This window comes from Streptomyces sp. NPDC091376, from assembly GCF_044757085.1.
Taxonomy (GTDB): domain Bacteria; phylum Actinomycetota; class Actinomycetes; order Streptomycetales; family Streptomycetaceae; genus Streptomyces; species Streptomyces pratisoli.
The window spans coordinates 57,672-108,123 of the sequence record NZ_JBIVUF010000020.1; the positions used below are offsets into that span (position 1 = coordinate 57,672).

The 50,452-nt window shown below is 70.1% G+C and carries 42 protein-coding genes, 3 tRNA genes and 1 pseudogene; 24 read left to right on the top strand and 22 right to left on the bottom strand.

Features of this window, described 5'->3' with window-relative positions; all coding sequences use genetic code 11:
* Positions 1-318: 318 nt before the first annotated feature.
* On the top strand, positions 319-924 hold the full coding sequence (locus tag ACIQMR_RS32095) for a hypothetical protein (RefSeq protein WP_401394773.1): 606 nt from the start codon (positions 319-321) through the stop codon (positions 922-924).
* 179 nt (positions 925-1,103) lie between these two features.
* Here the strand turns inward: ACIQMR_RS32095 and ACIQMR_RS32100 are convergent, their stop codons facing one another.
* The gene (locus ACIQMR_RS32100) at positions 1,104-1,916 is read right to left on the bottom strand and encodes an alpha/beta fold hydrolase (protein WP_401394776.1); all 813 of its coding nucleotides are present in this window, start codon (positions 1,914-1,916) and stop codon (positions 1,104-1,106) included.
* Positions 1,917-2,017: 101 nt separating this feature from the next.
* Here ACIQMR_RS32100 and ACIQMR_RS32105 point away from each other — a divergent pair, with 101 nt between their 5' ends.
* Together ACIQMR_RS32105 and alc are read left to right on the top strand one after the other, a co-directional pair.
* Positions 2,018-2,956 (top strand): LysR family transcriptional regulator, encoded by a 939-nt coding sequence (locus ACIQMR_RS32105; protein WP_401394779.1) that lies wholly within the window; start codon positions 2,018-2,020, stop codon positions 2,954-2,956.
* Between the two features lie 55 nt (positions 2,957-3,011).
* Positions 3,012-4,127, top strand: a complete 1,116-nt coding sequence (alc, locus tag ACIQMR_RS32110; RefSeq protein WP_401394782.1) for an allantoicase — start codon at positions 3,012-3,014, stop codon at positions 4,125-4,127.
* Positions 4,128-4,186: 59 nt separating this feature from the next.
* Here alc and ACIQMR_RS32115 read toward each other — a convergent pair whose 3' ends face one another.
* The 5 genes from ACIQMR_RS32115 to pepN (ACIQMR_RS32135) all read right to left on the bottom strand — a co-directional run bounded on the left by ACIQMR_RS32115 (position 4,187) and on the right by pepN (ACIQMR_RS32135) (position 9,796).
* On the bottom strand, positions 4,187-4,807 hold the full coding sequence (locus tag ACIQMR_RS32115; RefSeq protein WP_266374182.1) for an ATP/GTP-binding protein: 621 nt from the start codon (positions 4,805-4,807) through the stop codon (positions 4,187-4,189).
* A complete protein-coding gene (locus tag ACIQMR_RS32120; protein ID WP_358669015.1) occupies positions 4,788-5,147 on the bottom strand; it encodes a DUF742 domain-containing protein in 360 nt (119 codons plus the stop codon). Before ACIQMR_RS32120 ends, ACIQMR_RS32115 begins: the two co-directional genes overlap by 20 nt.
* Positions 5,144-5,530: a roadblock/LC7 domain-containing protein gene (locus tag ACIQMR_RS32125; RefSeq protein ID WP_385474467.1), complete on the bottom strand. Its 387-nt coding sequence runs from the start codon at positions 5,528-5,530 to the stop codon at positions 5,144-5,146. The genes ACIQMR_RS32120 and ACIQMR_RS32125 overlap by 4 nt, the downstream gene beginning before the upstream one ends.
* Positions 5,531-5,547: 17 nt before the next feature.
* Entirely contained in the window at positions 5,548-7,050 is a 1,503-nt protein-coding gene (locus tag ACIQMR_RS32130) for a sensor histidine kinase (RefSeq protein WP_401394870.1), read from the bottom strand.
* Positions 7,051-7,228: 178 nt separating this feature from the next.
* Positions 7,229-9,796: an aminopeptidase N gene (pepN, locus tag ACIQMR_RS32135; RefSeq protein WP_401394786.1), complete on the bottom strand. Its 2,568-nt coding sequence runs from the start codon at positions 9,794-9,796 to the stop codon at positions 7,229-7,231.
* Positions 9,797-9,972: 176 nt separating this feature from the next.
* Here pepN (ACIQMR_RS32135) and ACIQMR_RS32140 point away from each other — a divergent pair, with 176 nt between their 5' ends.
* Positions 9,973-10,473, top strand: coding sequence for a DUF1203 domain-containing protein (locus ACIQMR_RS32140; RefSeq protein ID WP_401394789.1), 501 nt, complete (start codon positions 9,973-9,975; stop codon positions 10,471-10,473).
* Positions 10,474-10,549: 76 nt separating this feature from the next.
* On the opposite strand, the gene ACIQMR_RS32145 is transcribed toward ACIQMR_RS32140, so the two are convergent.
* The 3 genes and pseudogenes from ACIQMR_RS32145 to ACIQMR_RS32155 form a co-directional block, all read right to left on the bottom strand.
* On the bottom strand, positions 10,550-11,578 hold the full coding sequence (locus ACIQMR_RS32145; RefSeq protein WP_401394792.1) for an aspartate-semialdehyde dehydrogenase: 1,029 nt from the start codon (positions 11,576-11,578) through the stop codon (positions 10,550-10,552).
* Positions 11,579-11,751: 173 nt separating this feature from the next.
* A complete protein-coding gene (locus ACIQMR_RS32150; RefSeq protein ID WP_401394795.1) occupies positions 11,752-15,087 on the bottom strand; it encodes a S8 family serine peptidase in 3,336 nt (1,111 codons plus the stop codon).
* A gap of 222 nt (positions 15,088-15,309) precedes the next feature.
* Positions 15,310-15,495: pseudogene (locus ACIQMR_RS32155) on the bottom strand (CGNR zinc finger domain-containing protein); the annotation flags it as partial.
* A gap of 37 nt (positions 15,496-15,532) precedes the next feature.
* Between ACIQMR_RS32155 and ACIQMR_RS32160 the strand changes: the two are divergent.
* Entirely contained in the window at positions 15,533-16,000 is a 468-nt protein-coding gene (locus ACIQMR_RS32160) for an NUDIX hydrolase (protein WP_401394797.1), read from the top strand.
* 99 nt (positions 16,001-16,099) lie between these two features.
* Positions 16,100-17,287, top strand: a complete 1,188-nt coding sequence (locus ACIQMR_RS32165) for a serine hydrolase domain-containing protein (protein ID WP_401394800.1) — start codon at positions 16,100-16,102, stop codon at positions 17,285-17,287.
* 4 nt (positions 17,288-17,291) lie between these two features.
* Here ACIQMR_RS32165 and ACIQMR_RS32170 read toward each other — a convergent pair whose 3' ends face one another.
* Positions 17,292-18,326: a hypothetical protein gene (locus ACIQMR_RS32170; protein WP_401394802.1), complete on the bottom strand. Its 1,035-nt coding sequence runs from the start codon at positions 18,324-18,326 to the stop codon at positions 17,292-17,294.
* 204 nt (positions 18,327-18,530) lie between these two features.
* The gene (gene pepN, locus ACIQMR_RS32175; protein ID WP_401394805.1) at positions 18,531-21,101 is read right to left on the bottom strand and encodes an aminopeptidase N; all 2,571 of its coding nucleotides are present in this window, start codon (positions 21,099-21,101) and stop codon (positions 18,531-18,533) included.
* Positions 21,102-21,234: 133 nt separating this feature from the next.
* Between pepN (ACIQMR_RS32175) and ACIQMR_RS32180 the strand changes: the two genes are divergently transcribed.
* The gene (locus tag ACIQMR_RS32180) at positions 21,235-21,867 is read left to right on the top strand and encodes a DsbA family protein (RefSeq protein WP_401394808.1); all 633 of its coding nucleotides are present in this window, start codon (positions 21,235-21,237) and stop codon (positions 21,865-21,867) included.
* Positions 21,868-22,013: 146 nt separating this feature from the next.
* Here the strand turns inward: ACIQMR_RS32180 and ACIQMR_RS32185 are convergent, their stop codons facing one another.
* From ACIQMR_RS32185 to ACIQMR_RS32200, 4 genes are all read right to left on the bottom strand, one after another.
* The gene (locus ACIQMR_RS32185) at positions 22,014-22,658 is read right to left on the bottom strand and encodes a superoxide dismutase (protein WP_385474172.1); all 645 of its coding nucleotides are present in this window, start codon (positions 22,656-22,658) and stop codon (positions 22,014-22,016) included.
* A gap of 86 nt (positions 22,659-22,744) precedes the next feature.
* A complete protein-coding gene (locus ACIQMR_RS32190) occupies positions 22,745-23,815 on the bottom strand; it encodes a glycerophosphodiester phosphodiesterase family protein (protein WP_401394811.1) in 1,071 nt (356 codons plus the stop codon).
* A gap of 320 nt (positions 23,816-24,135) precedes the next feature.
* On the bottom strand, positions 24,136-25,587 hold the full coding sequence (locus tag ACIQMR_RS32195) for an amino acid permease (protein WP_401394873.1): 1,452 nt from the start codon (positions 25,585-25,587) through the stop codon (positions 24,136-24,138).
* Positions 25,588-25,702: 115 nt separating this feature from the next.
* Complete coding sequence (locus ACIQMR_RS32200; RefSeq protein ID WP_401394814.1) at positions 25,703-27,097, bottom strand: amino acid permease; 1,395 nt, start codon at positions 27,095-27,097, stop codon at positions 25,703-25,705.
* A 256-nt stretch (positions 27,098-27,353) separates the two neighbouring features.
* On the opposite strand from ACIQMR_RS32200, the gene ACIQMR_RS32205 reads away from it, so the two are divergent.
* Complete coding sequence (locus tag ACIQMR_RS32205; RefSeq protein WP_401394817.1) at positions 27,354-27,962, top strand: biotin transporter BioY; 609 nt, start codon at positions 27,354-27,356, stop codon at positions 27,960-27,962.
* A gap of 119 nt (positions 27,963-28,081) precedes the next feature.
* Here ACIQMR_RS32205 and ACIQMR_RS32210 read toward each other — a convergent pair whose 3' ends face one another.
* Positions 28,082-29,551 (bottom strand): amino acid permease, encoded by a 1,470-nt coding sequence (locus ACIQMR_RS32210; RefSeq protein ID WP_401394819.1) that lies wholly within the window; start codon positions 29,549-29,551, stop codon positions 28,082-28,084.
* Between the two features lie 206 nt (positions 29,552-29,757).
* Between ACIQMR_RS32210 and ACIQMR_RS32215 the strand changes: the two genes are divergently transcribed.
* Together ACIQMR_RS32215 and ACIQMR_RS32220 are read left to right on the top strand one after the other, a co-directional pair.
* Positions 29,758-30,252, top strand: coding sequence for a ribose-5-phosphate isomerase (locus ACIQMR_RS32215; protein ID WP_401394822.1), 495 nt, complete (start codon positions 29,758-29,760; stop codon positions 30,250-30,252).
* Positions 30,252-31,061: an Fpg/Nei family DNA glycosylase gene (locus ACIQMR_RS32220; protein WP_401394825.1), complete on the top strand. Its 810-nt coding sequence runs from the start codon at positions 30,252-30,254 to the stop codon at positions 31,059-31,061. The genes ACIQMR_RS32215 and ACIQMR_RS32220 overlap by 1 nt, the downstream gene beginning before the upstream one ends.
* Before the next feature lie 49 nt (positions 31,062-31,110).
* On the opposite strand, the gene ACIQMR_RS32225 is transcribed toward ACIQMR_RS32220, so the two are convergent.
* Positions 31,111-32,346 carry a GNAT family N-acetyltransferase gene (locus ACIQMR_RS32225; protein WP_401394828.1) on the bottom strand — a complete coding sequence of 412 codons (1,236 nt, stop codon included), beginning with the start codon at positions 32,344-32,346 and terminating at the stop codon, positions 31,111-31,113.
* Between the two features lie 107 nt (positions 32,347-32,453).
* Between ACIQMR_RS32225 and ACIQMR_RS32230 the strand changes: the two genes are divergently transcribed.
* Together ACIQMR_RS32230 and ACIQMR_RS32235 are read left to right on the top strand one after the other, a co-directional pair.
* Positions 32,454-33,596, top strand: a complete 1,143-nt coding sequence (locus ACIQMR_RS32230; RefSeq protein WP_401394831.1) for a PP2C family protein-serine/threonine phosphatase — start codon at positions 32,454-32,456, stop codon at positions 33,594-33,596.
* Between the two features lie 95 nt (positions 33,597-33,691).
* On the top strand, positions 33,692-34,141 hold the full coding sequence (locus tag ACIQMR_RS32235; RefSeq protein WP_401394834.1) for an HD domain-containing protein: 450 nt from the start codon (positions 33,692-33,694) through the stop codon (positions 34,139-34,141).
* Here ACIQMR_RS32235 and ACIQMR_RS32240 read toward each other — a convergent pair.
* Complete coding sequence (locus ACIQMR_RS32240; protein WP_401394836.1) at positions 34,089-35,303, bottom strand: acyltransferase family protein; 1,215 nt, start codon at positions 35,301-35,303, stop codon at positions 34,089-34,091. The genes ACIQMR_RS32235 and ACIQMR_RS32240 overlap by 53 nt on opposite strands.
* 405 nt (positions 35,304-35,708) lie before the next feature.
* Here ACIQMR_RS32240 and ACIQMR_RS32245 point away from each other — a divergent pair, with 405 nt between their 5' ends.
* Positions 35,709-35,903, top strand: a complete 195-nt coding sequence (locus tag ACIQMR_RS32245; protein ID WP_266374212.1) for a hypothetical protein — start codon at positions 35,709-35,711, stop codon at positions 35,901-35,903.
* A gap of 83 nt (positions 35,904-35,986) precedes the next feature.
* Here ACIQMR_RS32245 and ACIQMR_RS32250 read toward each other — a convergent pair.
* Positions 35,987-36,048: transfer RNA gene (locus ACIQMR_RS32250), tRNA-Gly, on the bottom strand.
* Positions 36,049-36,220: 172 nt separating this feature from the next.
* On the opposite strand from ACIQMR_RS32250, the gene ACIQMR_RS32255 reads away from it, so the two are divergent.
* Positions 36,221-36,616 (top strand): DUF6188 family protein, encoded by a 396-nt coding sequence (locus ACIQMR_RS32255; protein WP_401394839.1) that lies wholly within the window; start codon positions 36,221-36,223, stop codon positions 36,614-36,616.
* Positions 36,617-37,000: 384 nt separating this feature from the next.
* Here ACIQMR_RS32255 and ACIQMR_RS32260 read toward each other — a convergent pair whose 3' ends face one another.
* Positions 37,001-37,759, bottom strand: a complete 759-nt coding sequence (locus ACIQMR_RS32260; protein WP_401394842.1) for a GntR family transcriptional regulator — start codon at positions 37,757-37,759, stop codon at positions 37,001-37,003.
* 267 nt (positions 37,760-38,026) lie between these two features.
* Here ACIQMR_RS32260 and ACIQMR_RS32265 point away from each other — a divergent pair, with 267 nt between their 5' ends.
* The 4 genes from ACIQMR_RS32265 to ACIQMR_RS32280 are packed head-to-tail and all read left to right on the top strand — an operon-like array spanning position 38,027 to position 41,344.
* Complete coding sequence (locus ACIQMR_RS32265) at positions 38,027-38,575, top strand: hypothetical protein (RefSeq protein WP_401394844.1); 549 nt, start codon at positions 38,027-38,029, stop codon at positions 38,573-38,575.
* Between the two features lie 47 nt (positions 38,576-38,622).
* Positions 38,623-39,999, top strand: a complete 1,377-nt coding sequence (gene repSA, locus ACIQMR_RS32270; protein WP_401394847.1) for a replication initiator protein RepSA — start codon at positions 38,623-38,625, stop codon at positions 39,997-39,999.
* A gap of 2 nt (positions 40,000-40,001) precedes the next feature.
* Complete coding sequence (locus ACIQMR_RS32275) at positions 40,002-40,205, top strand: helix-turn-helix domain-containing protein (RefSeq protein ID WP_401394850.1); 204 nt, start codon at positions 40,002-40,004, stop codon at positions 40,203-40,205.
* Complete coding sequence (locus ACIQMR_RS32280; protein ID WP_401394853.1) at positions 40,205-41,344, top strand: tyrosine-type recombinase/integrase; 1,140 nt, start codon at positions 40,205-40,207, stop codon at positions 41,342-41,344. Before ACIQMR_RS32275 ends, ACIQMR_RS32280 begins: the two co-directional genes overlap by 1 nt.
* Before the next feature lie 74 nt (positions 41,345-41,418).
* On the opposite strand, the gene ACIQMR_RS32285 is transcribed toward ACIQMR_RS32280, so the two are convergent.
* A tRNA-Gly gene (locus tag ACIQMR_RS32285) sits at positions 41,419-41,489 on the bottom strand.
* Between the two features lie 166 nt (positions 41,490-41,655).
* Between ACIQMR_RS32285 and ACIQMR_RS32290 the strand changes: the two genes are divergently transcribed.
* From ACIQMR_RS32290 to clpX, 5 genes are all read left to right on the top strand, one after another.
* Positions 41,656-41,732, top strand: a tRNA-Pro gene (locus tag ACIQMR_RS32290).
* A gap of 206 nt (positions 41,733-41,938) precedes the next feature.
* A complete protein-coding gene (tig, locus tag ACIQMR_RS32295) occupies positions 41,939-43,321 on the top strand; it encodes a trigger factor (RefSeq protein WP_401394856.1) in 1,383 nt (460 codons plus the stop codon).
* Between the two features lie 341 nt (positions 43,322-43,662).
* Positions 43,663-44,268, top strand: coding sequence for an ATP-dependent Clp protease proteolytic subunit (locus ACIQMR_RS32300; protein WP_093654246.1), 606 nt, complete (start codon positions 43,663-43,665; stop codon positions 44,266-44,268).
* A gap of 83 nt (positions 44,269-44,351) precedes the next feature.
* Complete coding sequence (locus ACIQMR_RS32305; RefSeq protein WP_323137238.1) at positions 44,352-45,035, top strand: ATP-dependent Clp protease proteolytic subunit; 684 nt, start codon at positions 44,352-44,354, stop codon at positions 45,033-45,035.
* A 143-nt stretch (positions 45,036-45,178) separates the two neighbouring features.
* The gene (gene clpX, locus ACIQMR_RS32310) at positions 45,179-46,459 is read left to right on the top strand and encodes an ATP-dependent Clp protease ATP-binding subunit ClpX (RefSeq protein ID WP_266374216.1); all 1,281 of its coding nucleotides are present in this window, start codon (positions 45,179-45,181) and stop codon (positions 46,457-46,459) included.
* 128 nt (positions 46,460-46,587) lie between these two features.
* On the opposite strand, the gene ACIQMR_RS32315 is transcribed toward clpX, so the two are convergent.
* The gene (locus ACIQMR_RS32315; RefSeq protein ID WP_401394861.1) at positions 46,588-47,532 is read right to left on the bottom strand and encodes a hypothetical protein; all 945 of its coding nucleotides are present in this window, start codon (positions 47,530-47,532) and stop codon (positions 46,588-46,590) included.
* A gap of 137 nt (positions 47,533-47,669) precedes the next feature.
* Here ACIQMR_RS32315 and ACIQMR_RS32320 point away from each other — a divergent pair, with 137 nt between their 5' ends.
* Positions 47,670-50,291, top strand: coding sequence for a valine--tRNA ligase (locus ACIQMR_RS32320; RefSeq protein ID WP_401394864.1), 2,622 nt, complete (start codon positions 47,670-47,672; stop codon positions 50,289-50,291).
* Positions 50,292-50,452 lie beyond the last annotated feature (161 nt).

Genomic DNA, 50,452 nt, shown 5'->3' on the forward strand with positions numbered 1-50,452 from the left:
TGCTTGAGCCCTTGTCAGCCGATCGCCCGACCCGGTGACAGATCTCCCCGATCCCGCGGTCACCCGAATGGACGCAGACCAGGGTCGTTGATTCGTCAATGACAACTTTGCTTTCCCTTGGTGGGGTTGCGTCGATCGTTAGGACAATCTCGCGGGCACAGGCGGTGTCCGTTGCTCGGTCGTGACGCTCAAGTCACGTACCTCCCGGCTCGGTTCACCGACTCCCCACACAGTACGAAAGGCACCAGAATGAGGATGAACGGCCTCCTGCGCCGGGGCACCCGGTTACTGACCGCGACGGTGGCAGCGTGCGGAATCGTGGCGACGGCCACCTCCGCCGCGACGGCCGACGAGCAGCCGACCCGTGAGCTGCTCAGGGCGGACTGCGAATCGGGCCTGGGCAAGTGCACCTTCAACTCGCCCCAGCTCGGCGAGGCCTATCTCGGCGGGTTCCGTCAGGTCTCCGACTCGCTCTACAACTGCAGCAGCTCGGACGCCACTCAGTCGATGACCTGGAGCGACACCGTGGGTTCCACGGATTCGCTCGGCGTCTCGGTCACCGCGGGCGGCAAGATCGCGGGCATCGTCGACCTGAGCGTGACCGCGACCTACAGCCACAGCTGGACCAGCACGCATGCGGAGAGCAGCTCGCTCAACATGACGGTGAAGCCCGGTGAGGTGGGCTGGATCTCCCGCGCACAGGTGATGCAGCAGGTCTCCGGCACATGGCAGACCCACTACGACAGCCCCAAGTGGGACCACTACTACTGGTTCTTCGACGACACCATCACCGGCCCGGCCGCGAACGGCACGGACGGCAAGAGCAACGCGGTGGTCGTCAAGAGCCGCACGATGACCCCGGCGGAGAAGAAGTCCTGCTCCGCCGGGGCCCATGCGGGCAGGACCTTCGTCCAGCACCGCTGATGCACCGCTCGGGCTGATGCACCGCTCGGGCCGGAGCGCCGCTGGGCTGCTGTGCCGTCAGGCCGGAGCGCCGCTGGGCCGCTGTGCCGCTCGGCGGCTCCACCGCCTGTTGCCCCACGGCTCACCGGGGTGCGACCAGGCCCCCTGCCCCGCCGTTCCCGGACGACGGGGCAGGGGGCTCACCCTCCCGCGAGCACCTTGCGCAGCACGTCCGCGAACTCCTCGGGCTGCCCGAGGAAGCCGCCGTGGTCGCCGGGGAACCGGACCGGTGGTGTGCCGAGCAGCTCGGCCAGCGCCGTGGAGGTGCGGTACGTGACGAGGCCGCCCGAGGTGGCGCCGACGCCGACGACCACGCGGGCCGGGCCGGTCCTCAGCGCGGTGACGTCGGGGAGGTAGCGGGCCGTGCCGCGCAGCTCGTGGGCGAAGAAGCGGGCGCTGTTGGCGATGTCCTGCTCGGAGGGTTCTCCCGGCGGCGGTGTGGGGGCGTCGTCGCCACCGAGATCGAATCCGGCGTTGGTCATGAACTTCATCCACGCGGGCCCCGGCCCGTCCCGGTGGAAGGTCTCGATGATGTCGTCGGTCGCGGCACGCTGTGCGACGGCGTCGGGGAGCAGCTCCAGCACGGGGGGCTCGTGCGCGACGAGGGTGCGCACCCGCGTCGGGTGCCGCGCGACGAGTGCCAGGCCCGTCACGGCGCCACCGCTGCTTCCGAAGACGTCGGCGGACTCGGCCCCGAGTGCGTCCAGCAGCGCGGCGACGTCGTCGGCCCGCAGCTCGGGGGTGGAGTCCTGCCCGGGATCGTCGAGGAGGCTTCCGGAGATGCCCCGGGGGTCGTGCGTGACGACGGTGTGGTCGCCCGCCAGCGCGTCCGCCAGCGGCGCGAAGGCGCCGGCGTCCATCGGCGCCCCCATGACCAGGAGCAGCGGCCCCTCGCCGCGGACCTCGTAGTGCAGTCGTCCGCCCGCTACGGCGAGGGTGTGGGTGGTTGTCATGGTCGGTGGTCCTTCCACGCGGGGTCGGGTCGCGGTGACAGCAGAGAAGACCGGGGCCGGCGCCGGAACTCATCGCCCCGCGGGCCGGTAGGTTGCGGCTCATGGCCGAGTGGGACAGGTGGGACGTCAAGAAGCTGCAGATCCTGCGCACGCTGCGGGACCGCGGCACGGTGACCGCGACCGCGCAGACGCTGCGGATGACGCCCTCGGCCGTGTCGCAGCAGCTGACGAACCTCGCCAGGCAGCTCGGCGTACAACTGCTGGAGGCGCATGGGCGGCGGGTGCGGCTCACGGACGCGGCGCATCTGGTGCTGCGGCATGCGGAGGCGGTGTTCGCGCAGTTGGAGCGGGCCGACGCCGAACTGGCCGGGTATCTGCAGGGCGAGGCGGGGGAGGTGCGCGTCGGCGCCTTCTCGACCGCCGTGCCCGCGCTCGTCGTGCCCGCGGTGCAGCGGCTGCGGAACGACCGTCCGGCGCTGGAGGTACGGGTACGGGAGGCCGAGGCGGCCGAGGCGTACGAGCTGCTGTCCGCCGGCGAGGTGGACCTCGCGCTGTCGCTTGCCGCGCACGCGCCGACCGCGCGGGACCCGAGGTTCACCCGGGTACCCCTGCTCGCCGATCCGCTGGACGTGGTCCTGCCGGCCGGGCATCCGAGGGCCAGCGAGCCCGGCCTGCGGCTCGCCGACCTGTCGGGGGAACCGTGGATCTTCGGCGGCAGCGGGCCCTGGTCCGAGATCACGCTCACCGCGTGCGAGGCGGCCGGGTTCGTGCCCGAGCAGGCGCACTCCGCGTCCGGGTGGACCGCGATCCTCGCGATGGTGGAGGCGGGGATGGGGGTCGCGCTCGTGCCGCGGATGGCGGCGGCGGAGCGCCGAAGCGGCGTCGTGATGCGGGTGCTCAGCGCCGACCAGCCGCGCAGGCACGTCGTGGCGGCGGTGCGCCGGGGCGCGGAGGAGGGCGCCGGGGTGGCGCACGTACTGGAGGCGCTGCGGGCGGTCGTGGCAGGCCGGACCAGAGACCTTTCAGATCTGCTGAAGTGATTGTGCGAAAACATTCGATGGACCCGGGAGGTCGTGCGGGGCCACAGTCGGTTGCATGACAACCGACCCGCACGCCAACGACGCCGCCCCGTACCCGGGCGGCGACCCCTACGCCGACTACCGCTCCGGAGACTTCCCCTTCACCACGCTCGTCGACCTCGCCGACCGCCGACTGGGCGCGGGAGTCGTCGCCGCGAACGACGAGTTCTTCGCCGAGCGCGAGAACCTGCTCGTGCGAGAGCCCGCCGCCTTCGACCCGGAGCGGTTCGGGCACAAGGGCAAGATCATGGACGGCTGGGAGACCCGGCGGCGCCGTGGCACGGGCCCCGGATCGCCGTTCCCGTCCGCCGACGACCACGACTGGGCCATCGTGCGCCTCGGCGCACCCGGCGTGATCCGCGGCGTCGTGGTCGACACGGCGCACTTCCGTGGCAACTACCCGCAGAAGGTGTCCCTCCAGGCCACCGTCGTCGAAGGGGCCCCGGGCCCCCAGGATCTCCTCGCGGACGACGTGAAGTGGGAGGAGCTCCTCCCGCCCACTCCCGTCCGCGGCCACGCGGCCAACGGCTTCGGGATCACCTCCGAGCGCCGCTGGACCCACGTCCGGCTCTGCCAGCACCCCGACGGCGGCATCGCCCGGCTCCGCGTGCACGGCGAGGTCGTGCCGGACCCCGCGTGGCTGGAACTGCTCGGGACCGTCGACCTCGCCTCCGTACTCAACGGCGGGGTGTGCGAGGACGCTTCGGACAGGTTCTACTCGTCACCGACGCAGATCATCCTGCCCGGTACCTCCCGCAAGATGGACGACGGCTGGGAGAACCGCCGCCGGCGGGTCCGCGACACCAACGACTGGGTACGGTTCCGGCTCGCCGCTCAGGGCGTCGTCCGGGCCGTCGAGATCGACACGGCGTATCTCAAGGGCAACGCGGCCGGCTGGATCGCCCTCAGCGGCCGCGACGGCGAGACCGGTGACTGGTTCGAGCTCCTCCCGCGCACCCGCCTCCAGCCGGACACCCCGCACCGCTTCCCGCTCGCGGCGCCCGCGGTCGCGACGCATGTACGGCTGGATGCGTTTCCGGACGGCGGCGTGGCACGGATGCGGGTGCACGGGGAACTCACCGCGCGAGGCCTTGGTGAACTGCGCAGTATGTACGCGGGTTTGACGGAGTAACGGATGAGGTGGTCCCCCTCCCCGCCGCCGGGCAGCCCGGCGGCGGGGAGGGGGAGTGCTCACGATGCCTCCGGAGTTACGGCTAGGGAGTGCAGATAGCGCATCAGCGCCATCAGGACGTCTCTGCTGGAGTCGCGGCGCCGCGCGTCGCAGACGAGTATCGGTACCGACGCGGGCAGATCGAGGGCTCCGCGCAGCTCCTCGACGGGGTGGTCGGGCGCGCCGGGGAAGGAGTTGATGGCCACCACGAAGGGAACGCCGCGTTCCTCCAGCCGGCCGATCACGTCGAAGCTGACCTCGAGCCGACGGGTGTCGACCAGCACCACGGCACCCAGCGCCCCCTCGAACAGGCCGCGCCACAGGAACCAGAACCGTTCCTGCCCCGGTGTCCCGAAGAGATAGAGCACCAGTTCCTTGTTGATGCTGATCCGGCCGAAGTCCATCGCCACCGTGGTCGCGGTCTTGCGCTCCACGCCCACCGTGTCGTCGACGCCGACCCCGGCCTGGGTCATCGTCTCCTCGGTGGTCAGCGGACGGATCTCGCTCACCGAGCCGACCAGGGTCGTCTTGCCGACTCCGAACCCGCCCACGATCACCACTTTGACGGCGGCGGTTGCGGTGTCCGGCAGTACGTCCTCGCGCCGGGGCCCCGCAGGCTGCTCAGAGCTTTTGAAGTCCATCGATCACTGCCTCAATCAAAGCGCGGTCGGGGAGTTGGGAAGGCGCCACGGGCGCGCGTGCCAGCACCTGCTTCTCGGCCAGCAGGTCGCTGAGCAGTACGGTGACGACGCTCACCGGCAGCCCGGTGTACGCGGAGATCTCCGCCACCGAGAGCGGTGCGTCACACATCCGGATGATCGCGGCCTTCTCCGGCTGGATGCCGGGTCTGGGCGCGGACCTGGCCACGATCAGCGTGACCAGGTCGAGTCGGGTGGGGGCGGAAGAGCCACTGCGCCCGCCCGTGATGACGTAGAGGCGTTCGGGGCTGGCGTCCTCCCAGCCCCGGTCCCCGTTGCTCACCTGGCCTGCTCGTCATGGCGCGGCGGACTGCTGAGATGTGCTCCGATCCGGATCACCAGGTCCCGCATCCGCTGCCCCATCAGCCCGGCGTCCACTCCCTCGTCGGCGAGCACCGCGAGGAAGGCCCCGGCACCGGCCGCCATGAGATAGAAGAAGCCGCCGTCCATCTCGATGACGACCAGGCGCATCCTGCCCTCGCTGTGCGGCAGTTCGGCGCCCACGGCGCCCGCGAGGCTCTGCAGTCCCGCACAGGCGGCGGCCAGCCGGTCCGCGGTGTCGTTGTCCGCGCCGTACTGGGCCATGCGCAGCCCGTCCGAGGACAGCACGACCACGTTCCGGGTCTGCGGAACTCCCTCCGCGAGGTCCTTGAGCATCCAGTCCATGTTGGCCCGCTGCTGAATCACTGCTGGTTCCCCTTGTTTGCCGATGCCGAGGAGGCGTCGCCGTCCTGTGTCGTCTCACCGGACAGGCCGCTCTGGAAGGCAGCCAGCCAGATGCCGGGCTCCACCTGCGGCGCCGTCTCCGGTTCGGCTGCGGTCGGAGCGGGGGTGGGTGGCGCAGTGACCCGGTTCTTGCGGCGCCGCTGCGGCAGTCCGTTCTCGGTGCGCTCGGTCACCACGGGCAGCTCTTCCTCCTGCGGGTCCGCGGGCTGCGGTCCCGTGACGGGACGGGCGGGCTGCTGCCGCGGCAGCTGAGTGGCCGCGCGGGGCCCCGAGGCGGTCCCGATGCCGTGCGCCAGGCCGGTGGCGGCAGAGGTGCTCGTGATCAGGTCCTGCGGGACGATGAGCACGGCCCGTACGCCGCCGTAGGCCGAGGAGCGCAGCGACACCTGGAAGTTGTACGCCTGGGCCAGCCGGCCGACCACGGCCAGGCCCAGTCGCGGGGTCTCGCCCAGGTCGTTCAGGTCGATGCCCTGCTGTGCCTGGCGGAGCATGCGCTCGGCCCGCTTGCGGGCCTCCTCGCTCATGTTGACGCCACCGTCCTCGATCTCGACGGCGATGCCCGACTGCACCTCCACCGCGGTCAGATGGACCCGCGTGTGCGGCGGCGAGTAGCGGGTGGCGTTGTCCAGCAGCTCGGCCAGCGCGTGGATGAGCGGCTCCACGGCCAGGCCGACGACGGCGACCTCGGAGACCGAGTGGAGTTCCACGCGCTGGTAGTCGATGATCCGCGACATCGCGCCACGGAGCACGCTGTACAGGGGGACGGCCCGGCTCCACGTACGGCCGGGACGCGCCCCGCCGAGCACGGCGATGGAGTCGGCGAGCCGGCCGATCAGCGCCGTGCCGTGGTCGAGCCGCAGCAGATCGCCGAAGACGTCCGGGGTCCGGCCGTGCCGGTCCTCCATCTCCCGCAGTTCCTGCGCCTGCTGGTGGACGATCGCCTGCACGCGCCGGGCGATGTTCACGAAGGCGCGCTGCGCCGACTCGCGCAGGTCCTCCTCGGCGGATACCGCGTCGAGCACGGAACTCAGCACCGCCCGGTGCGCCGCACGGAACTCGGGGGTCAGCCCCTCCTGGTGTCCGCCGGCCTGCTCCGCCGAGCCGAGCCAGGCGAGGACGTCCTCGGGGAAGTCGCCCCGGCGCAGGCGCTCCATCATCTCCGGCAGGGCCACCTGGGCCAGCCGTACGGTCTCGGTTTCCTGGCGGACCAGCGCGTCCCGCTGCTCCGCCACCTTGTGGCGCAGTTCCTCGACGAGCCGGCCCCGTCGTGCGGCCTCACCGCAGGCCACGGCGACGGCGACGACGGCCGCTCCGCCGATCCAGGCCACCGGGACACGCGCCGACGAGGAGACCAGGGCCACGACCAGGACGGTGGCCGCAGCGGTCGCAAGGGCAGGCACCAGCCACAGGTACGACGACGTGGGCCGGGCCGTTCCGGGCGGCGATTCCTCTCGGATCATCAGCACCCTCAAAACATTGAAAGACGATCTTACGATGATGGCCGGGAGCATAACGGCTTGTGCCAAGGGGAGTTGACACAAGGTCACTCCATTCACCGGCGTGAGCGACCCCAAAAGCCGTCCGCCCGCCCAATGCGGGGCATTGGGCGGGCGGAAAGGTTCCGGTCGTACCGGGGAATCAGGCCGTGGCGGCGTCCGCCTCCCGGGCCTTCAGTGCCCGCTCGACACCGGCGCGCGACTCCGAGACCAGCCGGCGCAGCGGCGCGCTCGGAGCGGCGGAATCCAGCCAGGTGTCCGTCGCGTCGATCGTCCCGGCGGACACCTGGAGCGTCGGGTAGAGACCGATCGCGATCTGCTGGGCGATCTCATGGCTGCGGGAATCCCAGACGCCCTTGACCGCCGCGAAGTACTTCTCCGTGTACGGGGCGAGCAGCTCACGCTGGTCGGTCTGGACGAAGCCGGCGATGACGGCCTCCTGCACCGCGTTCGGCAGCTGGTCGGACTCGACGACCGACGCCCACGCCTCCGCCTTGGCCTCCGGCGTCGGACGGGCCGCCCGCGCCGTCGCCGCATGGCGCTCACCGGCGGCCGTGCGGTCCCGCTCCAGCTCGCCCGCGATGTCCTCCTCGTCGAGGACCCCGGTCGCCGCCAGCCGCTCCACGAACGCCCAGCGCAGCTCGGTGTCCACGACCAGGCCCTCGATCGTGTCGCGGCCCTCCAGCAGCGCCTGCAGCAGGTCGAGCTGCTGCGGGGTGCGCGCGGTCGCCGCGAACGCCCGCGCCCACGCCAGCTGGTGGTCGCTGCCGGGCTCCGCCGCGCGCAGGTGGGCCAGTGTGGCGTCCGTCCACCGCGTCAGCCCCGTCTCGCGCCACTCCGGCGCCGCGTACAGGTCGATGGCCAGCTTGACCTGCCGCTGCAGCGACTGCACGACGCCGATGTCCGACTCCTTGCCGATGCCCGAGAGCACCAGCGACAGGTAGTCGCGCGTCGCCAGCTCGCCGTCGCGGGTCATGTCCCAGGCGGAGGCCCAGCACAGCGCGCGCGGCAGCGACTCGGCGAAGTCGCCCAGGTGCTCCGTGACCGCCGCCAGCGAGTCGTCGTCCAGGCGGACCTTCGCGTACGACAGGTCGTCGTCGTTGAGCAGCACGACCGCCGGACGCTGCTTGCCCACCAGCTCCGGTACTGCGGTGAGTTCGCCGTCGACGTCCAGCTCGACCCGCTCGGTCCGTACGAGAGCGTCGCCCTGGAGCTCGTAGAAGCCGACCGCGATCCGGTGCGGCCGCAGCAGCGGCTCGCCCTTCGCGCCTGCGGGCAGCGCCGGGGCCTCCTGCTTGACCGCGAAGGAGGTGATCACGCCGGCCGCGTCGGTGTCGATGACCGGGCGCAGGATGTTGATACCGGCGGTTTCCAGCCAGGCCTTCGACCAGGTCTTCAGATCGCGCCCGCTGGTCTCCTCCAGCGCGCCCAGCAGATCCGACAGCCGGGTGTTCCCGAAGGCGTGCTCCTTGAAGTAGGCCTGCACGCCCTGGAAGAACTCGTCCGTCCCGACATAGGCGACGAGCTGCTTCAGCACCGACGCGCCCTTGGCGTACGTGATGCCGTCGAAGTTGACCAGGACGTCGTCCAGGTCCCGGATCTCGGCCATGATCGGGTGCGTGGAGGGCAGCTGGTCCTGCCGGTACGCCCAGGTCTTCATCGAGTTCGCGAACGTCGTCCACGAGTGGGGCCACTTCGAGCCCGGAGCGTACGCCTGGCAGGCGATCGACGTGTACGTGGCGAACGACTCGTTCAGCCACAGGTCGTTCCACCACTCCATGGTGACCAGGTCGCCGAACCACATGTGCGCCAGCTCGTGCAGGATGGTCTCGGCGCGCGTCTCGTACGCCGCGTCCGTCACCTTCGAGCGGAACACGTACTGGTCGCGGATCGTCACCGCGCCCGCGTTCTCCATCGCGCCCGCGTTGAACTCCGGCACGAAGAGCTGGTCGTACTTCGCGAACGGGTACGCGTAGTCGAACTTCTCCTGGAACCAGTCGAAGCCCTGCCGGGTGACCGCGAAGATCGCGTCCGCGTCCAGGTACTCGGCGAGCGACGGACGGCAGTAGATGCCCAGCGGGACGCTCTGCCCGTCCTTCTCGTACGAGCTGTGGACGGAGTGGTACGGGCCGACGATCAGCGCCGTGATGTACGAGGAGATCCGCGGCGTGGGCTCGAAGACCCACACGTTGTCCTTGGGCTCCGGCGTCGGCGAGTTGGAGACGACGGACCAGCCCTCGGGCGCCCTCACGGTGAACTGGAAGGTGGCCTTCAGGTCGGGCTGCTCGAAGCTCGCGAACACCCGGCGCGCGTCCGGCACCTCGAACTGGGTGTACAGATAGGTCTGCTGGTCGACGGGGTCGACGAACCGGTGCAGTCCCTCGCCCGTGTTGGTGTAGGAGCAGTCCGCGACGACCCTCAGCTCGTTCGGGCCCTCGTGCAGATGGTGCAGCGCGATCCGCGAGTCCCGGAAGACCGCGGCCACGTCCAGCGACTTGCCGTTCAGCACGACCTCGTGCACCGCGGGTGCGACCAGGTCGATGAAGGTCTCCGCGCCGTGTTCTGCGGAGTCGAAGCGCACGGAGGTCACGGACCGGTAGGTGCCGCCCTCCTGCGCCCCGGTGAGATCGAGGTCGATCTCGTACGAGTCAACGGTGAGCAGGCGCGCCCGCGCCTGTGCCTCTTCGCGGGTCAGGTTTGTGCCAGGCACCCGGTCATCTCCTCGGTAGTTCGTCCTCGGTATGCGACGTTTCGGGTCATCCTTCCATGGGGGCCGGTCCGCATGCTCGGAGAGCCCGTGCGCAGTCGGCCGGACTGCCGCGCAACGCCGAGGGCGACGTCCGAAAGCCGCCGGAAGCGGGGCGCGGCGGCGGGGACGCTGGGGGCATGACCATCACGTACCGGCCGAGATCCATCGACACGGCGGTGCTCGAAGAGCTCCGCGACCGCGACGACGCCGACCGCCGCTGCCTGCCCTATACGGACGAGGAGGGCGGCGCCCCGCTGCGCTGCTGTCTGCGCCCCAGCGAGCCGGGGGAGCGGATCGCGCTCGTCTCGTACGCGCCGCTGCGCCGCTGGGCTGCCGCGACGGGGGCCGACCCGGGCGCCTACGACGAGCAGGGCCCCGTCTTCGTCCACGCCGAGGCGTGCGGGCGGCCACGGGACGACCAGGGGTACCCCTTCGCCCGGCCCGGTGCGCAGCGCACGGCCCGCCGCTACGACGCCCGCGGCCGTATCGTCGGCGGACGAGTCCTCGATCTCGGCGACGACCCCACGGCGGTGATCGAGGCCGCCCTCGCCGACGCGTTCGCCGACCCTTCGGTCGAACTCGTCCACATCAGGGCCGCCGAGTTCGGCTGCTTCCACTACGAGGTGCGACGGCCCTGAGCCGCGCGGCGGCCCGGGTGCGACGAGAGGGCGGGCGCCCAGCGGCGCCCGCCCTCTCCACAGCCGGAAGGCGGCGTCAGCCGCGCAGCTCCTGCGCCACCAGCTCCGCGATCTGCACCGCGTTCAGCGCGGCACCCTTACGGAGGTTGTCGTTGGAGAGGAAGAGCGCGAGGCCGTTGTCGACGGTCTCGTCGACGCGGATGCGGCCCACGTACGAGGCGTCCTTGCCGGCGGCCTGCAGCGGGGTCGGGATGTCGGAGAGCTCCACGCCCTCCGCGTCCTTCAGCAGCTCGTAGGCGCGCTCGACACCGAGCGGACGCTCGAAGCGGGCGTTGACCTGGAGGGAGTGGCCGGAGAAGACCGGGACGCGGACGCAGGTGCCGGAAACCTTCAGCTCCGGGATCTCCAGGATCTTGCGGGACTCGTTGCGGAGCTTCTGCTCCTCGTCCGTCTCGTGGGAGCCGTCGTCGACGATCGAGCCGGCGAGCGGGAGGACGTTGAAGGCGATGGGGCGCTTGTAGACGCCGGGCTCCGGGTAGACGACGGCCTCGCCGTCGTGGGTGAGCGCGGTGGCGCGGTCGGCGACGGCCTTCACCTGGCTGTCGAGCTCGGCGACGCCCGCCAGGCCGGAGCCGGACACGGCCTGGTAGGTCGTGGCGACCAGGGCGATGAGGCCCGCCTCCTGGTGGAGGGGCTTCAGGACGGGCATCGCGGCCATGGTCGTGCAGTTCGGGTTGGCGATGATGCCCTTGGGGCGGTCCTTGATCGCGTGCGGGTTGACCTCGGAGACCACCAGCGGCACCTCCGGGTCGCGGCGCCAGGCGGAGGAGTTGTCGATCACGACGGCGCCCTGGGAGGCGACCTTCTCGGCGAGCGCCCTGGAGGTCGCGCCGCCGGCCGAGAAGAGCACGATGTCCAGGCCGGAGTAGTCGGCGGTGGCGGCGTCCTCGACGGTGATCTCCCGGCCCTGCCAGTCGATCGTGGACCCCGCGGACCGGGCCGATGCGAACAGCCGCAGCTCCTCGGCCGGGAACGTGCGCTCGGCGAGGATGTTGCGCATGACCGTGCCGACCTGCCCGGTGGCTCCGACGATTCCGACCTTCACGGGGACTCCTCCGTACGCTCGTGCAGACTGCGTGGCCTGCGTGCCTTCCATGATGCGTATGTCCCCGGCCGTTTTGTCCAATCCATTGTCCGAGGGACGGGACGCATGGGCCTCGTCACACACGAAGGGCGGGCGCCCTTGTGGACGCCCGCCCTCCTGATCAGGTCATACCGTTACGGAAGGACCTTCTCGATCACCACGCTGCCGGTGCCCGCGGTCGTGCCGCGCGCGTTCAGCAGCTGCACCTCGCCGAAGAACCGGCGGCCCTCCGGTGCCGCGGCGCTCACCAGCACCTCGGCGCCGACCTGGGCGCTCGCGCCGTTGGCCAGCGAGACGATCTTCGACTCGTCGACCTTGACGGTGCCGAGCGCCGAGGAGAAGTACACGTCCTTGTAGTCGTACGTGGTGCCGCCGGGCGCCACCGCGTAGCCGTCGACGAGGATCGTGTACGTACCGGCGGCCGGGTTCGCCACGGAGACCGACTCCTCGGAGTCGCCGTCCGCGGACTGGCCGACGAGCTTGCCGTCCTTGATGACCGTCAGGTCCAGGTCGGCGCCCTTGTCGGAGGTGTTGCCGATGACGACGTCCAGCCGCTCGACACCCGCGCCGACGGTGACCGTGGACACCTGGCGCTCGTCCTGGGCGATGGTCGGCGTCGCGGTCTTCGCGGAGCCGAGAGAGCCGCCCTTCAGCTTGCCCTCCAGCGCGGCCGCGTCATTGGTGACCTTCCAGTCGACCGTGGCCGGGGTGCCGATCTTCGCCTCGGGCAGGGTCTTCACCGCCGGGTCGAAGGTGGTGCCGAGCAGCGTCACGTCCAGCTTGAACGGGTTGTCCAGCAGCGGGGACGTACGGCGCGACTCGACCTCGATCTCCCAGACGCCCGGCTGCGGGTTCGCGTACGAGCGCACATCGGGGCGGCAGGTGTTGGCCGGGTTGTTGTAGTTCGGGTAGCAGGCCGTGGACGCGGTGTCCTCGAAGGCCACACCGTAGGGGTGGACCGAGATGAACCGGGTCTGGCTGCCGGCGGCGAGGCCGCCGAGCCCGACCTCCAGCGTCCTGGCGCCCTGCGGAACCGTCACGAAGTAGCTCTTGAAGCTGTTGCGCTGCACCGAACCCTTGGCGGTGTAGGTGTAGCCCGGCTTCACCAGCTCGTTCGAGGCGACCACGGTCGCGAGGATCTGCTTGTCGACGCCCTCGGTGCGCTCGTCGTCCGCCTCCAGGATGGCGCTGTGGACGCCCGCGGAAGCGGCCTTGGCCTGCACCTTCACCGTGACCGGCTTGTTCAGCGGCAGGTCCACCTCGTCGTCGCCGACGATACGGAACGTGCCGTCGTTGTTGCGCAGGTCCAGCTCGTGCTCGACCGGCCACTTGGGGCCGCTCGTGCGCGTGATGGTGACGTCGTACGTCTTGCGCTGGCCGGTCTTCAGACCGCCCTCGCGGTCGTAGATGCCGGCACCGAAGCCCGCCTCAGGCTTCAGGAACTGGTCGAGCGCGGTGTCGACCGGTGCCTTCACCGTGTACGAGTGGGCGGTGGCGCCGTCCTCGATGGACTCCCACGCCTCGTTGATGTCGATCAGACCGGCGCCCTGCTCGTGCGCCTTCACACCGTCGATGCGCTGGGCGGTGCTGGTCAGCGCGGTGCGCAGGGTCAGCGGCGAGAGCTTGATGTGGCGCTGCTTGGCGGCGGAGATGAGCAGCGCGCTCGCGCCCGCGGCCTGCGGCGAGGACATCGAGGTGCCGTTCAGCATGCCGTAGCCCGCGGGCAGGCTGTAGCCGGCCTCGGGCACCGGGGCGCCCGCCTGCCAGGTCGGGATCGTGTTGATCGCCGAGCCGGGCGCGGAGATGGTCGGGGTGAAGCCGCCGTTCTCCGTCGGGCCGCGGGAGGAGAAGTTGAACATGTTGTACGGCTTGGCGACCTGCGAGCCGTAGTTGGCGGCCCAGGTGCTGCGGGAGATCGCCGCGCCGACCGAGAGGACCTTGTTCGCCAGGCCCGGGTCGCCGATCGTGTTCACGCCGGGGCCCTCGTTGCCGGCCGAGATGACCAGCTGGACGCCGTAGGTGTCGATCAGGCGGTTGTAGAGCAGGGCGCGCGCGTTGTCGGCGTCGTCGCCGCGGTCGCTGTCGTCGTAGTTCAGCGCGGGCAGACCGCCGATGGACATGTTGACGATGTCCACGCCGCGGTTGACGACGAGGTCCCGCATGCCTTCGAGCAGCGCGATGTTGGTGCAGCCGCCGCTCCAGGTGCAGGCGCGGGACGAGACCAGCTTGGCGCCGGGCGCCGCGCCGTTCATCCGGCCGCCGAAGAGGCCGTTGGCGGCGGTGATGCCGGCGACGTGCGTGCCGTGCGAGCCCTCGATGACGCCGATGCTGACGTAGTCGGAGAACTTCCCGGCCTCGTACTCGACGTTCTTGCGGACCTCGACCACGAACGGGATGCGCTCGGCGATCTCCGTGGCCGGGTTGTCCGTACCGAAGTACCCGACCTGGTACCCGTCCTTGTACGGCTTCATCGCGGCGTCGTTGGTGAAGTCCGCGTCGTCGTTCAGGTCGACCCGGACGGTACCGGCGGCGGGGTCGTAGAGGACGCCCCACTTGTCGGTGGTGTCGCCGTCCCGGTTCAGGTCGCCGGCCATGTCGCCGCCGAGCGTCGCACGCTCCTCGAAGACGCTGAACCTGTGCTCGCCCGCGGGGGCCTTCCAGCTGCGGTCGCCCACGGTGAACACCGGGCCGCTCACGCCGGCGTCCATCCGGCGCCAGGTGCCGTCGCCGTCCTTGGCCGGGTCGGTCGCGGTCACCCAGTCGACGATCTTGCGCTCGCCGGTGGAGGTCTTCTGCAGGGCCGGGTGGCCCAGGTCGACGCCGGAGTCGAGGATGCCGATGGTCACCCCGCGGCCGTCGGCCTTCGGGTGGTCCTCGACGAACTCCACGGCGCCCGTCTCGTGGGACGGGTTGTACGGGTTCTTCGCCGGGGTCCTCTTGCCGGGCGCGGGGTACGAACCCGACTTCTGGCCGACGGAAGCGGCACCCCTGGCGCCCGCGTCCGGCCTCGGGTCGTCCAGCTTGATCTCGCGCTGGAGGTCCATGCCCTGAACGGTGGAGAGTTCACCGGCCCTGCTGAGCGCGCTCTTCGCCTTGCCGGTGGGAAGAGTGGCCCGTACGTAGCCGAGCTTGTCGTCCTTCTGGCCGACGACGGCGCCGGGTACGGAGTCGAGCTGCCCGGCGACCTGTTCGGTCTGGCCGGGAGCGGTGGCGACCATCACGGTGATGGTCTTCTGGCCCTTCGCCTCGGCCTCGGCGAGGAGTTCGGCGTCCGCCCGGCCGAGCTTGTCGGCCGGTGCCTCGGCGGTCTTGACCGGGCCGTTGGCTCCGGCCGGGTCATCTGCCGCCGCAGCGGCGAAGGCGGGGGCGGCGCCGGAGGCCACCAGTGCGGCGACAAGGCCTGCGGCGGCGGCGATCCGGGCCACGCGTCTGTGCCCGGATATGGAGCCCTGGGACTCGAGGGTGGTCATCAGCATCCCTGTTTTGTGAAAGAGGGGTCCGGAAATCGGTACCGGATGACCGCTCAGCCTTTCGCAAGTGACAGGGGTTTGTGGAGAGTTGTCAGAGGCGGGATACGGCCATGGCGTACATCCGCCAGTGGCGGGACCGGTCTCATGGGGGGCATAGCGGTGGATAACCACCGATCGGGCCCGCGAAGCCGTTCAATAATGGATCACTTCGGTGGCGGGTGATCAGTCCTCGCGCGCTCTCGCGTAGTACCGGGACGCCTTCGCGCGGTTCCCGCAGACGGCCATGGAGCACCAGCGCCGGGTGCCGTTCCGTGAGGTGTCGAAGAACCGCAGGACGCACGAGGCGTGGGCGCAGACGCGAATCCGGTCCGGCGCGGTGCGCACCAGTTCCAGGTACTCGCGCATGGCTCCGGTTCCGCCCGTTCCCGGCGGCTAACCTCGCCGCATGAAGCAGCAGTTGAGGGTCGCGGCGTACGCCGTGTGCATACGGGACGGACAGATCCTGCTCGCGCGCTGGGTGGCGCGGGACGGCACGAAGCGCTGGACCCTGCCCGGCGGCGGAATGGACCACGGGGAGCACCCCGTCGACACGGTCGTGCGTGAGGTCGGGGAGGAGACCGGCTACACGGCCGAGGTGACCGCTCTGCTCGGCCTCGACTCCATGACGACCCGGAAACCGCGCAAGCTGGGCCCAGGAGGGGACTTCCAGAGCCTGCGCGTCGTCTACGAAGGCCGGATCACGGGAGGTGAGCTCAGGCCCGAGCCCGACGGCTCCACCGACCTCGCCGCCTGGCACCCCCTGGACGCCGTCGCCGGGCTCGACCGGGTCGCCCTGGTCGACATCGGGCTGGAGCTGTGGCGCGAGCGGCCCGCTGCCGGGCGGGTGGACGCCGGCGAGGGCACACACGGCTGAAACCCGCCCAACCCTCTGCGTACCGCTCAACTCCTCGCGTTCCGCCGGAGTCCTGTCCGCCGAGCCCAGTCGCAGAAGCTCGCAGACAGGAGAGTTCGCATGACAGTACGTCCTGTACGAACGGTCCGGACGCGTCTCGCCGTGGCGGTGGTGGCGGCAGCGGTCGCCGCCACCGCCCTCGTGACACCGGCGACGGCGGCGGAACCCCGGCAGCGGACCCACCACTCCGGCTCCGGGCACGAGCGCACCCAGCGGGCGCTCGAACAGGCCGTCGAGGCGGGCTCTCCCGGAGCCCTCGCACAGGCCGCCCGGGCCGGGCACCCGACCTGGAACGGCGAGGCCGGCGTCGCCGACCGCACGACCGGCAGTGAGCGGAAGCCCGAGGACCGCTTCCGGGTCGGCTCCATCACCAAGACCTTCGTCGCGACGGTGATCCTCCAGCTGGAGGCGGAGGGAAGACTGAGCCTCGACGACACCGTGGAGCGGTGGCTGCCGGGACTGGTCCGCGGGAACGGCCACGACGGGCGTTCCGTCACGCTCCGGCAGCTCCTCAACCACACCAGCGGCATCTTCAACTACACCGATGACGACGCGTTCGTGCGGAAGGTCTTCGGCGAGGGCTTCTTCGAGCACCGCTACGACACCTGGGCGCCCCGCGATCTCGTGCGGACCGCCATGGGACACGAGCCGTATTTCGCCCCCGGCACGGACTGGCGGTACTCCAACACCAACTACGTCCTCGCCGGGCTGGTCATCGAGAAGGTGACCAGCCGCCCGTACGGGCAGGAGCTGGAGCGCCGGGTGCTGCGCCCGCTGGGGCTGCGCGCCACGTCGTCGCCCGGTACCCGGCCGGGGATGCCGCGGCCGAGCGGGCGGGCGTATTCGGTCCTCGTGGGACCCGAGCCCGGCACCGCGGTCCATGACGTCACGGAGCTGAACGCGTCAGCCGCGTGGTCCGCCGGCGAGATGATCTCCACCACCGGGGACCTCAACCGCTTCTACCGCGCCCTGCTGACCGGCAAGGTGCTGCCGAAGGGCCAGGTCAGGAAGATGACCACGACGGTTCCGATGGGCGAGGACGCGCCGGGCCTGCGGTACGGGCTCGGCCTGATGGCGCAGAAGCTCTCCTGCGGCAAGGAGGTCTGGGGGCACAGTGGAGGGATCCATGGCTCCTCCTCCGAGGCGGTGACCACCCCGGACGGCCGTCACGCGCTCGCGCTGAACTTCAACAGCGACTGGGCGGGGGACGGCGCGGCCGTCGTCGAGGCGGAGTTCTGCCGGCGGTGACCCCTCAACGGGGCAGAACCACGACATAGGGCGCCGGATCCCGGTCCGAGGCGGCCATCAGGGCCGTCCGGATCACCATGGCCTGCTGCACGGGGGTGTCCCGCAGCTTCCTCGGGGAGATGCGGACGACGGTGATCCCGAGCCGTTCCAGGTGCTCGCGCCGGGTGGTGCCTGCGGACAGGTCCGTGTCCAGGTCCGGGGGCCCGGACCGGTCCCGGGCGTGGGCCGGGCGCGGGGCACGGGTGGCGAGTTCCACGGCGACGGCCTCCTCGGGCCAGTAGGCGTCGACGCCGCCGAGGTGGGGGCCGCCGGCGAGGCGCAGATCCACGTTCCACACCGGTTCGGGCAGTCCGTACATCCGGACGAGGTCGTACAGCCGGTCCTCGGCGACGGCCCGGCCCTCGGCGAGGAGGGAGTCGACGGCTTCCACGACGTGGGGGCGGGACAGCAGCCGTGCGCCGTTCAACTCCCTGACGATCGCGGAGGGTTCGCAGTGGCCGCCGCGCACGGCCTCGGTGAGCAGCCGGCGGACCGCGCCCGCGTCGGAGAGCCGGGCGACGGCGTCCGCCAGCGCGCGGGCCACCGGGGCGACGGGCAGGCCCGTCACCTCTTCCGGCTTCGGCATGGATTGCGTACGGATCAGCCGGGCGCAGCCGGCGGACCGCAGCCGCCGGGCACGCGGCACGAGGACGTCGATCCGGTCGAGCGCCGGCAGCGTCGGGGCGGAGCCGAACCGGTACAGCGCGAGCGCCGCGAGGCCGGTGACCATCGCCTCGCCGCTGCGGGACGCGCCGTCTTCACCGTGGCGGGCGGCGTACTTCAGCGCGCCGTGCAGCCGCTCCTCACTGGTGGGCGGACCCGGGTGCAGCAGGAACACCCCCGGCAGCAGTTGCTGCCAGGGCCCTTCGGGCCGGCACTGCTCGGCGGCGTGGGCGGCGGTCACGCCCTGCTCGCGCAGCTGAGCGGCGGACAGCACACGCCGCCGCACATCGGAGAGGTCGCTCAACGGACGGGGAGACAGAGGGGTGTTGTGGTTCATGACTCGCCAATTCCCGCGCCGCGGCCGCCTCCTAACCGCTGTTACACGCTCGTCGACAATTCCGGACAACCCCGTCCTAAAGTGCGGACGTTCGATTGCCGATCAGTTCTGCCCGACAATGCGGGCATCCCCGTCACCGCCCCCGTCACCGCCCCCGTCGCGAGGGACGGGAACGGTCACGGGGACGCGGACGGGAGAAGGCCGTCAGCCGCGGGACGCCGCCGTGTCGCAGGCCTGCGCGCGAAGGGCGCGGGCCAGATCGTCACGGGACTCCAGGACCAGACGACGCAGGGCCGGGGGAGCGCCGGCGTGGGAGTCGAGCCAGGCGTCCGCCGCGGTGAGAGTGGCCTCGTCGTCCTGGAGGGCCGGGAAGAGACCCCGCACCACGTCCATGCCGATCTGGATCGACCGCTCGGCCCACACCCGCTCGATCGCCGCGAAGTACTTCTCGGCGTACGGCGCGATCAGCTCCCGCTGCGACGCCTGCGTGAAGCCCGAGATCGTGGCCTCCACCAGCGCGTTGGACAGCGCCTCCGACTCCACGACCTGCGCCCACGCCTGGTCCTTGACCGCCGCCGACGGCCGTGCCGCCAGGCAGCGCACCTGGTGGCGCTTGCCGGACGCGGTGTCGTCCCGCGCCAGCTCCGCGCCGATGACCGCCTCGTCCGCGAGCCCGTGCGAGGCGAGCGGCTCCAGGAACGCCCACCGCAGCTCCTGGTCCACATCGAGCCCGTCGATCTTCGCGGTGCCGTCCAGCAGCCCCTGGAGCAGCTGCAGATCCGCCTCCGTCGTGGCCGCCGTCGCGAAGAACCGCGCCCACGTCAGCTGGTGCTGACTGCCCGGCCCGGCCAGCCGCAGCTCCCGCAGCGCACCCTCGGCCAGCAGCCGCCCGCCCTCCTGGCGCCATTCGGGCGCCGCGTAGTGGACGAGCGCCGCCCGTGCCCACGCGTGCACCATCTGCAGCACGCCGATGTCCGACTCGCGCCCGGCGAAGTCGAGGACCAGCCCGACGAAGTCGCGCGCCGGCATGAGCGCGTCCCGTGTCAGGTTCCACAGCGCGGACCAGCACAGGGCCCTGGCCAGCGGGTCCGTCACCGAGCCGAGGTGCCCGCGCAGAGTCTCCAGCGAACCCTCGTCGAAGCGGATCTTGCAGTACGTCAGGTCGTCGTCGTTGACGAGCACCAGCGCCGGGCGTTCCTCGCCCGCCAGCTCCGTCACGACGGTCCGCACCCCGGTGACGTCCACCTCGGCGCGGGCGTAGCGCACCAGCTTGGTGTCCTCGTGCCGGTAGAGGCCAACGGCCGCCCGGTGCGGCCGGAGCGTGTCGCCGTCCTGCACGACCGCCAGTTCGGTGATCCGGTCGCCCGCGTCATAGGTGACCTGCGGCGTCAGCGAGTTGACCCCCGAGGTCTCCAGCCAGGACCGCGACCACGCCTTCATGTCGCGCCCTGAGGTCTCCTGAAGCACCGACAGCAGATCGTCGAGGCGGGTGTTGCCGTACGCGTGCCGCTTGAAGTACCGGCGGGCGCCCTCCAGGAACGCGTCCCGTCCCGCGTAGGCGACGAGCTGCTTCAGCACCGACGCGCCCTTGGCGTAGGTGATCCCGTCGAAGTTGAGCTTGGCGTCCTCCAGGTCACGGATGTCGGCCGTGACGGGATGCGTGGACGGCAGCTGGTCCGCCCGGTACGCCCACGACTTGCGGTTGTTGGCGAAGGTCACCCAGCCGTTACGGAAACGCGTCGCCTCGACCAGCGAGAACGCGCCCATGAAGTCCGCGAAGGACTCCTTCAGCCACAGGTCGTCCCACCACCGCATGGTGACCAGGTCGCCGAACCACATGTGCGCCATCTCGTGCAGGATGACGTTCGCCCGCCGCTCGAACGACGCCTGCGTCACCTTGCCCCGGAAGACGAACTCCTCCCGGAAGGTGACGCATCCGGGGTTCTCCATCGCGCCGATGTTGTACTCGGGCACGAAGGCCTGGTCGTACTTCCCGAACGGGTAGGGGTAGTCGAAGTGGTCGTGGAAGAAGTCCAGGCCCTGCTTGGTGACCAGGAAGATGTCGTCCGCGTCGAAGTGCTTGGCCAGCCCCTTGCGGCACATCGCGCCGAGCGGGATCTCCAGCGTCGTCCCGTCGTCGGACGTCCGCGTGTAGAGATCGGTCTCGTAGTGGTACGGACCGGCGACGACCGCCGTGATGTACGTGGAGATCGGCCTGGTCTGCGCGAAGCGCCAGGTCTGTCCGTCGCGGGACTCCTCCGCGCCGTTGCTCCAGACGGTCCAGCCCTCCGGTGCGGCCACCTCGAAGCGGAAGGGGGCCTTCAGATCGGGCTGTTCGAAGTTGGCGAAGACCCGGCGGGCGTCGGCCGGCTCGTACTGCGTGTACAGATACACCTCGCCGTCCTCCGGGTCGACGAAGCGGTGCATGCCCTCACCGGTCCGGCTGTACGCGCACTGCGCGTCCACCACCAGCACGTTCTCCGCCTGGAGCCCGGTCAGGGCGATCCGCGCGCCGTCGAACACGTCCGCCGGGTCCAGCTCGCGGCCGTTGAGCGACACCGACGTCACGGAGGGGGCGACAAGATCGACGAAGGTGGTGTCACCCGGCGCGATACGGCGGAACCGGATCGTGGTCACCGAACGGAACGTCCGCGGCTCCACCTCGCTGCTCTCACCCGTCGCGGAACGCAGGTCGAGGAAGACCTCGTACCCCTCGACCGACAGCAGGTCGGCCCGGCTGCGGGCCTCGTCGCGGGACAGATTCTCTCCGGGCACGTCCACTCCTTCGTGTCTCGTTCGGTCAGGACCGATCCTCGCATGCACTCGTGACCGCGGACATCGGGGAATGCGGGCGGCGACCGGTGACGTTCACTCGTGGAGCGTCCGGTCACGAGGTATGAGGAGACACATGTCCGAGAACAGGACCCCCGCCGACTTCTGGTTCGACCCGCTCTGCCCCTGGGCGTGGATGACCTCCCGCTGGATGCTGGAGGTGGAGAAGGTCCGCCCGGTGGAGGTGCGCTGGCACGTCATGAGCCTGGCCGTGCTCAACGAAAACAGGATGGACGAACTCCCCGAGGAGTACCGCGAGGGGCTCAAGCAGGCCTGGGGCCCGGTCCGTGTCGTCATCGCCGCGCAGCAGAAGCACGGGGACGAGGTCGTCGGCCCGCTCTACACCGCTCTCGGCACCCGCATCCACAACGAGGGGCGCGGCGTGACGCCCGAGGTGATCCTGGAAGCCCTGGACGCGGTGGGCCTCCCGGCGGAGCTCGCGGACCACGCGGAGTCGGACACGTTCGACACCGAGCTGCGCGCCTCCCACGAGGAGGGCATCTCCAAGGTCGGCCAGGAGGTCGGCACGCCCGTCATCGCCGTGCCCGGGTCGGACGGCGAGCAGATCGCCTTCTTCGGTCCGGTCGTCACCCCCGCGCCCAAGGGCGAGGCGGCGGCGAAGCTGTGGGACGGCACGCTGATGGTGGCGTCGATCCCCGGCTTCTACGAGATCAAGCGCACGCGGACCAAGGGCCCCGACTTCTCCTGAGGCCACGGTCCCGTAGCCGCCCCGTGCTACGGAAGGACCCCCGCGAGTCACGTCCTCGCGGGGGTCCTTCTTCTTTCCGCCTGCAGGTGAAGGTTGAGAAGACGATCACGAGCAGGACGACTTCGCGGCCGGCCGGGGGCCGTGCGTCACGGGGTGATGAGCGGCGTGCGCCCCTTGGCCTGCGCGTAACGCTTCGCCACGTCCTGCCAGTTGACGACGCCCCACATGGCGTCGATGAAGTCCACCTTCTGGTTCTTGTACTGCAGGTAGAAGGCGTGCTCCCAGGCGTCGAAGACGAGGATCGGCACCGAGCCCTGGCCGACGTTGCCCTGGTGGTCGTAGACCTGCTCGACGATCAGCCGGCCGCTGACCGGCTCGTAGGCGAGGACGCCCCAGCCGGAGCCCTGGGTGGTCGCGGCGGCCTTCGACAGCTGGGTGCGGAACCTGGCGAACGAGCCGAAGGACTCCGTGATCGCGTCCGCCAGCTCGCCGACACCGTCCGCGGCCAGCGGCTCGCCGCCGCCGCCCTCCTTCGGCGCCGTCATGTTGTGCCAGTAGATGCTGTGCAGGATGTGGCCGGAGAGATGGAACGCGAGGTTCTTCTCCAGACCGTTGATCGAGCCCCAGGCTTCCTTGTCACGCGCCTCGTCGAGCTGATCGAGGGTGTCGTTCGCGCCCTTGACGTAGGCGGCGTGGTGCTTGTCGTGGTGCAGCTCGATGATCTCCGGGTTGATCACCGGCTCCAGCGCCGCGTAGTCGTACGGAAGTTCAGGAAGCGTGTACATGGCCATGTCCGAGCCCTCCGACTGCTTATTGCAAACTTTGTGCAACTGCAGGCTAGCAGCAGGAGGGCCCGGAACTTGATCAGCCTTTCGCCCTAGGTCCGTGCGTCGGACCGGTCGTCACGGGCCGTCGCGGCCAGGTCGGGGAAGTCGGTGACGACGGCGTCGACGCCGAGAGCGAAGTGCCGCTCGTACTCGGCGAAGGCGTCGCCGAACGCGTTCGGGTCGGTGCCGCGGCGCAGGTCCGCGGGCAGGTACTGGTTCTCCGCGCGGAACGTGTACGCGCCGACCCGCAGCCCCGCGGCGTGCGCGTCGGCGACCAGCGTCGAGGGCGGGACGACGGACGACTTGTCCGGGCCGATCCACCGGGCGTACGAGGCGATCTCACGCAGCCCCGCCGGCGTCATCATCTCCTTGTACGTGACCGGATGGCCGTACGGACCGCCGGTCGTCCCGAGCGCCTGCCACAGCGGTACGCCGAGCCGCTCGGCGGCGATCCGGTGCAGACTGTCCGGCTCGAAGGACTGCACCACGCACTCGTGGGCGCGCAGCCGGGCGCGGCGGACGGCGTGGGCGAGCAGGGGCTCCAGGGGGAGGCCGATGGAGCGGAAGTAGGTGGGGTGCTTGGTCTCGGGGAAGACGGCGACGGTGCGGCGGTGGCGCCGGGACAGGTCCCTGGCCAGCTCCACGACCTCCTCGAACGTCATGATCCGTTCGCGCCCGTCGAAGACGGTGTTGCGGTTGCGGACGGCAGGGAGGCGCTCGACCGCGCGCAGCGTCCTGAGCTCCGCGAGCGTGAAGTCCTCGGTGAACCAGCCGGTGACGGCGCGGCCGTCGATGGTCTTCGTCGTCCGGCGGTCCGCGAACTCCGGATGCGCCGCGACGTCCGTCGTCCCCGATATCTCGTTCTCGTGCCGCACCACCAGCCGCTGGTCCCCGGTGACCACCAGATCCGGCTCGATCCAGTCGGCCCCGGCCCGCACCGCGTACGTGTACGACGCGGCCGTGTGCTCCGGCCGCCATCCCGCGGCACCCCGGTGGCCGATGACCACGGGTCCTCGCGGTGTCCTCCCCACGGCTTCCGCCGTACCGGCGGCACCTGCCGCGACCGCGGCGGCGGCACCCGCCGCGACGAGTACCGAACGACGCCCAGGCATCACGGACATACGACTCTCCCTCGTTCCTGTGGACGTTCCCCTTCCGCCTCCGGAGGCTAGGCGGGTGTCCGTGCCCCGGGCCGCGGCTTCACCACCTGTACGCCTGCCGTGCACCACGCCGTGCGGCGTGGCGACGAGGGCCGGCCGTCTGGGTCGCGGGCGTCAGGCGGAGCCGCGGCGGGCGCCGCCCCGAACCGGCGGAGCGTCCGCTCCGTTCCACGACGCACCGGACCCCCGGGCCGAGTCGGCCCGGGGGTCCGGTGCGCTGCGCCGTATCACCGGCGCACGTGCGGGGCGGCGGCGTGCCGGCGTCCGGGGGAGGCCGGCGGCTACGCCTTCACATCGGCGGAAGCGGCGGCATCGGCCGGTTCGGTCTCGTTCGCCTTGGGCGCCGCCTTCGAGGCCAGCACCTGACGGACGACACCGATGACGGCCAGCGCCACCGTCAGCCCACCCGTGAAGTACAGCTGCAGACGGGTGTCCTCCTCGCGGGCCATCAGGACGAAGATCGCGGCCATGCCCGCCAGCGCCACCCAGGTGAGGTACGGGTAGGCCCACATCCGCACGACCAGCTGCTCCGGCGCCTCGCGCTCGGTCCGGCGGCGCAGCAGCAGCTGCGAGACGGCGATGAAGATCCACACGACCAGGATGATCGCGCCGATCATGTTGAGCAGCCAGATGAAGACGTCGTTCGGCCGCCAGTAGCTGAGCAGTACGCAGGCGAAGCCGAAGACGCAGGACGTCAGCACCGCCACGCGCGGTACGCCGCCCGAGATCTTCCCGAGCACCTTCGGGCCCTGGCCGCGGGCGACCAGCGAACCGGCCATCCGGGAGGCGCCGTAGATGTTGGCGTTCATCGCGGAGAGCAGGGCGACCAGCACGACCACGTTCATGATCTGGCCGGCGGCCGGAATGCCGAGGTGGTCGAGCGTGGCGACGTACGGGCCCTTCTCGACGACGGTCTTGTCGTCCCACGGGACCAGCGTGACGATGACGGCCATCGAGCCGATGTAGAAGATCGCGATGCGCCACATCGCGGTACGGACGGCCTTGGCCACACCCTGCACCGGGTGCTCGGACTCGGCCGCGGCGATGGTGACCGTCTCCAGGCCGCCGTATGCGAAGACGGACGCGAGGAGTCCGACGACCAGCCCCTCGGTGCCGTTGGGCAGGAAGCCGCCGTCACCCGTGAGGTTCGTGGCGCCGGGGGCGTCGCTGCCGGGCAGCACTCCCGCGATCGCGAGCACACCGAGACCGAGGAAGAGGACGATCGCGCCCACCTTCAGCGCGGCGAACCAGAACTCGAACTCGCCGAAGTTCTTCACGGCCGCGAGGTTCGTGACGCAGAAGACCAGCATGAACAGCGCGACCCAGGCCCATTCGGGCGTGCCCGGCAGCCAGCCGGTGACGATCTTCGCGGCGCCGATGCCCTCGAGACCGACCGCCACACAGAGCAGGAACCAGAACGCCCAGCCCGCCGTGAAGCCCGCCCAGGGACCGATCGCCCGCTCGGCGTGCACCGAGAAGGAGCCGGAGGCCGGGTTCGCCGCCGACATCTCGCCGAGCATGCGCATCACGAGCATGACGAGCAGGCCGGAGATCGCATAGGCGATGACGATCGACGGTCCGGCGGCGGCGATACCGGCGCCGGAGCCGACGAAGAGGCCTGCGCCGATCACACCGCCGAGGGCGATCATCGACAGATGGCGCTGCTTGAGGCCGTGCGCGAGCGACGAGTCGACTTTGGTGTCGACCGGCGCGGGCGCCGAGGTCCGAGACATGGGCATGCCCTGTTCATGAGCGGGAAAGGGGGAGTGGCCCACAGTCTGCGGGTCGTACCGCTCACGGAGCACGCGGGACCGCTATACGGACAAGATGCTCACACAATGTGAAGGGTCAGGCACGGCTCGCCCGCAGGTCGCGCAACTCCCGCAACCACGCCACCAGCAGCACCGCCGCCGTCGCCGCGGCCGACCACAGCACCTGCGGCCGGGCGCCGTCGTCACCCAGCATCAGCAGCAGCACGGCCGCGATCCCGGCCAGCGCCACCCAGGTCAGCCACGGGAAGCACCACATCTTCAGGGTCAGCTTCTCCGGCGCCTCGCGTTCGATCCGCCGCCGCAGCCGCAGCTGTGACACGGCCACCAGACCCCAGACGAACAGCAGCACCGCGCCGACCGCGTTGAGCATGTAGAGGAAGACGGTGTCCGGCCACTTCAGGTTGAGCAGTACGGAGACGAAGCCGAAGGCGACCGACGCGAACACCGCCCGGCGCGGCACCCCGCCCCCGGAGATCTTCAGCAGACCCGCGGGCGCCTCGCCGCGTTCGGCGAGCGAGAACACCATCCGGGACGAGCCGTAGAGGTTGGCGTTCAGGGCGGACAGCAGCGCCACGAAGACCACGATGTTCATGATCTGCGCGGCCGCGGGCACCCCGATCGCGTCGAGGACGGCGACGTACGGGCTCTGGCCCGGCTTCATCGCGGTCCACGGCAGCACGGTCACGATGACCAGCATCGAGCCGACGTAGAAGAGGAGGATGCGCCACACGGCGCTGCGCACGGCTCGCCCGACCGCGCGGGCCGGGTCCTTCGATTCGGCGGCCGCGATCGTGACGACCTCCAGGCCGCCGAAGGCGAAGACCACGGCGAGGACTCCGGAGACGACGCCCGCCCAGCCGCTCGGCAGGAATCCGCCCTGGCCGGTCAGATTGCTCAGCCCGACCGGCTCCGTGTCGGGAAGCACACCGAGGATCGCCAGCGTGCCCAGCAGCAGGAAGAGGACGATCGCGCCCACCTTCAGCGCGGCGAACCAGAACTCGAACTCGCCGAAGTTCTTCACGGCCGCGAGGTTGGCGACCGTGAAGACCACCATGAAGACCAGCACCCAGGTCCACTGCGGAACGCCGGGCACCCAGCCGTGGGCGATCGTCGCCGCGCCCGTCGCCTCCACGGCGAGCACGACCACCAGCAGGAACCAGTACAGCCAGCCGACGCTGAAACCGGCCCAGCGGCCCAGCGCCCGCTCGGCGTGCACGGAGAAGGCGCCGGACGCGGGCATCGCCGCCGACATCTCGCCGAGCATGCGCATCACGAGCATCGCCAGCGCGCCGGCGAGCAGATACGAGATCACGATGCCGGGGCCTGCGAGCGCGATCCCGGCGCCCGAGCCGACGAACAGCCCCGCACCGATCACCCCGCCGAGGCCGAGCATGGTCAGGTGCCGCTGTTTCAGCCCGTGCGACAGAGGTTCTGCCTCGGTGGCCGGCAGGCGGGGCGGTGCGTCGTGCATGGCGCTGGGGGCTCTCGGCAGACTGTGGGGATTTATGGGGAACCTACAGTCTCCCCGAGCATCGTTCCGATCGCCAAAACGGGCTCCCTCGTGCCGTCACCTCAGTGACGAGCATCACTCGACATCGGCGCGTGCCGGAACCGCTTTGTGTGAACTCCACCAAGCCGCGGACCGGGCCTTTGTCATCGGCTGACGGTGATCGGTCGTTCACTCCTGGGCTAACGTCGCCATGTCCACACTGACTTCAGGAGATCCGATGAGCACTGCTGCCGCCCCCGTCCGATCCGGTGGGGTTCCCCATGCCGCAGGCCAGGGGACCCTCGCCGACCTGCTGCCCGCCTCCCGCACGAAGGACATCGCCCTCGTCGTCGGCGGCGCCGTGCTCACGGGCATCGCGGCACAGATCTCGGTCCCGGTCCCGGGCTCCCCGGTCCCGGTCACCGGCCAGACCTTCGCCGCGCTGCTCGTCGGCACCGCGCTCGGCACCCGCCGGGGCTTCCTCTCCCTCGCGCTGTACGCGCTCGCCGGGATGGCGGGCATGCCGTGGTTCGCCGAGGGCACCTCCGGCTACGCCATGCCGTCCTTCGGTTACATCCTCGGCATGCTGCTCGCCGCCACCGTGGTCGGCGCCCTCGCCCGCCGCGGCGCCGACCGCTCCGTCCTGCGCACCGCGGGCTCGATGGTCCTCGGCTCCGCGATCATCTACGCGGTCGGCGTGCCGTATCTGGCCCTCGCCACCGGAATGACGCTCGCCCAGGCCGTGTCGGCGGGTCTCGTCCCGTTCCTGGTCGGTGACGCGCTGAAGGCCGCGCTGGCGATGGGCGCGCTGCCCACCGCCTGGAAGCTCATCGGCCGCCGCGGCTGAGTCCGTCATCGCACGAAAGAGGCTCGCCCGGGTCGTGTCACCGACCCGGGCGAGCCTCTTTCGTGTCTACCGGCGGGGCCCGGCGCAAGCCGTCAGGCCCTGCGCCGGGTTCGATCCGCTCAGACCCTGGCGTCCTCGATCTGCTGCGCCGGCTCGGCGTCCACGGCCTGCTTCGGCCGCACCCGGTCGAGCACGAAGCCGATGACCAGCACGACGGCCGCGACGGCCACCGACCAGAGCACGACCTCGCGGTTCGCGTCGTCGAAGAGCATGTAGACCAGCACGAAGGTGATCATCGCGGCGGTCGCCCAGGTCAGGTACGGGAAGAGCCACATCTTCACCGTCAGCTTCTCCGGCGCCTCGCGCAGCAGGATCTTGCGCATGCGCAGCTGGGTGAAGCAGATGACCAGCCACACGAACAGCGCCACGGCACCCGAGGAGTTCAGCAGGAAGGAGAAGACCGAGTCCTTGTACGCGTAGTTGGCGTACACGGCGCCGAAGCCGAAGACCACGGAGCCCAGGATCGCCGCGGTCGGCACACCCTTGGCGTTGACCTTGGCGAAGGCCTTCGGCGCGTCACCGCGCTGGCCCAGCGAGAAGGCCATGCGCGAGGCGGTGTAGAGGCCGGAGTTCAGACAGGACAGGACCGCCGTCAGGACGATGACGTTCATGATCTGGCCGGCGTACGGGATGCCGATCGAGTCCAGGGCCGCGACGTACGAGCCCTTCTCGATGATCGACTTGTCGTTCCACGGCAGCAGCGTCAGGACCACGAAGATCGAGCCCAGGTAGAAGACGGCGATGCGCCAGATCACGCTGTTGGTGGCCTTGGTGACCGCGCGGCGCGGGTCCTCGGACTCGCCCGCCGCCAGCGTGACGATCTCGCTGCCCATGAAGGAGAAGACGACCATCAGGACACCGGTGAGGATGGCGCCCGCGCCGTTGGGCAGGAAGCCGCCCGAGTCGGTCAGGTGCGCGAAGCCCGCGCCCGGGTTGTCGGAGCCCGGCAGCACGCCGAACACGGCCAGCAGACCGATGATCACGAAGCCGCCGATGGCGACGACCTTGATGCCCGCGAACCAGAACTCGAACTCGCCGTACGACGAGACCGAGGCCAGGTTGGTCGCGGTCAGCACGACCATCACGATCAGTGCCCATCCCCACTGCGGCACGGCCGGGATCCAGCTCTCGAGGATCACCGCGCCCGCGGTCGCCTCGACCGCCAGCACGACGACCCAGAAGAACCAGTAGAGCCAGCCGATGGAGAAGCCCGCCCAGCGGCCGAGCGCGCGGTCGGCGTACGCCGAGAAGGAGCCCGAGTTCGGGCTCGCGGCGGCCATCTCGCCGAGCATCCGCATCACGAACACGACCAGCGCGCCGACGAGCAGGTACGACACCAGGATGGCGGGGCCGGCCGCGGCGATGCCGCCGGAGGAACCGACGAAGAGTCCGGCGCCGATCACACCACCGATGGCGATCATGGACAGATGGCGATTCTTCAGGCCGGCCTTGAGACCGTCCGAAGGCTGCGAATTCCCGGGTTCTCCGGGCGTTACGCCTGCCTTCGTAAGGGTCGGCTGCGAGCTCATGGACGATTCCTTACGTGTGCGAGTCGCTCGGGTGACGAGCCCCCGCATTCAAACCGGTGACCCGTCGGTATGGAAGAGCTCACTCCGTTTCGTGAGGTGTGCCACTCGCCCCCAGCGCGCTCCGGACCCTGCGCGGCTCCTCCGACAGGGCCCTCGGTACGACCCCGCTGACGCCTGCCCCGCCCGTCGCGTGCCACACTCGGACCATGCGCGTGTACCTCGGCTCCGACCATGCCGGCTTCGAACTCAAGAACCACCTCGTCGAGTGGCTCACGGCTCACGGCCACGAGCCCGTCGACTGCGGTCCCCACATCTACGACGCCCAGGACGACTACCCGCCGTTCTGCCTGCGTGCCGCCGAGCGGACGGCCGCCGACCCGGACGCCCTCGGCATCGTGATCGGCGGCTCCGGCAACGGCGAGCAGATCGCCGCGAACAAGGTCAAGGGCGTCCGTGCCGCGCTGGCGTGGAGCGTGCAGACCGCCACCCTCGGCCGTGAGCACAACGACGCCAACGTCGTGGCCGTCGGCGCCCGGATGCACACCACCGACGAGGCGACCACCTTCGTCGAGGTCTTCCTCAAGACCCCGTACTCGGGTGAGGAGCGTCACACCCGCCGCATCGAGATGCTCTCGACGTACGAGACCACCGGCGAGCTGCCCCCGGTCCCGGCCCACCACCCGCAGGAGCCGACCACCTGATGCCCGAAGGGCACACGATCCACCGACTGGCCGCCGACTACCGGGAACGGTTCGGCGGCCGGTCCGTGCGGGTCACCAGCCCGCAGGGCAAGTTCGCCGACTCCGCCGCGCTGCTCGACGGCACGGTGCTGGAGCGCACCGACGCCCACGGCAAGCACCTCTTCCTCGGCTTCGGCGGCCAGGAGTGGATCCACATCCACCTGGGCCTCTTCGGCAAGGTGAACTTCGGCGGCGCGCCCCTGGCGCCGCCCACCGACACGGTGCGGCTGCGGCTCGCGAACCCCGAGTCCTTCGTCGACCTGCGCGGCCCCACCACCTGTGCGCTGATCACGGACGGCGAGAAGCAGGCGATACACGACCGCCTCGGCCCCGACCCGCTCCGCCCGTCCGACGGCCCGGACCGGGCCTGGGCCAGGATCTCCCGCTCGCGTACGACGGTGGCGGCCCTGCTGATGAACCAGAAGATCATCGCGGGCGTCGGCAACGTCTACCGCGCGGAAGTCCTCTTCCGGCACGGCATCGATCCGTACCGGGCGGGGAAGGACCTCACCCGGCGCGAGTGGCACGCCGTCTGGGCGGACCTGGTCGCGCTCATGCGCGAAGGCGTACGCCACAACCGCATCGACACCGTCCGCCCCGAGCACACCCCCGAGGCCATGGGCCGCCCGCCGCGCGTCGACGACCACGGCGGCGAGGTCTACGTCTACCGCAGGGCGCACCAGCCCTGCCACATCTGTGGCGGCGAGATCCGCACCGCCGATCTCGCCGCCCGCAATCTCTTCTGGTGCCCGGCCTGCCAACGCGCCTAGGGGGCGTCCGGCGGGTCTTGCCGGCGCAGCTGCGCCGCCGGGGCCCGTTCTAGAACCCGTGCGGCAGCCACGGCGCGACGTCGGAGCCGAACGCCACCGACGCCTCCGCCAGCGCCCCGCCCCGCAGTTCCCGTACGCGTCCCGCCGCCGCCAGCGACGACAGCGACACCCCGCCCAGATAGGCCGCCCCCAACTCCCTTGCGGACAGCGCAAGATCCGCCGCGGCCGTCGTCCGCTCGCACGACGCGCCCTTGGCATCGCCCGTGAGCCGCCAGCGCCCCTCGTTCCAGGGACAGAACGCGTCCTCGACCTCGAACACGACCTCCACAGGCGCCTGGTACGTCCGCGCCGCGAGCGCCGCGGCCAGGTCCACCAGCCGTACGTGCAGCGAGTCCCGCACTCGGACACCGCAGCGCCGGACGTCCGTCACGAGCCCCAGCAGCGGATCGTCCACCGGCCGGTTCCGGGCCCGGACCCGCGACGTCAGGTCGATGTCGAAGAGGAAGCGCCACAACGCCGCGTACGCCGCCGGATCCAGCGCGTCGATCTGCCGCAGCGTGATCGAGCCGCCCGGCCCGAACGCGTCCCACTCCGGCTTGTTGTGGAACCGCACATAGCCCACGACCTCACCGTCCCGCTCGGCGAGCACGCACTGCATCGCCGAGGCGCCCTCCCGCTCGGCCGGCGGATCGAGCAGCGGCAGCCGCTCCCAGCCCGGCTTCCGCGCGAACATCCCGGGCCGTGAACCGATCGTGCGCAGATACACCGCCTCGCACGCCTCGGCAGACTCCTCGACCGGCGCGAACCGCAGCCGCACGTCGTCCGTCCCCGGCGGCGCGGCGATCCGCGCCCGGGTCGTGTCGATGTCCAGACTCAGCTGATGTGTCGCGATGCCGTAGCCGAACCGGCCGTAGATGTCCGGCTCGGACGCCGTCAGCACCGCGAGCGGCTCGCCCCACGCGCGGACGTCGTCCAGCTGGCGCCGCATCATCGACGTGAGCACCCCGCGCCGCCGGTGCGTGGCCGCCACACTCACCATCGTCACCCCGGCCGCGGGCACGAACGCCCCGCCCGGCACCGACACATGGAAGCCGAACGCCCCGGCCGTACCGACGCAGTCGTCGCCGTCCCACGCGCCCATCGAGCGATCGCACTCGGTCAGCGCGCTCCAGAGCTCGCGCTCCTCACGGCTCTCCGGGACGCCGCCGAAGGCGAGCTCCAGTTTCCCGTACCACCGGTCCCACTGCTCGCGCTGGAGCATCCGCAGTTCAGTCGCAGTCGCCATGAGCCATGAGTACCAGCGCGGAGCGTCCCGTCGCGACCCGATTTCGAACGCAATGTCATGGGGTCCCCCCTGCACGCCGCCCGAGCGGGTGGATAGGGTCGCCGACGATGGCACGTGGAGCGGCAGACTCGTACACGGCCCGGTGGCGCAAATCGATGCACCGGGCCCGCACCGCCCTGCGCAAATCCGGTGTCGACTACTTCCGTGGCGACGGCTCCGACTGGATCGCGCTGGTCGGGCTGCTGCTGACCGTGCCGGCGATCGCCTGCGGCACGATCCTCGTGCCGGTCTGGTGCGCGCCCGCAGCCCTCGTCCTGCCGATCGTCGCCGGCGGACTGCTGCTGCGGCCCGCCAGCCTGCTGGGTCTGTACGCGGCCGCGGCCGGAGCCCTGATCGTCGAGGCGTTGATGCTGGGCCCGTACATGGAGGGCCCGGCGCGGGTCACACCCGGAACCGTGCTGGTCGTGGCCGCCTGCGGATTCTTCGGGCTGCTCATCGCCCAGTTCCGGGCCCGGGTCGGCGTGCCCTGGCGCCGCGGCGGCACCATGCTCTTCGACCTCCGCGAACGCATCCGGGTGCAGAGCGCCCTGCCCAGGCTGCCCAAGGGCTGGCACCGCGAGATGGCGCTGCGCCCGGCCGGCGGCCAGTCCTTCTCCGGTGACTTCGTCGTCGCCGCCCGCACCAACGGCGGCCGCACCCTCGAAGTCGTCCTCACCGATGTCTCGGGCAAGGGCATGGACGCCGGCTCCCGCGCCCTGCTGCTGTCCGGAGCCTTCGGCGGCCTGCTCGGCTCCCTCCCGCCACACGGCTTTCTGCCCGCGGCCAACGGCTATCTCCTGCGCCAGGACTGGGACGAGGGCTTCGCCACCTCCATCCATCTCGTCCTCGACCTGGACTCCGGCGACTACGAGCTGCTCTCCGCGGGCCATCTGCCCGCCCTTCAGCTCCACTCCGGCACCGGCCGCTGGGAGGAGAAGTCCGCCGAGGGCCCGCTCCTCGGCGTCTACGACGGTGCCCAGTTCGACCCCGTCAAGGGCACCTTGTGCCCCGGCGACGTGCTGATGCTGTTCACCGACGGACTCGTCGAGGCGAACGACCGCGAGATCGCCGAGGGCATGGACCGGCTGACCGGTGAGGCCGACCGATATGTGGCGACGGGATTCGAGGGTGCCGCCTGGCATCTCATAGAAGCCGTGGCGAAGGACGTCAACGACGACCGCGCCCTGCTGCTCGTCCGCCGGGAGCCCTGAGCCCCCGAACGCTCCCTGAGCTCCCGAACGCTCCCTGGCCTCCCGAACGCCCGTGACCGCCCCGCGAGCGGTCCGGCGCCCGTAGAGTCGGACGCATGCCCCACCTCACGCTCGCCCAGGTCGAAGCGATCGCCCGCGAGGCCCACGCGCACCAGACGGACAAGGCGGGACGGCCCTACGCCGAGCACATCCAGGCCGTGGCCGAGGGCGTACGGGCCAGGGGCGGCACCGACGAACAGATCGCCGCGGCCTGGCTGCACGACGCGGTCGAGGACGACGTGCTGTCCCGGGAGTGGCTGGAATCCGCCGAACTCCCGCAGTCCGTCAAGGACATGGTCGACGCGATGACGAAGCGACCGGGGGAGGAGGCCGATGCGTACGCCCGGCGCATCCTCGCCACCCCCGGCGCCCTCCTCGTCAAGGAATCCGACCTCGCGCACAACGCGGACCCGGCCCGCCTCGCCGTGCTCGACGGGCCGACCCGGGCCCGCCTCAGCGAGAAGTACGCGACGATGCGCCGGCTGCTCGGGCTGACAGCTCCGTGACGTCCCGCCGGAACGCCCACGACAGCTCCGGCTCCGTCGCGAACCGCAGCGCACGGCGCACCGGCGGCGTGCAGAGCAGGGTCACGGCCGCGGCGGCCGCCAGCGTCACCGCGATCTCCCCGGCGGGCTCGGCCAGCCAGGGGTGCTGCGCCACCAGTCCCAGATAGTCGAGGGACTTCACCAGGAAGCCGTGCAGCAGATAGCCGCAGATGGTGCCCGCGCCCAGCACGGTGAACCAGGTCCTGCGCCGCGGCACCCAGGCGAGGAAGGCCGCGGTGAGCACCAGTCCGCAGACGAACAGCCCGAGGGTCATGAGGGGCCCCGTCCACCAGGGCGCCTCCAGTTCCACGGCGCTGCTGGAGTGGTAGAACCAGCCCATCCGGATATCCGGCGCCGCCCAGTACGCGAACACCGCCGCGCCCGCGAACACCGGCAGCGCCAGCAGCCGCACCTCGCGCCGCCGCAGCATCTGGAAGTGCTCCGGCTTCATCGACAGACCGAGCACGAAGAACGGCAGGAACTGCAGGATCCGCTGGAGGTCGAGGCTCTGGCCCATCCCCGGGGTGAGCGTTCCGAGCGCCGCGAGGGCCAGGGCGATCGCCAGCGGCCACTTGACCGAGCGCCACAGCGGCGTCGACAGCCGCCACACGAACAGCGCGATCAGGAACCAGGTCAGATAGAGCGGATCGTTCATGCTGAACGGGTAGTCCGGGTCGTCGTCGGCCCAGCGCTTGAAGAGCGTGTACGCCACCTCGAAGACGACGTACGGCACCACGACCCCGCTCACGAGCCGCTTCAGCTGGTCGGGCCGGGCCGTGAAGCTCCGCGAGAAGTAGCCGGAGATGATGATGAACGCCGGCATGTGGAAGGTGTAGACGAACATGTACGCCGCCCTGGTGGCGCGGCTGCCGTCCATCAGCGGTTCCCACGCGTGAGCCACCGCCACCAGCACGATCGCCAGGTACTTGGCGTTGTCGAAGTAGGCGTCGCGTCTCTTGGCCGGTGCGGCCGCGGTCGAAGTCGCGGTCGTGGCCTTCGCGGCGGTCGCCGGGGCGGCCGTCACTGTCGTCGCGGTTGTCGCGATCGTGTCGCGGACGGGCTCCGGCTCGCGGGAAGCCTCGGGGAGCCGGTCCCTCTGCAATCCATTCGGCGCGTGGAACATTCGAGGCACCCTAACCGCGTTCAATCGAATACGTAAAACCCGCTCGCAGATGTCGTGCATTCGCCACCGACACGACCACCAAACGCCCAATATGCCCCAATTAATCCCTCTTAAACGGGGCGAATCGCCGAGCCGCAATGCAAGGGTGAATTTGCTCACCGAATATTGCCTGAATTTCCTGTGACCGGGGTGTGTGTATTTCGCACCGGCGGGTAGCAGTAAACGGTGCTAGGGCGCCGCCCCACGGGACGGCGCCCGCTGGATGTGGCCCGATCCATCCGTCGACGGTGCGTCAGGTGGCCGCCGCCGCACGGAGGTTGGTGGCACCATGGTGGGACCGGGGGGAGTGCTGGGCCGCACGACTCCCGGGCGGGCAAGGCGGACCGACCGAGGGTGTGATCAGTTGTGGCCATTTCGCTGTCTGTGGTGCTGCTGTTGGCGATCATCCTCGTGGTGATGATCCGCAGCGGCTCGATCAAGACCGGACCCGCGATAGTCGCGGCCCTGTTCGGTTTCTTCCTCGCCTCGACCGGCATGGCGCCGTCGATCAACAACTTCCTCAACTCGCTGGCCGACTCGATCAACGCGATCAGATTCTGACCGGCCGCGAGTGAGGCGGCGAGCGGAAACGCATCAGGGCCAGGCAGAGGAATCAACCTCTGACCTGGCCCTGAGCCATCAAGAGCGGGCGACGGGAATCGAACCCGCGTAGCTAGTTTGGAAGACGCCGTATGCGGATGCCCGCTGAGCTGCGAGGCCGTGACCTGCGGGGGAGCCCTCGACTGTCCGCTCTTCCCTGTGGTTCCCCGCTCGTATCCAGCTGATCGGGCACGCAGGGGGCACGCCGTGGGGAACGTGGCTGCACCTACGATGTCGAACCGTCAGGTTGTCGGCTTGCCATGGATGTGGGAGGCGGCGTGAAGGTTCCAGTGGCCTTGATCGGCTCACGGGTGGAGCGCACGTCATTTGATCAGCAGGTGCGGCTGAGTCTGTGTGCCCTCGACCCGGACGAGGGATACCGGCTGGATGCCGAGCTGGTAGTGGAGACGCCGTTCCTGCTCCGGGACGCTGCCGGCGAGTGGCACGAGCTGGACCCCGGCACAGGAGTGAGCCTCGCACCTGTCCTGGCGCTCTACGGACAGTCGGTCACTTCGGTCGACGTGCGCGACCGCGGCGCGTTGGTCGTCGACTTCCGTGATGGCGCCGGGCTCTGGGTCGGCCCGGACCCACAGTATGAGTCGTGGCATCTGACCGGACACGGAATCGACCCGATCATGGTGGGCCCTGGGGGCGAGGACGACTGGCTGCGCTGACTGACGCCAGCAAGGGTGGCGCGGGTGACCTTCGTCATGAGGTCGGTGGAGCGGCTTTGGGCGGGAGCTGCCATGGGGCGAGAGATCGGGGCCCGTAAGCTTCCCGCGACTCGGGCAGTCTCTGGACCTGCCCGCAATAGCCCGATGTGGGCCCCGATCTTCGAGGCTCGCCCCATGGTGGCTGCCTAAAGCCGTGGAGCCGACCGCCCCAGCCCAGTGCCGGCCTTTCTCTGACGGTGGGTGTCCGCGCTCGGTGCGCCGCCGCCCGGCTGGGGGCAGCCGGGCGAAGACAGAGGCAAGCCCGCAGCCGGGGGCTGCGGCGCGCGCCGCGCTTGCGCGGCGCCTTGATCGAGGTAGAGAAACCTGTAACAGGCCTGCTGGCTGTCAGGCGTCGAAGTCGTACTCCAGGACGTAGGAAGCCGAGTCGAGGACCATCTCGTTGACCTCGACCGGTCGCCCTTCCTCGGCAAAAGCGGTCCGACAGATGAGGATCACGGGCGTGCCCATGGACAGGCTGAGCTGTTCGGCCTCCTCAGGCGTGGGCATCCGTGAGCGGATCTCCTCGCGGAAGTGCACCGGCTTGTGCCCGAGTTCAGCCAGTCGCGCATAGGTGCCACCCGGGCCTGTGTCGGGCTGGGTGATCTGGGAGTCTGCGACCAGGGATGCCGGAAGGTACGAGGTGGCGATGAGCACGGGCTTGCCGTCGAGTACGAATCGGCGCCTTCGGACGCAGACGGGCTCCGCCTGGTCCACGTCCAGGGCCGGGCCAATGTGTTCTGGGGCTTCTTCCTCGGTCACCTCGACCTGGTCCACGACCAGGTTCCGGTCACCCAAGTCGGCCGCCCAGACGGATCGGCCCGCGCCCCACTGTTCCCGAGACAGGCGCTGAATGCCCCGCCGCCTGAGCGGCTGGAAGTCTCGTACGAAGACTCCGGCACCCTTTCGGGCTTCCACGAGTCCTTCGCGCTGGAGGACGCCGAGCGCTTGGCGTGCGGTCATGCGCGCGACCTCGTACTGGGCCATCAGGTCGTTCTCTCCGGGCAGGCGGTCGCCCGGCGCGTAGGTGCCCGAACGGATCGCGTCCTTCAAGTCGTTCGCGATCCGCTGGTACTTCGGCTGGCGTTCGCTGCCTGTGGTGGCCATGTCTGGGTCTTCCTCTCCTCTCTAGACACCTTAGGGCCGTGAAGGGCTCACGCAGAACATCGGGGCTCCGCAAGTCGACTGACGGAGCCCGCCTGCCCGGAGGGGAGTCGGACATTCCGAATCTCGGCCCGAGATCTGCTTGACGTCTCTAGAGACGTGTTGTTCTCTAGAGATGTCACGTTCGGCTCTCGTAGTCGACATGAGAGAGCGGCGCCCTACCGCCAAGCAGATGCGCCGCTCCCATTCCCCCTGAAGGGAGCTTCCATCATGCCCGCGATGCTCACCGCAGCGCACACGGCGTCCGCACCGCGATCGTTAGTGGTCTCGGTCGAGGACCTGTCCAACCTGGAGCGTGCCGTTGCCCTGTACGCCTCGGACATGCCCAGTCGCTTCCGCTGGCGCCGAAGCGAGAACGCGACGGTGTCGGCCTGGATCGTCCAGGGTGCTGATCGTCTGGGCCTGGCCGAGCTGTACCGGTCGGCGTCCTACCTCCAGGGCTACCGGCTGCTGGCCATGGCGCACCTGACCACGACTGACCAAGACCTGACGCACTGCGCACGCTTCCGGGACGAGCGCCGCCTCGACCGTGCCGAGGACGTGGCCTCCGCGCTGACCTGCCTGACGGGCACGGGCATGTCTCAGTCCGCGAAGGACCGGGGAAGCCGTCCGCTCGTGGAGGGCGCCTGCCGCTGCGGGGGATCGGGCTGGATTGCTGACGCTCTCGATCCGGACGACCCGACCACCGGATTCCACACAGCCTGCCCCATCCACAACCGCACCGGTATCCGAACCTTCGCGTGGGGGGTGGCTGCGTGACCAACCTTCCTGTTGCTCCGGCTGCTGTCGCTGGTGTGGCGGCGGCCATGGGCACTGACCCTCTGACTCTGGTCGACCTGCTCCGGGTCGCGAACAAGCCGGGTTTCGAGCGGTGGCGTGAGCAGGTCCGGCGTACCGGGGGTTGCTCGGATCCGATCCACCTGCAGGGATGGACGATCACCAAGGACAAGACCACGTCGGAGACGCTGTACGCGTACTCGACCCAGGCGGAGCCGGGTGGCCGGTTACGTGTCGCCTGCGGCAACCGCCGGGCCTCCCGCTGCCCCTCGTGCGCCTGGACCTACGCGGGGGACACCTACCACCTGATCCGCGCCGGGATCACTGGTGACGAACGCAAGGAGGTCCCCACGACGGTGCGGGATCACCCCCGGGTCTTCGCCACCCTCACCGCCCCTTCCTTCGGCCCTGTCCATAACCGCCCGACATCCGGCGCCTGCCGCTGCGGCACCGCCCACCTGGAGGACGATCCCGCCCTGGGTACGGCGCTGAACCCGGAGCGGTACGACTACGCGGGTGCGGTGCTGTGGAACAACCACGCGGGCCAGTTGTGGCAGCGGTTCACGATCTACCTGCGCCGGGAGATCGCCGCCCGCGCGGGCCTCTCCCAACGCGCCCTGGCGGATGCGTGCCGGGTCTCCTTCGGGAAGGTCGCCGAGTTCCAGAAGCGGGGCGCCGTCCACTTCCACGCCGTGGTCCGGCTCGACGGCCCCGACGGTCCGGACACCGAGCCGCCCGGCTGGGCGACCGTCGCCCTCCTGGGCGACGCGATCCGCGCCGCTTCCGGCCGCGTCGTCGTCCTGGTCGTCGGGGCCGGCGCCCAGCCCGCCCGCACCTTGCGCTGGGGAACCCAGGTCGACGTGCAGCCCATTGGCGCTCTCGGCCGCGAAGAGCTGACGGAACAGGCCGTGGCCGCCTACGTCGCCAAGTACGCCACCAAGGCCGCTGAGACCACTGGCACGGTCGATCGGCGGATCGGGGAGCTCTGCGAGCTGGACCGGCTGAACCTGCCCTCGCACACCCGGCGCCTGATCGAAGCCTGCTGGGAGCTCAACGCCGACTATCCCGACAGGCTGCTCGCGCGCTGGTCCCACATGCTCGGCTTCCGCGGCCACTTCTCCACCAAGTCCCGCCGCTACTCCACCACCCTCGGTGCTCTCCGCCAGGTCCGCGCCGACTACCGCGCTATCCAAGAACGCCGGGAACGCGGCCTGCCCGAACTCGACCCCGACGACAAGGAGAGCTCCACGCTCGTGCTCGCCCACTGGACCTACGCCGGACACGGCCACACCCCCGGCGAATCCTGGCTAGCCGCCACCATCGCCCAGGACATCCGACAGAGCCGTGAGCTGGTCCGGGAGCTCCGCGCCGAACTCGAAGCCACCGGCGCCGTGGGGGAGTGGTGACCATGGACCGACTGCTCACCGTGGACCAGGTCGCCGAACTCCTCGGCACCACCGTCCGGTTCCCCCGGAGGCTCATCGAGGAACGCCGAATCACCTTCGTGAAGGTCGGCCGACACGTCCGCATCCCCGAACGGGCAGTCATGGCGTACGTCGAGGCCAACACGGTTGCGCCGTCCGTCCGGCGACAGCTGCGGAGCGTGGCCTGATGGCAGGCAAGAAGCGGTCGTTCGGCCGCGTGCGCAAGCTGGCGTCAGGTCGGTACCAGGCTCGCTACCTCGGGCTCGATGGCATCGACCGCCCGGCCCCGCACACCTTCCGCACGAAGCGCGAGGCGGATGACTGGCTGGCCGACAAGCAATCCGAGCTGCGGGCGGGGGACTGGACCGATCCCGACGCGGCCAAGGTGTCCTTCGGTGCGTACGCCGCGACCTGGATCACCGAGCGGGGCATCAGCCCTTCGACGGCCGACCTCTACCGGTCGCTCCTGCGGAACCACCTCGTGCCGACCTTCGGCAGTGCTGCACTGGCCGACATCACCCCGGCCATGGTCCGGGCCTGGCGAGTCGCGCGATTGGACGCGGGCGCCGGCGCTTCCTCAGTCGCCAAGTCGTACGCGCTCCTGCGTGCCGTGCTGATGACCGCCGTGGAGGACCGGCTGATCCGGCGGAATCCCTGCCGGGTCAAGGGCGCGAGCGTTGCTCCCACCCCGGAGCGGCCCACGGCAACGGTCCAGGAGGTCTACGCCATCGCCGGGGCCATACAGCCGCGCTACCGGGCTCTCGTCCTGCTGGCGGCGTTCACGGGGCTCCGCTGGGGTGAGCTGATCGGCCTGCACCGCCGGGATCTCGACCTCGATGCCGGTACGTTGCGCGTTCGCCGGAATGTCGCCGAACTGCACAGCGGCAAGCGCATGTTGAAGGAGCCCAAGAGCGCTGCGGGCAAGCGCACTGTTGCGATCCCGGAAGTGATCGTGACCGACCTGATCACGCACCTGGCGATCTATGCCGAGGCGGGCCCCGACGGACGCGTGTTCATCGGGGCCAAGAAGGCGACGCCGCGCCGGAACCATTTCAACAAGGTGTGGCGCAGGGCGTGTGACCATGCCGGGATCAAGGGCTTGCACTTCCATGATCTCCGCCACACGGGAAACACCCTCGCTGCGGCGACCGGCGCCAGTACGCGCGAACTGATGACCAGGATGGGTCACAGCACTGCCCGCGCCGCACTGGTCTACCAGCACGCCACGGCTGAGCGAGAGCGTCTGATCGGCCAGGCCGTGAGCGCGGTCGTCGAGCAGGCTCGCAAGCAAGATCCCGGCCGGGACGGGCACGCAGCGGGCACATAGGCCGGATCGAAGATCGGAAACGCATCAGGGCCAGGCAGAGGAATCGACCTCTGACCTGGCCCTGAGCCATCAAGAGCGGGCGACGGGAATCGAACCCGCGTAGCTAGTTTGGAAGACTAGGGCTCTACCATTGAGCTACGCCCGCAGGGTTTGCGCCACAGGTCGTGAGGACCGCGGCACGAAGAGCATCGTAGCGGGTCCCCGCCCTTCGTCGCACACCGCATTGTGTGCGTCGTGGGTCGGCGCCGTGTGCGCGCGGACAAAGGGACCTGACCACCGCCTCTGGGCATGTACCCTACGTGTCGCACCGACGGGGTGTGGCGCAGCTTGGTAGCGCGTCCGCTTTGGGAGCGGAAGGCCGTGGGTTCAAATCCCGCCACCCCGACCAATGAGTCACGATCACACCCACAGCAAGATCGCATTGTGGGGCTCATCCTGCTTGCGGTTACTATGCAATCTGTGTGCCCGTGTGTCTGACGAGTGTCTGAAGAGCCGGGCCCGATCCGCTGAGCCGCCACCGGAGTCACTGTCGTAGTGAGCCGTCGTGGTGGGCCCGGCAGAACCCCAGTATTCAGCCACCAAGGAGACCGAACCGTGAAGAGCGCCGTGGAGACCCTGAACCCGACCCGGGTTCGGCTCACTGTCGAGGTGCCCTTCGAGGAGCTCAAGGACAGCCTCGACGCGGCGTACAAGAAGATCAACCAGCAGGTCACGGTCAAGGGCTTCCGCAAGGGCAAGGTCCCGGCCCGGGTCATCGACCAGCGGTTCGGCCGCGGTGCGGTGCTGGAGGAGGCCGTCAACGACGCGCTTCCGAAGTTCTACACCGAGGCGGTCAACGAGGCGGAGATCAATCCGCTCGGCCAGCCCGAGGTCGACATCACGGAGCTGAAGGACGGCGAGACGCTGAACTTCACCGCCGAGGTCGACGTCCGTCCGGCGATCGAGATCCCGGACTACTCCGGCATCGAGGTCGAGGTCGACGAGATCGAGGTCAGCGACGAGGACGTCGAGAAGTCGGTCGAGCAGCTGCGCACCCGCTTCGCCTCCACCTCCCCGGTCGAGCGCGCCGCCACCGAGGGTGACGTCGTGACGATCGACCTGGAGGCCAAGGTCGACGGCGAGGTCCTCGCGGACGGTGTCGCCGAGGGCGTGCAGTACACGATCGGCTCCGGAGAGCTCCTCGAGGGCATCGACGAGGCCGTCACCGGCCTGGAGGCCGGCGGCGAGGCCACCTTCACCTCGCAGCTGAAGGGCGGCTCCGCCGAGGGCAAGGACGCCGAGGTCTCCGTCAAGGTCACCCAGGTCGCCGCCCGTGAGCTCCCCGAGCTGGACGACGAGTTCGCGCAGATGGCGAGCGAGTTCGACACCCTCGACGCGCTGAAGGCCGACAGCCGCAAGCGCCTCGAGAACATGAAGCAGTACGACCAGGCCACCCAGGCCCAGGAGCGCGTCCTGGAGAAGCTCCTGGAGCTGGTCGAGGTCCCGATCCCCGAGAAGCTCCTCGAGGACGAGATCAACACCCGCAAGCACAACCTGGAGCACCACCAGCTCGGCCAGATGGGCCTCGACCTCGCCAAGTACCTGGAGATCCAGGGCAAGACCGAGGAAGAGTTCGTCGCCGAGACCAAGGAGCAGGCGGTCAAGGGCATCAAGACCCAGTTCGTCCTCGACGAGCTGGTCAACAAGGAGAAGCTCAACGTCAGCCAGGAGGAGCTCACCGAGCACCTCATGCGCCGCGCCGCCTCCTCCGGCATGTCCCCCGACCAGTTCGCCCAGGCGGTCGTCGAGGGCGGCCAGGTGCCGATGCTCGTCGGCGAGGTGGCCCGCGGCAAGGCGCTCGCCGTCGTCGTCGAGGCCTCCACGGTCAAGGACACCAAGGGTGAGATCGTCGACATGAGCGACGACGAGGACGAGGCCGAGGAGTCCGCCGAGGGCTCCGCCGCGGCCACCGGCGACGAGGACAAGACCGAGGCCTGAGCCTCGTCGGGTCCCCCGGTCCACCGGGGAGCCCGGGTCCCGCGCTGAACCCGTACGACGGGCCCGGCCGCGCACCGCGCGAGGCCGGGCCCGTCGGCGTACGGGCGCCCGGTCGGCGGGCGTGTTCGTCACTCCGCGCGCCCCCTAGCTTGCGCTCCGAGCGAACAGTTCGGGAACCGGGATGGCGCCCGCCCACCAGCGCGTTAGGGTCCATGAGTACGAGGGCAGGGGATTACCCGCCCGGGAGTACCCGCCAGCGGGGATTTCCCGCCCCCAGGTTCCAGAACGCTGAGACGGCCACAGCCGTCAGAGACGAGCAGGTGGATTACGTGACGATTCTGATGCCTAACGCCGCCGGTGAGCCGTCCATCGGTGGAGGCCTCGGCGACCAGGTCTACAGCCGGCTGCTCGGCGAGCGCATCATCTTCCTGGGCCAGCAGGTCGACGACGACATTGCCAACAAGATCACGGCGCAGCTCCTTCTCCTGGCCGCAGATCCGGAGAAGGACATCTACCTCTACATCAACAGCCCCGGTGGCTCGGTGACGGCCGGCATGGCCATCTACGACACCATGCAGTACATCCCGAACGACGTCGTCACCATCGGCATGGGCATGGCGGCCTCCATGGGCCAGTTCCTGCTCACCGGCGGCGCCACGGGCAAGCGCTTCGCGCTGCCGCACACCGACATCCTGATGCACCAGGGCTCGGCCGGTATCGGCGGTACGGCCTCGGACATCAAGATCCAGGCCGAGTACCTTCTGCGCACCAAGCAGCGCATGGCCGAGATCACCGCCCGCCACTCCGGCCAGACCGTCGAGACGATCATCCGCGACGGCGACCGCGACCGCTGGTTCACGGCCGAGGAGGCCAAGGACTACGGGCTCATCGACGAGATCATCTCCGCCGCTTCGGGCGTTCCGGGCGGCGGCGGCACCGGCGCCTGAGTCCGGCAGCCGGGGGCCGAGCCCCCGGACCGGACCGGCACCCCGCCCGCCCCCTCAGCCCCAGCCCACTGAACGCCACCAGGATGGTGAACACGACCATGAACCAGTTCCCCGCAGTCTCCGCGAGCGGCCTCTACACCGGCCCGCAGGTGGACAACCGCTACGTCGTCCCCCGCTTCGTCGAGCGCACCTCCCAGGGCGTGCGCGAGTACGACCCGTACGCGAAGCTCTTCGAGGAGCGCGTGATCTTCCTCGGCGTGCAGATCGACGACGCCTCCGCCAACGACGTCATGGCGCAGCTGCTGTGCCTGGAGTCGATGGACCCGGACCGCGACATCTCGATCTACATCAACAGCCCCGGTGGCTCCTTCACCGCGCTGACCGCCATCTACGACACGATGCAGTTCGTGAAGCCGGACATCCAGACGGTCTGCATGGGCCAGGCGGCCTCCGCCGCGGCCGTCCTGCTGGCCGCCGGCACCCCCGGCAAGCGGATGGCCCTGCCGCACGCCCGTGTCCTGATCCACCAGCCGTCCTCGCAGACCGGACGTGAGCAGCTCTCCGACCTGGAGATCGCCGCCAACGAGATCCTGCGGATGCGTGTGCAGCTCGAGGAGATGCTGGCCAAGCACTCCTCCACGCCGATCGAGAAGGTCCGTGAGGACATCGAGCGCGACAAGATCCTGACGGCCGAGGACGCCCTGGCGTACGGCCTGGTCGACCAGATCGTGTCGACCCGTAAGAGCACGGCCGCTGCGGCCGCCTGACGCTCGACCTGCCCTTGGCGCGGTACACGTCAATGTGAACCGCGCCAAGGGGGGCCCGAACGAGGGGCCCGGCAAGGTACCGTCGGATATGAGGCACCAGGAGCCGCTGAACCAAGCGCTCCACGGCGAAGGGGAAGCACCTCGTGGCACGCATCGGTGATGGCGGCGATCTGCTCAAGTGCTCATTCTGCGGAAAGAGCCAGAAGCAGGTGAAGAAGCTCATCGCAGGCCCCGGGGTGTACATCTGCGACGAGTGCATCGACCTCTGCAACGAGATCATCGAGGAGGAGCTCGCAGAGACCTCCGAGGTGCGGTGGGAGGAACTCCCCAAGCCGCGCGAGATCTACGAGTTCCTCGAGGGGTACGTCGTCGGGCAGGAGCCCGCGAAGAAGGCCCTCTCGGTCGCGGTGTACAACCACTACAAGCGCGTCCAGGCCGGTGAGAACGGGCAGGGCGGGCGGGACGACGCGATCGAACTCGCCAAGTCCAACATCCTGTTGCTGGGCCCCACGGGCTCGGGCAAGACGCTTCTCGCCCAGACCCTGGCCCGGATGCTCAACGTCCCGTTCGCCATCGCGGACGCCACGGCGCTCACCGAGGCCGGGTACGTGGGCGAGGACGTCGAGAACATCCTGCTGAAGCTGATCCAGGCGGCCGACTACGACGTCAAGAAGGCCGAGACCGGGATCATCTACATCGACGAGATCGACAAGGTCGCCCGTAAGAGCGAAAACCCGTCGATCACCCGGGATGTCTCGGGCGAGGGCGTGCAGCAGGCCCTGCTGAAGATCCTGGAGGGCACGACGGCCTCCGTCCCGCCGCAGGGCGGCCGGAAGCACCCCCACCAGGAGTTCATCCAGATCGACACGACCAACGTGCTCTTCATCGTGGGCGGCGCCTTCGCCGGCCTGGAGAAGATCATCGAGTCGCGCGCGGGCGCCAAGGGCATCGGCTTCGGCGCCACGATCCGCTCCAAGCGGGAGATCGACGCCAGCGACCAGTTCCAGGAGGTCATGCCGGAGGATCTGGTGAAGTTCGGGATGATCCCCGAGTTCATCGGCCGTCTGCCCGTCATCACCTCGGTCCACAACCTGGACCGCGAGGCCCTGCTGAAGATCCTGGTCGAGCCGCGCAACGCCCTGGTGAAGCAGTACCAGCGCCTCTTCGAACTCGACGGCGTGGAGCTGGACTTCGACCGCCCGGCCCTGGAGGCCATCGCCGACCAGGCGATCCTGCGCGGCACGGGCGCGCGTGGGCTCAGGGCCATCATGGAAGAGGTCCTGATGTCGGTGATGTACGAGGTGCCGTCCCGCAAGGACGTGGCCCGCGTCGTCATCACGGCGGACGTGGTCCACAACAACGTGAACCCGACGCTGGTGCCGCGGATCGTGAAGAACGACGGCCGCCACGAGAAGTCCGCGTAGGCGGCGCACACATACGCGAAGGGCGCCCGGCCGGTTCGGTGAACCGGCCGGGCGCCCTTGTGTACTTCCCCTAGAGGGTCAGGCCCGCTGGGGGCAGTTGCGGCGGGGCTGACCCCACCCTGCGGCGGCTACGCCTTGACGCGGATTTCCTTGCGCAGCTTGGCGGTGATGCTCGCGGCATCCTCGGGCGCGGTGCCCTTGCCGGACATCAAGGTAGACATGTCCATAGGCATCACGAAGGCGACCGTGCTGTGGTCGGCCCATGCGCACACCGTCATGGTGAACTCCTTCGGCCCCGCAGCAGGAGCCTCGGAGGCGTCCGGCTTGGACTTCATCTGCTGGCACTTCAGGACGGCGCCGTCAAGTTCCGCAGGCTCGTACGCCTTCGGACTGCCCACGATCTCCACCTCGGCGTCCTTGTCCTCCTTGGACTTCGCCTCGATGGTGGCGAACACGCCGTCGACGACCGCCTCCGGGTCGTCGATCTGACCGTAGGCGCCGCCGAACGTGATGAGCTTTCCGGCCAGGGGATTGCTCTCGTCCTTCACCTCCCAGTTGGCCTTGACCTGCTTACCGTTCTTGATGCCACTCTTCTCGACGTCCTTGAGGAAGTCGTCGTCGGACGGTCCGCCCCCACTGCTGCCGTCCATCTTCTTGTACTCGGTGAGCACGGTCGCCGGAGTCGTCAGCTTGTGCGGACCGTCGTCCGCGACCGACGAACCGCCGCCCCCCGCCGTGAACCACCAGACGCCGCCGCCGATCACCGCGACCGCCACGACCACGGCGCCGATGATCAGGCCGGTCTTCTTGCCGCCGCCCTGGGCCGGCGGCGGGGGCGGGTACGCGCCAGGGCCCGCGCCGTACGGGGGCTGGGGCGGCTGGCCGTACGGGCCGGGCTGCTGCTGGGGGTAGCCGTAACCCTGCTGCTGGGGCGGGACGCCCTGCGGAGCCTGCTGCGGGTAGCCGTAGCCGGGCTGGGGCGCCTGCGGCTGCTGGCCGTAAGGACCCGGCTGGCCGTACGGGCCGGGCTGCTGGGGCTGACCGCCGTACGGGCCCGGCTGGTTGTAGCTCATTCCTGGGTTCCCCTCCAGATACTTATGCTGTCCGAACATCCTGGCGGAAACCGCACGGTGCCGTGGAGCCGGGGCCCACACCGTTACGGAACATTCCCGTTTCAGAACGGGCCCGTGACACCTCTAAACTGTGGCTCGTGACCGAGAACACTCAGCATCAGCCAGCCAGCACCCCCGAACTGCCGACCCAGTACGCGCCGGCCGAGGTAGAGGGGAAGCTGTACGAGCGCTGGGTAGAGCGCGGTTACTTCGAGGCCGACGCGAAGAGCGAGAAGCCTCCGTACACGATCGTCATCCCGCCGCCGAACGTCACGGGCAGCCTCCACCTGGGCCATGCCTTCGAGCACACGCTGATCGACGCCCTCACCCGCCGCAAGCGGATGCAGGGCTACGAGACGCTGTGGCAGCCCGGCATGGACCACGCCGGTATCGCCACGCAGAACGTCGTCGAGCGCGAGCTGGCGAAGGAGGGCAAGTCCCGCCACGACCTGGGCCGTGAGGCGTTCGTCGAGCGCGTCTGGCAGTGGAAGGGCGAGTCCGGCGGCCAGATCTCCGGGCAGATGAAGCGCCTGGGCGACGGTGTCGCCTGGTCGCGTGAGCGCTTCACCATGGACGAGGGCCTGTCCAAGGCCGTCCAGACCATCTTCAAGAAGCTCTACGACGACGAGCTGATCTACCGCGCCGAGCGGATCATCAACTGGTGCCCGCGCTGCCTGACGGCCATCTCGGACATCGAGGTCGAGTACCAGGACGATGACGGCGAGCTCGTCTCGATCCGGTACGGGGAGGGCGACGACTCCATCGTCGTCGCGACGACCCGCGCCGAGACGATGCTGGGCGACACGGCCGTCGCCGTTCACCCCGAGGACGAGCGCTACAAGCACCTCGTCGGACGCGAGATCGAGCTGCCGCTGACCGGCCGCCGCATCCCCGTCGTCGCCGACGAGCACGTCGACCCGGAGTTCGGCACCGGCGCCGTCAAGGTGACGCCCGCGCACGACCCGAACGACTTCGAGATCGGCCAGCGGCACGGTCTGCCGAACCTCGCCGTCATGGACGAGCGCGCCGTCATCACCGCACACGGCCCCTTCCAGGGCCTGGACCGCCTGGAGGCCCGTTCCGCCATCGTCGCCGCGCTGCGCGCCGAGGGCCGGATCGTCGCCGAGAAGCGTCCGTACACCCACTCGGTCGGTCACTGCTCGCGCTGCAAGACCACCATCGAGCCGCGGTTGTCCATGCAGTGGTGGGTCAAGGTCGGCCCGCTGGCGCAGGCCGCGGGTGACGCGGTCCGCGACGGCAGGGTCAAGATCCATCCGCAGGAGATGGAGAAGCGGTACTTCGACTGGGTCGACAACCTGCACGACTGGTGCATCTCGCGCCAGCTGTGGTGGGGCCACCGCATCCCGGTCTGGTACGGCCCGGACGGCGAGGTCGTCTGCGTCGGCCCCGACGAGCAGCCGCCGTCCGGCGACGGCTGGACCCAGGACACCGACGTCCTCGACACCTGGTTCTCCTCCGGCCTGTGGCCGTTCTCGACCCTGGGCTGGCCCGAGCGGACCGAGAGCCTCGCGAAGTTCTATCCGAACTCCGTCCTGGTCACCGGCTACGACATCCTGTTCTTCTGGGTCGCGCGGATGATGATGTTCGGCCTGTACGCGATGGACGGCACCCCGCCGTTCCACACCATCGCGCTGCACGGCATGGTCCGCGACCAGTTCGGCAAGAAGATGTCGAAGTCCTTCGGCAACGCGGTCAACCCGCTGGACTGGATGGACAAGTACGGCTCCGACGCGCTGCGCTTCACCCTGGTGCGCGGCGCCAACCCGGGCGTCGACGTCCCGATCGGCGAGGACTGGGTCCAGGGCTCGCGCAACTTCGCGAACAAGATCTGGAACGCGACGCGCTTCGCGCTCATGAACGGCGCGACGGTCGAGGGCCCGATGCCGTCGCCCGAGCAGATGTCGGCGACCGACCGCTGGATCCTGTCGCGGCTGAACTCGGTGGTCGCCGAGGTCGACGCGTACTACGAGGACTACCAGTTCGCGAAGCTGTCCGACACGCTGTTCCACTTCGCCTGGGACGAGGTCTTCGACTGGTACGTCGAGCTGTCCAAGACCACGTTCATGGGCGGCGGCGAGCCGGCGAAGGTCTCCGCCCGGGTCCTCGGCGAGGTCCTCGACGTCACCCTGCGGCTGCTGCACCCGGTCGTCCCGTTCGTCACCGAGACGCTGTGGACCACGCTCACGGGTGGCGAGTCGGTCGTCATCGCCGAATGGCCGACCGACTCCGGCTTCCGTGACGCCGACGCCGAGCAGGAGATCGAGCTGGTCCAGCGGGTCGTCACCGAGGTCCGCCGGTTCCGCTCCGACCAGGGTCTCCAGCCCGGTCAGAAGGTCCCGGCCCGGCTGACGCTCACCGGCACCGCGCTGGCGCCGCACGAGGGCGCGATCCGGCAGCTGCTGCGGCTGCAGCCGGAGGGCGACTCGTTCCACGCGACGGCGACGCTGCCGGTCGCGGGCGCCGAGGTCGCGCTGGACCTGTCCGGTGCGATCGACGTGGACGCGGAGCGCAAGCGGCTCGCGAAGGACCTGGCGGCGGCCGAGAAGGAGAAGGCGCAGGCCACGGCCAAGCTCGGCAACGAGGCGTTCCTGGCGAAGGCCCCGGACAACGTCGTGGACAAGATCCGCGGCCGCCTCGCCAAGGCGGACGAGGACATCGAGCGCATCGCCGCCCAGCTGGCGAGCCTGCCGCAGGGTTAGGCCGGGTCCGTCCTTGCAGAGGTCCGGGGGGGGGGGGGGGGGCCCCCCCCCCCCCCCCCCCCGGGGGGGCCCGCGGGGGGGGGGGGGGGGGGCCCCCCCCCCCCCCGGGGGGGGGCCCCCCCCCCCCCCCCCCCAAAACCCCCCCCGCCCGCCCCCACCAA

Coding starts and splice junctions, on each gene's coding strand:
- ACIQMR_RS32100 (WP_401394776.1), bottom strand. CDS start 1,916: ATGACAACCACCCACACCCTCGCCGTAGCGGGCGGACGACTGCACTAC.
- ACIQMR_RS32105 (WP_401394779.1), top strand. CDS start 2,018: ATGGCCGAGTGGGACAGGTGGGACGTCAAGAAGCTGCAGATCCTGCGC.
- alc (WP_401394782.1), top strand. CDS start 3,012: ATGACAACCGACCCGCACGCCAACGACGCCGCCCCGTACCCGGGCGGC.
- ACIQMR_RS32115 (WP_266374182.1), bottom strand. CDS start 4,807: ATGGACTTCAAAAGCTCTGAGCAGCCTGCGGGGCCCCGGCGCGAGGAC.
- ACIQMR_RS32125 (WP_385474467.1), bottom strand. CDS start 5,530: ATGGACTGGATGCTCAAGGACCTCGCGGAGGGAGTTCCGCAGACCCGG.
- ACIQMR_RS32130 (WP_401394870.1), bottom strand. CDS start 7,050: ATGATCCGAGAGGAATCGCCGCCCGGAACGGCCCGGCCCACGTCGTCG.
- ACIQMR_RS32140 (WP_401394789.1), top strand. CDS start 9,973: ATGACCATCACGTACCGGCCGAGATCCATCGACACGGCGGTGCTCGAA.
- ACIQMR_RS32150 (WP_401394795.1), bottom strand. CDS start 15,087: ATGACCACCCTCGAGTCCCAGGGCTCCATATCCGGGCACAGACGCGTG.
- ACIQMR_RS32160 (WP_401394797.1), top strand. CDS start 15,533: ATGAAGCAGCAGTTGAGGGTCGCGGCGTACGCCGTGTGCATACGGGAC.
- ACIQMR_RS32165 (WP_401394800.1), top strand. CDS start 16,100: ATGACAGTACGTCCTGTACGAACGGTCCGGACGCGTCTCGCCGTGGCG.
- ACIQMR_RS32170 (WP_401394802.1), bottom strand. CDS start 18,326: ATGAACCACAACACCCCTCTGTCTCCCCGTCCGTTGAGCGACCTCTCC.
- ACIQMR_RS32180 (WP_401394808.1), top strand. CDS start 21,235: ATGTCCGAGAACAGGACCCCCGCCGACTTCTGGTTCGACCCGCTCTGC.
- ACIQMR_RS32185 (WP_385474172.1), bottom strand. CDS start 22,658: ATGGCCATGTACACGCTTCCTGAACTTCCGTACGACTACGCGGCGCTG.
- ACIQMR_RS32190 (WP_401394811.1), bottom strand. CDS start 23,815: ATGTCCGTGATGCCTGGGCGTCGTTCGGTACTCGTCGCGGCGGGTGCC.
- ACIQMR_RS32195 (WP_401394873.1), bottom strand. CDS start 25,587: ATGTCTCGGACCTCGGCGCCCGCGCCGGTCGACACCAAAGTCGACTCG.
- ACIQMR_RS32200 (WP_401394814.1), bottom strand. CDS start 27,097: ATGCACGACGCACCGCCCCGCCTGCCGGCCACCGAGGCAGAACCTCTG.
- ACIQMR_RS32205 (WP_401394817.1), top strand. CDS start 27,354: ATGAGCACTGCTGCCGCCCCCGTCCGATCCGGTGGGGTTCCCCATGCC.
- ACIQMR_RS32210 (WP_401394819.1), bottom strand. CDS start 29,551: ATGAGCTCGCAGCCGACCCTTACGAAGGCAGGCGTAACGCCCGGAGAA.
- ACIQMR_RS32215 (WP_401394822.1), top strand. CDS start 29,758: ATGCGCGTGTACCTCGGCTCCGACCATGCCGGCTTCGAACTCAAGAAC.
- ACIQMR_RS32220 (WP_401394825.1), top strand. CDS start 30,252: ATGCCCGAAGGGCACACGATCCACCGACTGGCCGCCGACTACCGGGAA.
- ACIQMR_RS32225 (WP_401394828.1), bottom strand. CDS start 32,346: ATGGCGACTGCGACTGAACTGCGGATGCTCCAGCGCGAGCAGTGGGAC.
- ACIQMR_RS32230 (WP_401394831.1), top strand. CDS start 32,454: ATGGCACGTGGAGCGGCAGACTCGTACACGGCCCGGTGGCGCAAATCG.
- ACIQMR_RS32235 (WP_401394834.1), top strand. CDS start 33,692: ATGCCCCACCTCACGCTCGCCCAGGTCGAAGCGATCGCCCGCGAGGCC.
- ACIQMR_RS32240 (WP_401394836.1), bottom strand. CDS start 35,303: ATGTTCCACGCGCCGAATGGATTGCAGAGGGACCGGCTCCCCGAGGCT.
- ACIQMR_RS32260 (WP_401394842.1), bottom strand. CDS start 37,759: ATGGCCACCACAGGCAGCGAACGCCAGCCGAAGTACCAGCGGATCGCG.
- ACIQMR_RS32265 (WP_401394844.1), top strand. CDS start 38,027: ATGCCCGCGATGCTCACCGCAGCGCACACGGCGTCCGCACCGCGATCG.
- repSA (WP_401394847.1), top strand. CDS start 38,623: ATGGGCACTGACCCTCTGACTCTGGTCGACCTGCTCCGGGTCGCGAAC.
- ACIQMR_RS32275 (WP_401394850.1), top strand. CDS start 40,002: ATGGACCGACTGCTCACCGTGGACCAGGTCGCCGAACTCCTCGGCACC.
- ACIQMR_RS32280 (WP_401394853.1), top strand. CDS start 40,205: ATGGCAGGCAAGAAGCGGTCGTTCGGCCGCGTGCGCAAGCTGGCGTCA.
- ACIQMR_RS32300 (WP_093654246.1), top strand. CDS start 43,663: ATGCCTAACGCCGCCGGTGAGCCGTCCATCGGTGGAGGCCTCGGCGAC.
- ACIQMR_RS32305 (WP_323137238.1), top strand. CDS start 44,352: ATGGTGAACACGACCATGAACCAGTTCCCCGCAGTCTCCGCGAGCGGC.
- ACIQMR_RS32315 (WP_401394861.1), bottom strand. CDS start 47,532: ATGAGCTACAACCAGCCGGGCCCGTACGGCGGTCAGCCCCAGCAGCCC.